The organism is Comamonas sp. 26 (genome assembly GCF_002754475.1).
Taxonomy (GTDB): Bacteria; Pseudomonadota; Gammaproteobacteria; order Burkholderiales; family Burkholderiaceae_C; genus Comamonas.
Genome location: NZ_PEFL01000001.1, coordinates 2,962,542 through 3,020,212, shown reverse-complemented (window position 1 = coordinate 3,020,212; position 57,671 = coordinate 2,962,542). Strand labels below are relative to the sequence as shown.

47 protein-coding genes (2 of these 47 cut by a window edge) are annotated in these 57,671 nt (G+C 59.3%); 31 read left to right on the top strand and 16 right to left on the bottom strand.

The genetic code is table 11. The annotated features are described in order from the left end of the window. The 3 genes from CLU84_RS14050 to CLU84_RS14040 all read left to right on the top strand — a co-directional run. On the top strand, positions 1–1,086 hold the end of the coding sequence (locus CLU84_RS14050) for an acyl-CoA dehydrogenase (protein WP_099737692.1). 1,326 nt of this gene lie to the left of the window's left edge; the window shows 1,086 of its 2,412 coding nt (coding positions 1,327–2,412); its start codon lies beyond the left edge, outside the window; it ends in the stop codon at positions 1,084–1,086. A 124-nt stretch (positions 1,087–1,210) separates the two neighbouring features. After that, positions 1,211–2,578, top strand: a complete 1,368-nt coding sequence (locus CLU84_RS14045) for an MFS transporter (protein ID WP_099737691.1) — start codon at positions 1,211–1,213, stop codon at positions 2,576–2,578. 254 nt (positions 2,579–2,832) lie between these two features. Beyond that, positions 2,833–4,461 (top strand): AMP-binding protein, encoded by a 1,629-nt coding sequence (locus CLU84_RS14040; RefSeq protein ID WP_099737690.1) that lies wholly within the window; start codon positions 2,833–2,835, stop codon positions 4,459–4,461. A gap of 101 nt (positions 4,462–4,562) precedes the next feature. Here CLU84_RS14040 and CLU84_RS14035 read toward each other — a convergent pair whose 3' ends face one another. Both CLU84_RS14035 and CLU84_RS14030 read right to left on the bottom strand, forming a co-directional pair. Next, complete coding sequence (locus tag CLU84_RS14035; RefSeq protein ID WP_233210059.1) at positions 4,563–4,961, bottom strand: hypothetical protein; 399 nt, start codon at positions 4,959–4,961, stop codon at positions 4,563–4,565. 130 nt (positions 4,962–5,091) lie between these two features. Then, positions 5,092–6,804: an amidohydrolase family protein gene (locus CLU84_RS14030; protein ID WP_099737688.1), complete on the bottom strand. Its 1,713-nt coding sequence runs from the start codon at positions 6,802–6,804 to the stop codon at positions 5,092–5,094. A 203-nt stretch (positions 6,805–7,007) separates the two neighbouring features. Between CLU84_RS14030 and CLU84_RS14025 the strand changes: the two genes are divergently transcribed. Next, complete coding sequence (locus CLU84_RS14025; protein ID WP_099737687.1) at positions 7,008–8,306, top strand: MFS transporter; 1,299 nt, start codon at positions 7,008–7,010, stop codon at positions 8,304–8,306. Between the two features lie 13 nt (positions 8,307–8,319). Beyond that, positions 8,320–9,045: an EthD domain-containing protein gene (locus CLU84_RS14020; protein ID WP_233210058.1), complete on the top strand. Its 726-nt coding sequence runs from the start codon at positions 8,320–8,322 to the stop codon at positions 9,043–9,045. Positions 9,046–9,148: 103 nt separating this feature from the next. Here the strand turns inward: CLU84_RS14020 and CLU84_RS14015 are convergent, their stop codons facing one another. The 3 genes from CLU84_RS14015 to CLU84_RS14005 all read right to left on the bottom strand — a co-directional run bounded on the left by CLU84_RS14015 (position 9,149) and on the right by CLU84_RS14005 (position 12,812). Beyond that, positions 9,149–10,258 (bottom strand): Rieske 2Fe-2S domain-containing protein, encoded by a 1,110-nt coding sequence (locus CLU84_RS14015; protein ID WP_099737685.1) that lies wholly within the window; start codon positions 10,256–10,258, stop codon positions 9,149–9,151. 358 nt (positions 10,259–10,616) lie between these two features. Continuing rightward, entirely contained in the window at positions 10,617–11,456 is an 840-nt protein-coding gene (locus tag CLU84_RS14010; RefSeq protein WP_099737684.1) for an SDR family NAD(P)-dependent oxidoreductase, read from the bottom strand. A 27-nt stretch (positions 11,457–11,483) separates the two neighbouring features. Next, complete coding sequence (locus CLU84_RS14005) at positions 11,484–12,812, bottom strand: MFS transporter (RefSeq protein ID WP_233210057.1); 1,329 nt, start codon at positions 12,810–12,812, stop codon at positions 11,484–11,486. A gap of 125 nt (positions 12,813–12,937) precedes the next feature. Between CLU84_RS14005 and CLU84_RS14000 the strand changes: the two genes are divergently transcribed. Both CLU84_RS14000 and CLU84_RS13995 read left to right on the top strand, forming a co-directional pair. Then, positions 12,938–14,362: a coniferyl aldehyde dehydrogenase gene (locus CLU84_RS14000; RefSeq protein WP_099737682.1), complete on the top strand. Its 1,425-nt coding sequence runs from the start codon at positions 12,938–12,940 to the stop codon at positions 14,360–14,362. Positions 14,363–14,609: 247 nt separating this feature from the next. Then, positions 14,610–15,380 (top strand): glucose 1-dehydrogenase, encoded by a 771-nt coding sequence (locus tag CLU84_RS13995; RefSeq protein WP_099737681.1) that lies wholly within the window; start codon positions 14,610–14,612, stop codon positions 15,378–15,380. Positions 15,381–15,485: 105 nt separating this feature from the next. On the opposite strand, the gene CLU84_RS13990 is transcribed toward CLU84_RS13995, so the two are convergent. Further along, entirely contained in the window at positions 15,486–17,612 is a 2,127-nt protein-coding gene (locus tag CLU84_RS13990; protein WP_099737680.1) for an NAD(P)/FAD-dependent oxidoreductase, read from the bottom strand. Positions 17,613–17,627: 15 nt separating this feature from the next. Continuing rightward, complete coding sequence (locus CLU84_RS13985; RefSeq protein WP_099737679.1) at positions 17,628–19,643, bottom strand: NADPH-dependent 2,4-dienoyl-CoA reductase; 2,016 nt, start codon at positions 19,641–19,643, stop codon at positions 17,628–17,630. A gap of 148 nt (positions 19,644–19,791) precedes the next feature. Here CLU84_RS13985 and CLU84_RS13980 point away from each other — a divergent pair, with 148 nt between their 5' ends. Both CLU84_RS13980 and CLU84_RS13975 read left to right on the top strand, forming a co-directional pair. Beyond that, positions 19,792–20,565, top strand: a complete 774-nt coding sequence (locus tag CLU84_RS13980) for a 3-alpha-hydroxysteroid 3-dehydrogenase (protein ID WP_099737678.1) — start codon at positions 19,792–19,794, stop codon at positions 20,563–20,565. A gap of 64 nt (positions 20,566–20,629) precedes the next feature. Next, positions 20,630–21,007, top strand: coding sequence for a steroid Delta-isomerase (locus tag CLU84_RS13975; protein WP_099737677.1), 378 nt, complete (start codon positions 20,630–20,632; stop codon positions 21,005–21,007). Between the two features lie 254 nt (positions 21,008–21,261). On the opposite strand, the gene CLU84_RS13970 is transcribed toward CLU84_RS13975, so the two are convergent. Next, positions 21,262–22,074 (bottom strand): enoyl-CoA hydratase, encoded by an 813-nt coding sequence (locus CLU84_RS13970; RefSeq protein ID WP_099737676.1) that lies wholly within the window; start codon positions 22,072–22,074, stop codon positions 21,262–21,264. A gap of 108 nt (positions 22,075–22,182) precedes the next feature. Between CLU84_RS13970 and CLU84_RS13965 the strand changes: the two genes are divergently transcribed. From CLU84_RS13965 to CLU84_RS13900, 14 genes are all read left to right on the top strand, one after another. Beyond that, positions 22,183–22,974, top strand: coding sequence for an SDR family oxidoreductase (locus tag CLU84_RS13965; protein WP_099737675.1), 792 nt, complete (start codon positions 22,183–22,185; stop codon positions 22,972–22,974). 18 nt (positions 22,975–22,992) lie between these two features. Then, a complete protein-coding gene (locus CLU84_RS13960) occupies positions 22,993–23,943 on the top strand; it encodes a Zn-ribbon domain-containing OB-fold protein (RefSeq protein WP_099737674.1) in 951 nt (316 codons plus the stop codon). A 15-nt stretch (positions 23,944–23,958) separates the two neighbouring features. After that, positions 23,959–25,074, top strand: a complete 1,116-nt coding sequence (locus CLU84_RS13955) for an acyl-CoA dehydrogenase family protein (protein WP_099737673.1) — start codon at positions 23,959–23,961, stop codon at positions 25,072–25,074. A gap of 12 nt (positions 25,075–25,086) precedes the next feature. Continuing rightward, entirely contained in the window at positions 25,087–25,503 is a 417-nt protein-coding gene (locus tag CLU84_RS13950) for a MaoC family dehydratase (RefSeq protein ID WP_099737672.1), read from the top strand. 32 nt (positions 25,504–25,535) lie between these two features. Next, entirely contained in the window at positions 25,536–26,708 is a 1,173-nt protein-coding gene (locus CLU84_RS13945) for a lipid-transfer protein (RefSeq protein ID WP_099737671.1), read from the top strand. 16 nt (positions 26,709–26,724) lie between these two features. Next, positions 26,725–27,906 (top strand): acyl-CoA dehydrogenase family protein, encoded by a 1,182-nt coding sequence (locus tag CLU84_RS13940; RefSeq protein ID WP_099737670.1) that lies wholly within the window; start codon positions 26,725–26,727, stop codon positions 27,904–27,906. 39 nt (positions 27,907–27,945) lie between these two features. Then, entirely contained in the window at positions 27,946–29,757 is a 1,812-nt protein-coding gene (locus CLU84_RS13935) for a long-chain-acyl-CoA synthetase (protein ID WP_099737669.1), read from the top strand. Continuing rightward, positions 29,750–30,817, top strand: a complete 1,068-nt coding sequence (locus CLU84_RS13930) for an MBL fold metallo-hydrolase (RefSeq protein ID WP_099737668.1) — start codon at positions 29,750–29,752, stop codon at positions 30,815–30,817. The genes CLU84_RS13935 and CLU84_RS13930 overlap by 8 nt, the downstream gene beginning before the upstream one ends. Before the next feature lie 9 nt (positions 30,818–30,826). Then, positions 30,827–32,020 carry an acyl-CoA dehydrogenase family protein gene (locus CLU84_RS13925; protein WP_099737667.1) on the top strand — a complete coding sequence of 398 codons (1,194 nt, stop codon included), beginning with the start codon at positions 30,827–30,829 and terminating at the stop codon, positions 32,018–32,020. A 125-nt stretch (positions 32,021–32,145) separates the two neighbouring features. Further along, positions 32,146–33,273, top strand: coding sequence for an acyl-CoA dehydrogenase family protein (locus CLU84_RS13920; protein WP_099737666.1), 1,128 nt, complete (start codon positions 32,146–32,148; stop codon positions 33,271–33,273). A 1-nt stretch (position 33,274) separates the two neighbouring features. Beyond that, positions 33,275–34,990: a class I adenylate-forming enzyme family protein gene (locus CLU84_RS13915; protein WP_099737665.1), complete on the top strand. Its 1,716-nt coding sequence runs from the start codon at positions 33,275–33,277 to the stop codon at positions 34,988–34,990. Positions 34,991–35,268: 278 nt separating this feature from the next. Then, positions 35,269–36,648 (top strand): DUF1329 domain-containing protein, encoded by a 1,380-nt coding sequence (locus CLU84_RS13910; RefSeq protein ID WP_099737664.1) that lies wholly within the window; start codon positions 35,269–35,271, stop codon positions 36,646–36,648. 35 nt (positions 36,649–36,683) lie between these two features. After that, positions 36,684–38,198 carry a DUF1302 domain-containing protein gene (locus CLU84_RS13905; RefSeq protein WP_233210056.1) on the top strand — a complete coding sequence of 505 codons (1,515 nt, stop codon included), beginning with the start codon at positions 36,684–36,686 and terminating at the stop codon, positions 38,196–38,198. 192 nt (positions 38,199–38,390) lie between these two features. Next, the gene (locus CLU84_RS13900; RefSeq protein ID WP_233210055.1) at positions 38,391–39,371 is read left to right on the top strand and encodes a dienelactone hydrolase family protein; all 981 of its coding nucleotides are present in this window, start codon (positions 38,391–38,393) and stop codon (positions 39,369–39,371) included. 178 nt (positions 39,372–39,549) lie between these two features. Here the strand turns inward: CLU84_RS13900 and CLU84_RS13895 are convergent, their stop codons facing one another. The 3 genes from CLU84_RS13895 to CLU84_RS13885 are packed head-to-tail and all read right to left on the bottom strand — an operon-like array spanning position 39,550 to position 43,504. After that, positions 39,550–40,014, bottom strand: a complete 465-nt coding sequence (locus tag CLU84_RS13895; protein WP_099737662.1) for a nuclear transport factor 2 family protein — start codon at positions 40,012–40,014, stop codon at positions 39,550–39,552. Next, positions 40,014–42,503, bottom strand: a complete 2,490-nt coding sequence (locus tag CLU84_RS13890; protein WP_099737661.1) for an RND family transporter — start codon at positions 42,501–42,503, stop codon at positions 40,014–40,016. Before CLU84_RS13890 ends, CLU84_RS13895 begins: the two co-directional genes overlap by 1 nt. Further along, complete coding sequence (locus CLU84_RS13885; protein ID WP_099737660.1) at positions 42,500–43,504, bottom strand: YCF48-related protein; 1,005 nt, start codon at positions 43,502–43,504, stop codon at positions 42,500–42,502. The genes CLU84_RS13890 and CLU84_RS13885 overlap by 4 nt, the downstream gene beginning before the upstream one ends. 212 nt (positions 43,505–43,716) lie before the next feature. On the opposite strand from CLU84_RS13885, the gene CLU84_RS13880 reads away from it, so the two are divergent. The 6 genes from CLU84_RS13880 (at position 43,717) to CLU84_RS13855 (ending at position 50,886) form a co-directional block, all read left to right on the top strand. Beyond that, positions 43,717–44,931: a thiolase family protein gene (locus CLU84_RS13880; RefSeq protein ID WP_099737659.1), complete on the top strand. Its 1,215-nt coding sequence runs from the start codon at positions 43,717–43,719 to the stop codon at positions 44,929–44,931. 4 nt (positions 44,932–44,935) lie between these two features. Further along, positions 44,936–45,880, top strand: a complete 945-nt coding sequence (locus CLU84_RS13875) for an OB-fold domain-containing protein (RefSeq protein WP_099737658.1) — start codon at positions 44,936–44,938, stop codon at positions 45,878–45,880. Positions 45,881–45,913: 33 nt separating this feature from the next. After that, positions 45,914–47,092: an MFS transporter gene (locus CLU84_RS13870; RefSeq protein WP_099737657.1), complete on the top strand. Its 1,179-nt coding sequence runs from the start codon at positions 45,914–45,916 to the stop codon at positions 47,090–47,092. A 218-nt stretch (positions 47,093–47,310) separates the two neighbouring features. Further along, positions 47,311–47,514, top strand: coding sequence for a hypothetical protein (locus tag CLU84_RS13865; RefSeq protein WP_099737656.1), 204 nt, complete (start codon positions 47,311–47,313; stop codon positions 47,512–47,514). 555 nt (positions 47,515–48,069) lie between these two features. After that, the gene (locus CLU84_RS13860; RefSeq protein WP_099737655.1) at positions 48,070–50,169 is read left to right on the top strand and encodes a TonB-dependent siderophore receptor; all 2,100 of its coding nucleotides are present in this window, start codon (positions 48,070–48,072) and stop codon (positions 50,167–50,169) included. Between the two features lie 3 nt (positions 50,170–50,172). Next, on the top strand, positions 50,173–50,886 hold the full coding sequence (locus tag CLU84_RS13855) for a PepSY-associated TM helix domain-containing protein (RefSeq protein ID WP_099737654.1): 714 nt from the start codon (positions 50,173–50,175) through the stop codon (positions 50,884–50,886). A 111-nt stretch (positions 50,887–50,997) separates the two neighbouring features. Here CLU84_RS13855 and tesG read toward each other — a convergent pair whose 3' ends face one another. The 5 genes from tesG to CLU84_RS13830 all read right to left on the bottom strand — a co-directional run bounded on the left by tesG (position 50,998) and on the right by CLU84_RS13830 (position 55,665). Beyond that, positions 50,998–52,035 carry a 4-hydroxy-2-oxovalerate aldolase TesG gene (gene tesG / locus CLU84_RS13850; protein ID WP_099737653.1) on the bottom strand — a complete coding sequence of 346 codons (1,038 nt, stop codon included), beginning with the start codon at positions 52,033–52,035 and terminating at the stop codon, positions 50,998–51,000. A gap of 17 nt (positions 52,036–52,052) precedes the next feature. Then, positions 52,053–52,973 (bottom strand): acetaldehyde dehydrogenase TesF, encoded by a 921-nt coding sequence (gene tesF, locus CLU84_RS13845; RefSeq protein WP_099737652.1) that lies wholly within the window; start codon positions 52,971–52,973, stop codon positions 52,053–52,055. Between the two features lie 6 nt (positions 52,974–52,979). Further along, a complete protein-coding gene (gene tesE / locus CLU84_RS13840; RefSeq protein WP_099737651.1) occupies positions 52,980–53,774 on the bottom strand; it encodes a 2-hydroxyhexa-2,4-dienoate hydratase TesE in 795 nt (264 codons plus the stop codon). Positions 53,775–53,780: 6 nt separating this feature from the next. Next, positions 53,781–54,620 carry an alpha/beta fold hydrolase gene (locus CLU84_RS13835; RefSeq protein ID WP_099737650.1) on the bottom strand — a complete coding sequence of 280 codons (840 nt, stop codon included), beginning with the start codon at positions 54,618–54,620 and terminating at the stop codon, positions 53,781–53,783. Between the two features lie 67 nt (positions 54,621–54,687). Beyond that, positions 54,688–55,665, bottom strand: coding sequence for a flavin reductase (locus tag CLU84_RS13830; protein WP_099737649.1), 978 nt, complete (start codon positions 55,663–55,665; stop codon positions 54,688–54,690). Between the two features lie 287 nt (positions 55,666–55,952). Here CLU84_RS13830 and CLU84_RS13825 point away from each other — a divergent pair, with 287 nt between their 5' ends. Next, positions 55,953–57,140, top strand: a complete 1,188-nt coding sequence (locus CLU84_RS13825) for an acyl-CoA dehydrogenase family protein (RefSeq protein ID WP_099738028.1) — start codon at positions 55,953–55,955, stop codon at positions 57,138–57,140. Positions 57,141–57,241: 101 nt separating this feature from the next. Then, on the top strand, positions 57,242–57,671 hold the start of the coding sequence (locus CLU84_RS13820; RefSeq protein ID WP_099737648.1) for an FAD-dependent oxidoreductase. The gene runs 1,301 nt beyond the window's last position; the window shows 430 of its 1,731 coding nt (coding positions 1–430); it begins with the start codon at positions 57,242–57,244; its stop codon lies off the right edge, out of view.

Here is a 57,671-nt window from a genome sequence, read left to right as displayed (position 1 = left end):
CAGGGCAAGAAGGCGGCAGGCGGCTTTGGCGCCATCACCTGGCCCAAGGTGTTGGGTGGCCGTGGCGGAACGCCCATGCAAGAGCTGATCTGGCGCCAGGAAGAGGGCAAGGTCAAGGTGCCTACTGGCATGTTCAACGTCAGTCTGGGCATGGTACTGCCTTCGGTCATGGCCCATGCCAGCCCTGAAGTGCTGGGTAGGCATGTGGCACCAGCGCTGGGCGGTAAAAACCTCTGGTGCCAGTTGTTGAGCGAGCCCGGTGCAGGCTCTGATCTGGGCATGGTGCGCACCCGCGCCGAACGCGCTACGGATGGCCGCGAGGGCTGGCTCATCAACGGCCAGAAGGTCTGGACTTCTCTGGCGCAGTTTGCCCAGTTCGGTCTGGTGCTGACGCGCACCAACCCGCTGGCGTCCAAGTTTGAAGGTATGAGCACCTTCTTTCTGAACATGAAATCGCCTGGCATTACCGTGCGCCCCATTCGTCAGGCTGGCGGCGAGTCTGAATTCAACGAAGTCTTCTTCGAGAACGTGTTTGTGCCCGACAGCCAATTGGTGGGCAAGCTGGGTGGTGGCTGGAAGGTCACCCTGACGGGCTTGATGGCCGAGCGACTGGCCATTGGCGGCGTAATCCCTGCCGAGCTGTGGCGCACTACGGCGGGTCTGCTTGCGGACTACGAGTTTCAAGGTAAACCCGCGTTGCAGGACGGCCGTATGCGTGAACGTTGGGCCGATCTGTACCTGAAAGAGCAGGCACTGTGGCTGCTGCAATGCCGCGCGCTGACGGCGCTGAGTAAGGGCCGCCAGCCCGGGCCAGAGATGAGCGGTGCCAAGAATGTGGCCGCTGCGGCGCTGCAGGCGTTCAGCTATTTCGCCATCGATTTGCTGGGCGAGCGCGGCGTGCTGGCGGCCAGCGAACTGGGCGAGCGCTTTGCCATGGTCGAGCGTCTGTGGTTCGGCTCTGCGGGCATGCGCATTGCAGGTGGTACTGACGAAGTGGTGCTCAACAGCATTGGCGAGCGCGTGCTGGGTCTGGCCCCCGAGACCCGAACGGACAAGGATATGCCTTTTAGCGAGCTGGTTGCTTAGTGACTTCGCGCGGCGCGCCGGGGCATTGACCCCGCCACGGAGCGCCGCGTTTTTTATCAGGCCGGGTCAAGAAAATTCCATCAATGAAACGTGGCAGAGATCACGGCTTAAAAGGAGACAGGATATGAGTGCATCTGCTGCGGCCAATGTGCCAAAAGCTGTTTCTGCCATGCCGAGGGCGGTGAGCAATGTGACGGGCTGGCGTCGCCATTACCTGCTGTTTGTGCTGCTGCTTGTCTATGGCATGAGCATGATTGACCGCCAGATCATGGGTGTGCTGATTGAGCCCATCAAGAAAGAGATGGGCGTCTCGGACAGTGCCATGGGTCTGCTCACCGGTCTGGCCTTTGCGCTCTTCTACAGCATTCTGGCCGTGCCTTTTGGCCGCTTTGCCGATCGCACCAACCGTCGCAACCTGATTGCCTGGTGCTGCGGCGGCTGGAGCATTGCTACGGCTTTGTGCGGCATGGCGGTGGGCTTCTGGAGTCTGACCGCCGCACGTGTGGGCGTAGCCGTAGGCGAGGCAGGCAGCACGGCAGCATCAACCACCATGATTGCCGATGTGTACCCGCCAGAGCAACGCAGCCGCGCCATGAGTGTGTTCAGTCTGGGCCCGCATCTGGGCTCGCTGGTCGGACTGGGTGTCGGGGCGTGGATTGCCCAGCAATACGGCTGGCGTGCCGCATTTTTGTGGCTGGCCGTGCCTGGTGTGCTGATCGCCCTGGTGCTGCGCCTGACTTGCCGTGAGCCCCTGCGCGGTGCGCAGGAGGCATTGGGCAAGCGGGCTGCAACTGCTGCAGTGGCTGAAAAATTCTCGGATGTGATGGGCGCTCTGCGCCGTAACAAGGCATTTGTGGGCCTGGGCCTTGCGGGCATGGTGATGGCGTTTTCAGGCTACGCCATTGGTATGTGGAACACCGCATTTCTGGTGCGCTCTCACGGACTTCAGCTCAAGGATGCCGGGGCCATCATGGGTTTCATTGGTGGGCCGGGCGCGATTCTTGGTGCCTTGCTCAGTGGCTGGATTACCGATGTGATGGCCAAGCGTGATGTGCGCTGGCAGATCGGCATTCCGATGCTGGCAACGCTGATCTCGATTCCGCTGGGGCTGGCGTTCTACCTTGACGATTCGCCCGAGAAATGGGTGGTTGCGGGCCTGCAGATTCCGCATGCGATTGTCTGGTATGGCCTGTTTGCGGTGTTCTCCAGTTTCTGGGCGGCTCCTGCTTTTGCGGCGCTGGCCAATGTGATTGCATCGTCGAGTCTGGCCACATCCCTGTCTATCTACAACCTGCTTCTGACAGCGGTGGGCGGTGGTCTGGGGCCGCTGACGGTGGGTCTGCTCAGCGATGCCTTTATCGCTCGCGCTGGCAATGAATCACTGCGCTGGGCACTTGCATCAATGCTGTCTTTTTATGTGCTGGGGGTGCTGGCCTATGTTTGGAGCATCAAGCCTTATGCGCGGCAGATGGCTGCAAAAAAGATAGCTTGAAGCGCATATCGATAAGGCGCTTGAGCATGGTTTGGCGCATGAAAGCGTGGCTTGCAACTCAGGAAAACTTCTGTAGGACAACACCCGGTTATCGGCCAATATCAGCGCCCGGAAACTTGGGTGTTTGCTCTCAGGGTCTGCCCTCAGTTCAAGTGGACGATGAATGCAGCAGTTGCCCGCTTGACGATGACGCCGTCGTTGAGCATGCCGCAGTGCATCGGGTTTGAATCAATTAGAAAGACGGAGACAAAGACATGAAGCGGACATTCAATCTGGCAGATATTTTCGAGTTGGTGGTGCAGGCAGTGCCGACGCGCATTGCCTTTGGCTGTGGCGATCAGAAACTCACATTCAGCCAGCTCGACGAGCGCGCCAACAAGCTGGGCAATGCGCTGAGGGCCAGAGGCATCGGCCGTGGCGATAACGTCGGCATTCAGCTCTACAACTGCGCGGAATACCTGGAGGCATTTTTTGCCTGCTGCAAGATTGGCGCGATTCCCGTCAATGTGAACTACCGCTATGTGGCCGATGAGCTGCTGGGTTTGTTCAACAGTCTGGATCTGCGTGGTCTGATTTACGGCGCAGATTTTGATGGCGCAGTATTAGACGTCATCCCTCAAGTGCCCACGCTGCGCCTGGCGTTGCGTGTGGGTGAGGCACGTGAAGGCTTGCCCCAGATGGTGAAAAGCTATGAGCAAGTGCTGGCCGAAGGCAGCTCTGTGCTGATCGACCCGAACCGTAGCGATGACGATATCTTCATGCTCTGCACGGGCGGGACTACCGGCCTTCCCAAGGGTGTGATGTGGCCGCACAAGGCTCTGTTCATGGGAGCCTTAGGTGGTGGTGGCTACTACTTCCGACGCCCTCCGATTGAGGCACCTGAAGAACTGCTGCAACTGGTGGCTCATGGCCCTGCGCTGGCTTACCTGGCGGCAGCTCCTCTGATGCACGGTGCGGCAATGTGGGCGACGTTGATCAGCCTTTTCTCGGGTCACCCGGTCTATGTGAATGACCGCAAGAGCTTTGACCCGGTGCATATGCTGGATTTGATCGAGCGTCACAGCATCAATGTGATGGCCGTGGTGGGCGATGCTATGGCCCTGCCAATCATCCAGGCGTTGGAGAGTCACCCCGGCCGCTGGCCGCTCAAGTCACTGATGGTTTTTGGCAATGGCGGTGCGGTGTTCTCCCGCCATCTGCAGGAGCGGCTGCTGGTGCAGGTGCCGCACCTGATGCTCAACAACAGCATGGCCAGCTCTGAATCTGGCGTGGTGGGCGGCGGCGACAAGACGCCCGAGAGTGCCGGGCTGATGAGGATTGCGCCGCGCGCGGATTTGAGCGTGATCTCCGAAGACCTGCGCATCCTGAGCCAAGCCGGAGAGGAAGGCATTCTGGCGCGCAGCGGTCACACCCCTCTGGGCTATTACGGCGACCCCAAGAAGACTGCCGAGACCTTTGTGGTGATTGACGGCTGCCGTTGGGTGCTGACCGGTGACCGCGCCCGTATCGAAAACTCGGGTGAATACATGGTATTGGGCCGTGGCTCTCAATGTATCAACACTGGCGGCGAAAAAGTCTATCCCGAGGAGGTGGAGGAAGCCGCGCGTCGCTACAAGTCTGTGCAGGATGTGGTGGTGATCGGCCTGCCCGACGAGCGCTGGGGCAGCAAGGTGGCTGCCGTGGTGCAGGTTCAGCAGGGGCAGACGTTTGACCTGCAGGAATTTGAGAAAGTGTGCCGCAGCAATCTGTCAGGTTACAAGGTGCCGCGTGCCGTGTTTGTGGCATCCGAAGTCAAGCGCAGCCCCGCAGGAAAGGCGGACTATCGCTGGGCCAAGGCCTTCGCGCAAGACAACCAGCCGCTGACGGCTGCTGCGCTAGTCTGAGAACGGCGCGCACAGCCAGCAAACCCATTGAGCAATCCCCCTGTTCGTCGCGCCTGACGACGGGACTTTACAAGGAGGCTTCGGCCTCCTTTTTTTTATTCTTAGCGCGGTGCTCTGCAAATTCTGCGCGTCGTCTTCTCGGACTCCAGCGCTACAAAGGCTTTGCCGCGCACGTCATAGCTGTGTGCAATCACATGCTGGTTGCAGTGATCTGAATATCTCGCACAGGCCTGCATTGCAATGCATAGATAATGCCCGGCACCCCAGACCTTGGCGGGCGGCTTGTCGTAGATGCCTTCGTACAGCGTTTGCGTTTGTGCGCCGTTGTCATTCCACTTGACCACGATTTCAGAATCAAAGTGATCAAAGCCTGCGCTGCTGTAGCTCACCTCATAGTGAACCGTTCCCAGATTGGCGATGGACGTGCGGCCCGAGGTTTGATTTTCCCAAGCCGCAGCCTCTTGTGCGCTGCATGGCATGGCGCAAAAGCTCAGCAGCATGAGCCATGCGTGAAGCGGTTTCAAAAGCTTGTGCAAGTGCATGGGGTAAAGGCGTGGACGATGACTGATCACTATATAGGCGGCACCTGAACCCCTTGATCAACGGCCCGCTCGGGCCGTTGATCAACGCCTACGCAGTGTGTTCGCTGCGCCTCACGAGCTTGCCGGGCAAGGCATTGGTTGCCACACCATCCTGGTAAGTAATCTGACCGGACTTGATGGTGTAGCGATAGCCCTCGGCACCCTGCAAAAAGCGCTTGCCGCCTGCGGGCAGGTCTCTGACGATTTGCGGTGGCAGGATCTTCAGTGCCTTCAGGTCGATGAGGTTGATATCGGCCAGCTTGCCCTTCTGTAGCGTGCCCCTGTCAAGGAAGCCATAGAGCGCCGCAGGGCGCTGCGTCAACAGTTGCACCGCCGATTCGATGCTGAAGAGACCGCGCTCGCGCACCCATTCGGTCAACAAGAAAGTGGTGGCGCTGCCGTCGCAGATGGTGCCGACATGCGCGCCACCATCTCCCAATGCGGGTACGGTGTGCGCGTGGCTGAGCAGCTCATGCAATGCGCTGCAGTCATGGTTGAGGTAGTTGGCCATGGGCAGATAGACCAGGGCCTGGCCGTTGTTGCCCAGCATGAAGTCATAAAGCCATTCCAGTGGCGGGACGCCCGCTGCATCTGCCTGCGCCTGCACGCAATCCTCGGACTGCGGCAGGTAGACAGGTGCATCGCCTTGCCAGGGGTACATGCCTGCGTAGTTGTGCCCAAAGTACGCCATGAACAGATGGGGCTGAAGATCTTGTTCGCTAAGGATGCGCTGGCGTGTGGCGGGATCGCCCAGCGCACGGATACGCTCTGTCTGCGGGAGATGCACCAGAGCCTCATAGCTGGGTTTGCAGGAAAACGGATTGAGGCTGCATTCAAAGCCCATGAGTACACCTACGGGGCGGTTGAGTACCTGGCCGGTGATGCGCTGGCCGTCTGCGTTGGCCTGGGTGATAAGTTGCAGCAGTTCACGGTGCAGCTGGGGCTTGTGAGGATACTGAATCACCGTCAGGGTGCTTGCGCGGCCGGTGGCCTGGCTGACGCGGCTCAGAATGCTGAATTCCTGCTCCGTTTCCTCAAAGTCAGAAATCATCTGAAACACACTGTTCGGATAGTCCTTCAGCGATAGTCCCAGTTGCAGCAGCTCGTGGCTTACCGCCTGGTACATGGGCGTGAAATTGCCAGATTTGGAGCGGTGGGCCATGGTGCGGGACGTGGATAGACCGACGGCACCTGCGGCCAGCCCTTGCTTAACCAGTTGCTGCATGGTTTGCAGATCTTGCTCGCTGGCGGATTCGCGCCGCACGGCACGCTCACCCATGGCGTAGACCCGCAGCGGGCCATGGGGCAGCAATGCGGCAATGTCGATGTCGTAGTGGCGTTCTCCGAGTGCGTTCAGGTACTCGGGGAAGCTCTCCCAGGTCCAGGGCAAGCCTTCATGCAAAGCCGTATCTGGGATGTCCTCAACGCCTTCCATCAGCGCGATCAGTGTGTCGCGGTCTTCGGGGCGGCATGGGGCAAAACCCACGCCGCAGTTGCCCATGACGGCGGTGGTCACGCCTTGCTGTGATGTGGGCCAGAGCCGTGCGTCCCAGGTGACCTGGCCATCAAAGTGGGTGTGCACATCAACAAAACCGGGGGTGATCAGAAGTCCTGTGGCATCGATGGTTTGCGATGCACTGCCGAGCTGATGCCCGATGGCGGCAATGCGTCCGTCCAGCACGGCCACATCGGCGGAAAACGGCGGGGCACCCGTGCCGTCGACCACGCTGCCGTTGCAAATCAACATATCAAAGTGCGGCACCTTGTCTCTCCTTTTGGAATGCTTGTGAAGGGCCGCTTTGGGCAGCCAGCACACATTAGGAGTTCAGTGGCGCCGAGGGCCTACAGGGTATTGGAATCGTCCGTTGGGACGATGTGAGTACGGGGGCTCAACTTCACGATAGGGAAGCTGCCGGGTAGAGATTGCCTGCGCGCCGATCCTCGCGAAATACAACTCCAATAGCAATGACAGAGACTCCTTCTTCCAACCGTTCCCGGCTTTACGTGCTGGCGCTGCTGACAGCCCTGTCTGCCATGACCTTTATGGACCGACAAATTCTGGCGGTGCTGCTGCAACCGATCAAACAGGAATTTGGTTTTTCTGATCTGCAGATTGGCCTGATTACAGGTCTTGGCTTTGCGTTGACCTTTGGGCTGCTGGGCATTCCGCTGGGACGTCTGGCCGACCGACATGAGCGCCGTGGCCTGATTGCATGGTGCCGAGGCATTGGCGGCTGTATTGCTGCGTTGGGGGCGCTGGCGACTGGGGCCGGAGGCTTGGCCGCTTCCCGTGCGGGCGCTGCGCTGGGGGATGCGGGTGGCGGTGCCGCTTCCATGTCTATCCTGGCCGATTTGTATGCGCCGTCTGAGCGCTCGCGCGCCATGAGTGTTTTCGGGGTAGGCGCTGCCTTGGGGGCTTTGCTGGCCTTGCTGCTGGGGCCGCTGTTTGCGCAGTGGTGGGGCTGGCGGGTGACCTTGGCAATCATTGGCGCGTGCGTTGTGCTGCTGTCACTGGTTCTGCGCTTTACGGTGCATGAGCCTGCAAGGGCACTGACAAAGGCCGCTGCGAGCGATGCGGATACCGCTGAGAAACCGGCGCAATCTGCCGTCAAATTAATATGGAATGAGCCTGTAACGCGCTTCCTGATTGTGGGAGCTGCTTGCGCTTTGATAGCGGGCTTGTCGATTGGCTCCTGGAATGTGGCGCTGCTGGCGCGGCGTTTTGACTTGAGTCTCAAGCAGGCGGGCGGTATCTCTGCGGTGGCCGCACTTTTGTCAGTGGCGGGGAGCCTGTTCTCGGGCTGGCTGACGGACAGACTGGCCCGCAGCGATGTGCGTTGGCAGATTCGGATTCCCGTCATCGGCGTAGGCCTGGCTGCACTTTTCGGACTGGCTTATCTGTTGGTGAGTGATGAGCTGTTTATGCTCTCGCTGGCCTGCATGCTCATTTATTCCTTTTTTACAGCCTGGTGGGCGCCTGCGACTTATGCGGCGCTGAGTTTGGTGGTGCCTGTGCAGCGCCGCGCCACGGCCAGCGCGATGGTGCTGATGGCGGGTGCCTTGCTGGGCAATGGAGTGGGGCCGATTGCTGCTGGCTGGCTTAGCGATGTGCTCAATACGGTCTGGCAAGGACAGGGCCTGCGCTATGCGCTGGTAGTCATGATGTGCACGTTGCTGCCGGGGGTGTGGGCGTTTATGCGAGCGCTGGCTTACTACCCCAGGGCCTATCGTCAGGCACATCCGCCCGTGGCTGTGCCTGCGTGAGATGGCTGAAGAAATGCTGAAAGAAGAAAACCAGCCTACGGTGTGGAAGATGATCTATCTGGCCCGGCGCAACCCGGCGCTGGCGGCCGCAGACTTCCCTCAGGCCTGGCGCGAGCATTCTGCGCTGGGGCGGCAGTGCAAAAACGTGGGCCAGCGCGTGAAGGCAGTGGCTCAGTGTTCACGCCAGTTGCAAGTTGATGCATCGGCACTGAGTACCGACTATGACGGGGTCAATCTGATGGTACTGGCAGACCGGGAGGCCGGATCTGCTATCTGGGACGATCCGGAAACGCTGGCCATCATGCGCCCCGACGAGCCGCGCGTTTTTGCCGACTATGTACGTAACTTTTCGGTGTTGTGCCGCCAGCAGGTGCTGTATGAGCGCATGCCTGCTGATGTCTCAGCTGCTTTGCTGCCGCAAAATGAGCAAGTCATGCTGATCGGGTTTTTGCAGCGCAGCGATGAGTGGCAGGGCGCTGTAACGAGTCCTGTGCTGTGTCCTCCGCATTGGAGGATTGGTGGGGTGAACCAGGCCAGCCGCATTGTTTGCAACACGCTTGATGAGAAAGCGCCAGCCGGATATGGCTATCGCTACATTGTGGAGTGGTGGTTTGATACCGTGGAGCAGGCGCTCAGTGCGGCGCAAAGTCTTAATGCCTCGGCCGCGGCTCAGGATGATGAATTTGGTTGGGGAGAGCATGTGTTCATGCTGGCCGAAGTGACCCACGCCAGACCCTGAAATTGCTAAAAGATTCAGCCCAATAATCAAGACCAATAAAAAGGCCCATGCAATCCCTGCATGGGCCTTTTTACCTTGGAATCACTCTTCTATCTGACTTCTTTCAGGCAGCTGTTTCTTCCGCTTCCTGAGTGTAGGCAACCATGCCGCGAGGGATGTACTTGCCTTCGCATTGGTCCAGATACTCTGCAGCCTTGGCGCGGGGGTTGTAGAACTGCTTGTACCAGATGCGGGCCTTCAGGAAGGCACCGTCGCTGGGGATGAACAGCGGGTTCAGGCAAGGCGCTTTTTGGGACCAGACTTCAAAGTCCTGTGCAAAGGCCAGACGGCTGGCTTCCTGGAACTGCTTGGCTGCCACTTCGTCAGCCTTGGTGGGCAAGCCGCCGTGCGCGGTCTTGACCAGCAGGTTGTGCCAGACCTTGATCTTGCCGTCCTCAATAGGGGTGTGCATGATCATCATGAACGAGTTGAACATGCCGCTGACCTTGGAGACCAGAATGGCTGGGCCGTGGTACCAAGTGTCAGTGTGCAGCATGTCACTGGCGCCGCCTTCGCCCACCAGAGTGCGGTGGCCGCCGCACTGGCGTTGAATGGCGTTGTGGGCCTTGAATTCGTTTTCAAAGCGCGCCACGGTGGAGCCGTGGATGGGGCTCAGGTGACCGTAGTCGGCAATGTTGTCCACCACTTCCATGGGGTGCTGGTTCAGCTCGCCCAGATAGTCCCACTGGCCGTTGACATAGGTTTCGTCATGCCAGTCGCCAAATGTTGGCAGAGCGTAATCAGGCTCGCCACCTTCGGGATCAAACCAGACCCAGATCGCACCGTACTGCTCGACCACGGTCCAGCTCTTGACGGCTGCAGCCGCAGGTATGGCGCCATCGTGGTAGGGGATGTGGTTGCACTTGCCGTCTGCGCCAAAGCGCCAGCCGTGATAAGGGCAGCGAATGCCATCGCCTTCCACGTTGCTGCCACCGCCGTCGATCACCACGTAGCTTGTGGTGTTGGGCGCTGCCAAGTGGGTCTTCATGTGGGGGCAGTACGCGTCCAGAAGCACAACCTTGCCGCTTTCGCGACCGCGGTACATCGCGAAATCCTGGCCGAAGAAGCGCACCGCCACAGGCTTGTGGGTGTCGAGCGCCTTGGCCTCGGAAATCATGAACCAGCCACGTGGGTAGGTAAATTCACCGAGGCGGTAGTCCTTCGTGGTTGCCATTGCAGAAGTCTCCATATCTTGTTTTAGACACTGAATCTTCGCGCTGGGAGCCACGCTGCGCATACTCTGTTTGGACGAGTGAATGTGCCGCTTTGATCTGGCGCAAACCACCAAGGGTTTGCACTATGTTGAGTGTGAGCGCATGCTCTTTGTGGTTCTATCCGTTGGCGTATCGCGGCGTCAAGCCTCAAGTCTTGCGTTTGGGGCTGACATCTACCGTCCTGCTGCAGATGGCTTTGGAGCAATGCTCATCTACGCATATACATGCTCTGCATCCTGATGGGGGAGAAGACTGAAGAGTTCTTTCCTCAGTATTCCTGTGCGCACTGATTTGTCGTCAGTGCGCTGCAGCGGTGATTTACGCTGCGACTGCGGCCACGCGTTCTTTGTAGATCGGTTGCAGATCAATCATGGTGAAGGCTTTAGCCAGGGGTAGTGCCTCTTCTTGCGTACCCAGCCAGAACAGGGCCGCGGCAATTTCTTCCGGGGTCGCTGCACCATAGCGCTGGGCCAGCACGCCATCATCACCCAGGGTCGCCTTCACGGCTTCAGTCGTCACCACACCGGGGTTGACGCTGAAGGCGCGCACGCCCTGCGTCTTGTATTCGGTATTGATGCAACCGGCCAGGCGCGCAATGGCTGCCTTCGATGCGCCGTAGGCAAAGCCCCAGCCGCCCTTGTCGGCAGGCACGGGCGGGTTGAATTGACCAGCTGCCGAGCACACGTTGATGATGCGGCCACCACCTTGCGCCGCCATGGTTGGCAGCAGGCGCTGCGCCAGATGAAAGGGGGCAATCACATTGCCCAGCATGGAGCGCTCAAGCGATGCGGTGCTGATGTCGGGAATCAGGTCGTTGATTTCACGGTTCTGATAGACGGCGTTGTTGATCAGCAGATCAATGCGGCCAAAGCGTGCCAGCACTGCATCGGCGGCCTTGTCCAGGCTGCCGAGGTCCATCAGGTCCATGACATGCGAGAACACCTCGCCGCCAGCGGCTTCAATTGCGTCAGCCGTCGATTGCAGGCTGCCCGAGAGCAGTTGGCCGTTAGGCAGGCGCAGCTGGTTATCAAGCTGTGCACCTTCGGTCAGTGTGCGGGCAGTGATGGCGACGCGCCAGCCTTTGCTGGCAAAGAAGACGGCGGTGGCAGCGCCAATGCCACGGCTGGCACCGGTGATGAGGACGACGGGTTGAGTCATGCAGAAGTCTCCGTATTTTTGTTGTGATCAGGCCGACTGCATTTGCTGCAGGTGTCGCTTGTAGGGCTTGATGGCCAGCATAAAGAACAGCACGGTCACCAGGAGCATCAGTGTCACTCCGGACAGCGCCAGGCGCAGGCCTTCCGTGCCATGGGTTTTGGCAAAGTAGTCCGACAGCATGCCCGTGACCAGAGGACCCACGCCCACGCCCAGCAAGGTGATAAAGAGGTTGAGCACGGCAGCGGCTACGCTGCGCTCGCCCGCGCCTACCAGCTGGCTGATGGCGCTGTATGACAGCGTGGCAAACCAGGAGCCGAAGAAGCCGAACATCAGAGCAAACGCCATGGCAACTGGTACTTTGATGCTGCCCAGCATCCAGAAGTCAGAGACGGGCCAGAAAAACACACCCAGGCCAGCAGGCACGGCGATGAAGCTGCCAATCGCGGCCAGGCGCAGTTGCCAGCGGCTATCACGCTGGCAAAGCTTGTCGGATAGCCAGCCACAGAACATGGCACCCAGCACGGCACCAGAGCCGCTGGCAATACCAAAGACCAGGCCCGCATGCGAGATGCTCATGCCGTGTATGCGAATGAAAAAGCTTGGTGCCCACACGCCATAGCCATATCCCGCAATACCCGCCATACCGCAGGCCAGACAGACATTGCGCATCGCCTTCATGCTCAGCAGGCGAAACACCTGCTTGAGCAAGGGCTCACGTGCTGCATTGACCGAAGGCTTTGTCTTTGGCGCTTCATAAGCACCACGCACAGGCTCTTTGACAAAAAAGTACACCAGCACGGCCAGAATCACTCCGGGTATGCCAAAAGCCAGAAACACCGAGCGCCAGCCGTAGTACTGGGCCACCATGCCGCCAATCACCAGGCCCAGCAGCGTACCCAGATTCGGGCCCATCATGAACAGGCTGATGGCGAACGAGCGCATCTTGGGCGGATAAGAGTCCGAAACAATGGAGATCGATGGAGCCATGCCCCCCGCTTCGCCCACAGCCACGCTCATGCGCGCGGCCAGCATATGCCAGTACTGAGTGGCAAAGCCGCAAGCGGCGGTGGCCAGGCTCCATACCCCGCAGCACACGGCCACGATATTGCGGCGGTTTTGCGTATCGGCCATGCGCCCTACGGGAATACCCAGTAACGCATAAATCAGGCCAAAGGCCAGCCCCGTCAGAAGGCCCATCTGAGTGTCGGACGCTCCGAACTCCTGCTTGATGGGCTCCAGCAAAATAGAGAGCACCTGACGGTCAATGAAAGAGAAAATATAGACCAGTGCAAGCAGGGCAAGACTCAGGTGAGTGCGCCATGTGACGGTGGGGGGCAAGGTTTGAGGGGTGTGCATGCGCAGCATCGTGAGGGTGGCTTAGGGTTATGCCATCGTCTTTTTGGACGACGACCGGGAAATCCTCAGGTCTGAGCATGTGATCTTCCGCTCATGGCTTTTACGAGAAATATCAAGGAGACAAAATGACCCAGACAAATTCGTCCATTGGCATTCGCCAGTTGCTGGACATGCAGAACCAGGCCTTTATCGCAGAAGGCGCAGTCAGTGCCGAGGTGCGTGTGCAGCGCATTCAGCAAGTCATTGACCTGCTGGTCGAGTCCAAAGATGCGCTGTGCCAGGCCATGGGTGAAGATTTTGGTGGTCGACCAGCTGTTTTTTCGCTGGCCAATGACATTTTGGGCTCGCTGTCCTCGCTCAAGCATGCGCGTGACCATCTGGCGGAGTGGCAGGGAGATTCCGTGCGCCCCAGCGTCAAACCTTTTGACATGTTTGGCGCCTCGGCCTGGGTCAAGTACCAGCCCAAGGGGGTGATTGGCATCATCGGGACCTGGAATGCACCGCTGTTCACGCTGCTGTCGCCGCTGGCCTGCGCCTTTGCAGCAGGCAACCGTGCCGTGCTCAAGCCTTCTGAAATTGCGCCGCGCACCGCCCAGGTGCTGGCCGAGGCTGTGGCAAAGCGCTTTGATCCGCAGGTGCTGGCCGTGGTGCAGGGCGGTCCTGAAGTCGCGGCTGCATTCTCCGAGCAGCCCTGGAACCATCTGGTCTTCACGGGCTCGACCAGCGTTGGCAAGCTCATCATGGCGGCTGCGGCCAAGAACCTGGTGCCTGTCACGCTGGAGCTGGGCGGCAAGTCGCCCGTGCTGGTGGGTGACTCTGCCGATATCGCCAATGTGGCTGAGCGCATTGCCGTGGGCAAGTCGCTGAACTCGGGTCAGCTTTGCGTATCGCCCGATGTGGTGTGGGTGCATGAGTCGCGCCTGCAGTCGCTGACGGATGGCATAGTGGCTCAGTACCAGTCGCTATACCCCTCTGTCACGGCGAATGCGGACATGACACCCGTGGTCAACGAACGTCACCACGCCCGCGTCAGCGCCTATGTGCAAGATGCCAAGGCCCGTGGCGTGCAGGTGGTGGAAACAGGTTCTGCGCAAGCCGGTGTGGATCGTCGCCTGCCGCTGTCTGTAGTCATCAACCCGCCGCAGGATGCTGAAATTTCTCAGCACGAAATCTTTGGCCCCGCCGTGGTGCTGCGCAGCTTCCAGAACATTCGCGAAGCGGTTGCGGCCATCAACCAGGGGGATCGTCCGCTGGCGCTGTACTACTTTGGCAGCGATGAGGTCGAGCAGAACTGGATTCTGGACAACACCCTGTCGGGCGGCGTTTCCATCAACGATGTGGTTATGCACCCCGCGCTGGAAGATGCTCCGTTTGGTGGTGTTGGCGCTTCGGGAATGGGCCACTACCATGGCCATGAAGGTTTCCTGGAGTTCAGCCACGCACGTTCGGTCTACAAGGCCGGCAGTCACGACCCGCGCCGCGAGTGGGGCATGCTGCCGCCTTATAACGAGCAGTTTGCGCAGATGCTGAACCAGGCAGTCACCCCTTAAGGTACGCCTTCCCCCTCTCTGCTTCGCGGAAGGGGGACGACAGCTTTGCTGCCTGCGCTGTGTTTGTTTGGACGCCTTGCCTTGGCTGGGCGTTCTGCATTTTTGCTTTGTGATGGGCTTTGCTCATCGTTCTGACTGAACGGTCTGCGCTTGACCATGGGGCTTGTCCCATGGTCCGTTTGGCAGATGTTTTAAAGATGTTTCATCCAGAGTATGGACGGGTCAGAATGCTATTAAAGGACGAGTAATGAACGAGATTTTTCGCCAGTTTTCGCTGGAAGGCCAGGTTGCGGTGGTGACCGGTGCTGGCAAAGGTATTGGCCGTGCCTGTGCCATCACGCTGGCCAAGGCTGGTGCAGATGTGGCGCTGTTTGCGCGCACTGAGGCAGACCTGCAGACGGTCAAGGCCGACATCGAGGCACTGGGCCGACGCGCCATCATCGTGCCCGGTGATGTGAACAAGCAAGAAGATCTCGACAACCTGATCGCCCGCACTGTGGCCGAGCTGGGCAAGATCAATGTGCTCATCAATAACGTGGGCGGTGGCGGCCCTAACGATCCGCGCAAGGTCACGGGCAAGGCTGTGGGCGAGATGCTGGCCTTCAACGTGGTGCCTGCCTATACGCTGATCCAGAAGGCTGCTGCAGCGATGGAAGCCTCAGGCGGCGGTGCCGTGGTCAATATTTCTTCGACGGCTGCGCGCTATTCGCAGAAGTACTTCAGTGCCTATGCTGCTGCCAAGGCTGCGCTCAACCAGATGACGCGCTGCCTGGCGCAGGACTTCGGCCCCAAGGTGCGTATCAACGCGATTGAACCCGGCACCATCATGACGGATGCGCTGGCTCCCTTTCTCACCCCTGAGCGCAAGGAGCGCATGGAGCGCACCACGCCGTTGACACGTCTGGGCCAGCCCGAAGACATCGCTGCTGCAGCGTTGTTCCTGGTCAGCCCTGCATCCAGCTGGGTGACCGGCAAGGTGCTGGGTGTGGACGGCGGCGTGGAAGCGCCTAACTTCTAAGACTGACCATCACCAGAAACAAAGGGACCGCGAGGTCCCTTTTTTTGTGAGTTTGAATCAAATACCGCTGCAGCTCAATCACTGCATGCGGTATTAGCTATCAAATCAGATGGTGCGGCCGGCCTGGTGGCCCGAGTGCATGGCGCCCTCGATATAGCCCAGATCGTTGCAGTCACCAATGCGGCGCACGGGTGTCTGTGTGATGGACTGCAGCTGATCGGCAACGGTGGAGTCGGCCTCGGCACCCATGGCCAGAACGACGGAGTCAGCAGGCGTGCGGTATTCCTCGCCTTTTTTGTCGGTCCAGATGACTTCCTTGCGGTCGATCTGGGTGACGTTGGCTTGCATCAGCAGCTTGCCGTGGTTCTTCACGGCGTCATACACGCGCCAGCGGCGCACGATGGGTAGCTCAGAACCGGGGTGTGTGCCAGGGTCCAGAACCGTGACTTCGCGGCCGCGCTCAATCAGGAACTCGGCCAGCTCCAGACCCACCAGACCCGCGCCAATAATGGTTACCCGCTTGCCCAAAGGCATCCACAGCTTGGACAGATTCTGAATCGCTGCAGTGCTGTCCGTCACCTTGAGCATGCCGCCAGCCTTGAACAGTGCGCGCTCGGCCAGGTTCAGCTTGGCCTTGGCAATCTCGTCGGCGCGGTCGCCCGTCATCAGGCGGCGCAGCTCGTCACCGCTCCACACATGGTCTTGATTGGCGCCGGGAATCGGGGGCGCAGCGCGCTTGGCACCGGTGCCCACCAGAATTTCGTCGGGCTTGAGGTCGGCCAGCAATTGGGCATCTACCGTGGTGTTCAGGCGCACATCGATCTGCGGGTGCTTCATCTGCTTGACCAGATAGTCCAGCAGACGGCCATTTTCCGGGTAGGCCAGCGCGGCAAAGAACAGCGTGCCGCCCAGGCGGTCACTGCGCTCGGCCAGCGTCACGCGGTGACCGCGCAGGGCCGCCACGCGTGCCGCTTCCATGCCAGAAGGGCCACCACCGACGATGAGCACATGCTTGGGCTTTTCGGCAAAGGTGATGGTCTTGGTGGTCTCGTGCCCGGTCTGGGCATTGACCGCGCATTTGATGCCCTTGTTGATGAAGATTTCGCTGACGCAGGCATAGCAGTAGATGCAGGGGCGTACATCCTGCGCGGCGTTGGCCTGCAGCTTGTTGGCTATTTCGGGCTCGGCCAGCAGCTTGCGGCCCATGGCCACAAAGTCAATCTCGCCCTTGTTCAAGGCGTCAGCGGCATCGTCCAGTTCCCAGCGGCCTGCCGAAATAATGGGAATGTTCACCGCCTTCTTGAACTGCTTGGCGAAGTCGCGATAGGCGTTCTGCTTTTGCGGAATGGGGGCATCGGTGAATGCCGTGCCAGTGGGCAGGCGTGCATAGGCCGAGACGCTGATGGCGTTCATGCCCAGCTCTTCGCAGAGCTTGGCGCTCTTGAGCGCTTCTTCCATGACGATGCCACCGGGTGTGTGCATCTCTTCAGAGTCCAGACGCACCCAGACCGGGAAGTCCGGGCCCACGCGCTTGCGCACTTCGGTCAGCACCTCGCGCAGCAGGCGGCTGCGGTTTTCATAGCTGCCGCCGTATTCATCGGTGCGGCTGTTGAAGAAGGGTGAGAGGAAGTTCGCAATCATGTAGTTGTGCGCGCAGTGCACTTCAACCGCATCGAAATTGGCCTGCTTGGCGCGCACGGCGGCGGCTCCAAACCATTCGATCATCTGTGCGATGTCGGCCTTGTCCATCACGCGGTAGCGGTCAGGGTAGGGGCCCACACCGACGAAGGTCGAGAACTCCTTGGGTGTGACGGTACGCATGGCCTCTGCCACGGGGCCATCCGGAGGCATGGACGATACCCACATCTCGCGGCCATGAGAGCGGTCATTGGCAGCGACTTTGCCGCTGTGGTTGATCTGGATAGCGACCTTGCCACCGTGCGCGTGCACGCGGCGCGTGACTTCGGCCAGACCTGGAATGAACGAATCCTCCGAGATACCCAACTGGTGTGGCTCGCTAGTGCCTGAAGGCCAAGATATGGCGGCCGTGCCCATGATGATGAGGCCGGTTCCGCCCTTGGCGCGCTCTTCGTAGTAGGCCTGGGCGCGTTCGCCGCAGATGCCGTCAGTGCCGCCATAGTTCTCGCCCATGGGCGCCATGGCGATGCGGTTTTTCAGTTCCATGGAGCCTATGCGTCCGGACTGAAGCAGGGGTGCGTGGGGATTGCTCATTTTCTTTTCTGTCTCCTATAGTTTTCTGCCGAGTTCTGCGCCTTCGTTGATGGCTCGTGTCGCATCAATTTGGTGAGCATCTCGCGCTCCGCCAATCACGGTATGCGCAATATTGTGTGCTTCAAGTCGGGCCGACCAGGGGTTGTGAGGCTCCTGTCCGGCGCAGACCACGATGTTGTCCACGCTCAGGCAGCGCTGCTCGCCACCTATGCGCAGGTGCAGGCCGTTGTCGTCGATGTGGATGTACTTCACATCGTTGAACAGGCGGGCACTTTTGTTCTTGAGTTTGGTGCGGCGAATCCAGCCTGTGGTGGTGGGCAGGGTTTTACCCATGGGCAGCTTGCTGCGCTGAAGCAGCCAGAGCTGCCGGGGAGATTCGATGGTTTCGATGGGCTTGATGCCGCCGCGCAGCTCGCGTTTCTGGTCAATGCCCCATTCGCGCTCAAAGGTAGCCACGCTGCCGTCCTCAGCCTTGCTGTGGCTCAGTAGTTCGGCCACATCAAAACCCAGCGGGCCTGCGCCCACAATGGCGACGCGCTCGCCCAGAAAGCGCGGGTTGCGCAGCGCCTCCATATAGTCCAGCACCTTGGCATTGTTCTCGCCGGCAATGCCGCTGCGCCGTGGCACCACGCCGCTGGCAACCACCACATGATCAAAGTCGGCCAGCACAGCCACATTGGGCGTGGTGTTCAGGCGCAGCTCAATGCCCAAGCGCTGAATTTCGCTTTCAAAATAGCGCAGCGTTTCACCCAGTTCTTGCTTGCCGGGAATTTTCTGCGCCAGAAACAGTTGACCGCCAATGCGGATGCTGGGCTCAAACAGGGTCACGCGGTGGCCGCGCTCTGCGGCCTCGCGGGCGCAGGCGAGACCTGCGGGGCCTGCGCCCAGCACGGCAAGCCGGATCGATTTTTCAGCCTTCTTGATTGGCCACTCCCACTCGCGGCAGGCGCGGGGGTTGACCAGACAGCTGATTGGCTGGCGCGTGAAGATTCGGTCCAGGCATGCCTGATTGCAGGCAATGCAGGTGTTGATGGCGCTGCTCTGCCCCGCCTGTGATTTGCGCACAAAAGCCGGGTCGGCCAGAAACGGGCGGGCCATGGCCACCATGTCGGCGTGACCCTGAGCGATGAGATCGTCCGCCACTTCCGGGGTGTTGATGCGGTTGCTGGCCACCACGGGCACGCTCACCGCCTGCTTGAGCTGCTGCGCAGCCCAGCTAAAGGCCGCGCGGGGCACCACCATGGCAACGGTGGGTATGCGGGCCTCGTGCCAGCCCACGCTGGTGTTGAAAAGGTCTACGCCTGCCGCTTCAAGCTGGCGGGCCAGGTCAAGCACTTCCAGCCAGTGGCTGCCATGCTCGACCAGATCCATCAGCGACAGGCGAAAGCTGATGACAAAGTTCTCAGGCAAGGCTGCGCGAATGCCCTGCACGATGCGCAGCGGAAAGCGGCTGCGGCCTTGGGCATCTCCGCCCCAGCCATCCTCGCGGAAGTTGGTGACAGGGGCCAGAAACTGGTTGATCAGATAGCCTTCTCCGCCCATGATTTCCACGCCGTCGTAGCCTGCATCTTTGGCCAGCAGCGCGCAGCGCACATGGTCGGCAATGATTTGCTCGATTTGCTCATGGCTCAGCTCCAGCGAGCTGCGGTTGCTGAGCTTGGAGATCACGCTGCTGGGTGATACGCCGCCGCTGCCGTGGTCGTAGCGCCCCACATGCAGCAGCTGCATGAGGATGTGGCAGCCCTCGGCATGCACGGACTGCGTGATGATGCGGTGCCGCTCGGCCTGCTCGGGTGTACAGAGGGTGGAGAATTCGGCATTTTCTGGCATGCCCAGCGCATGGGTGTTGACGCCAAAACCACCTGTCACAATCAGCTGCAGCCCCTCGCGGGCCCGCTCGGCATAGAAGACGGCCAGCTTCTCGAAGCCTTGAGCCTGATCCTCCAGGCCGGTATGCATGGAGCCCATCAGAATGCGATTCTTCAGAGCGAGGTGGCCCACACGAATGGGCTGGAACAAAGAGGGGTACATGAGGTGCTCAGCAGACTATGGCGATGCCAATGCAGAAGCACCACAGTAATTTTTCCAAAGGCTGATCACATCGTCCGTTTGCATGTGGTGCAGGCCGCAGGCTTGGGCTTTGATGTGGCACCAACAACCCAAAAGACAAGGAAGAGACATGTCCACTATCGTGATGAGCGGCTGTGCAACCGGCATTGGCGCAGCTACTCGCAAGGCCCTGGAAGAGGCTGGTCACCAGATCATCGGTATTGATATCCGTGATGCGGAAGTGATTGCCGACCTTTCCACCGCTGAAGGCCGCAAGCAGGCGATTGCCGATGTTCTGGCGAAGTGCAGCGATGGTATGGACGGTCTCGTGCTATGCGCCGGTCTGGGCCCGCAGACCAAGGTGCTTGGCAACGTCGTATCGGTCAACTACTTTGGCTCGGTCGAGTTGATGGACGCTTTTCTGCCAGAGCTGAAAAAGGGCCAGCAGCCTGCAGCCGTCGTTATTTCGTCAGTGGCAGCGGCCCACTTGCCGTTTGACAAGAACCCGCTGGCGGCACCGCTGGAGGCGGGTGAAGAGGCCAAGGCTCGCGCCATTGTGGAAGGTGCTGGCGAGCAGGGTGGCAACTTGGCCTATGCAGGCAGCAAGAACGCGCTGACGGTGGCTGTGCGCAAGCGCGCCACAGCATGGGGGCAGGCTGGCGTGCGCCTGAACACTATCGCCCCCGGTGCCACAGAGACCCCGCTGCTTCAAGCTGGTCTGGAAGATCCGCGTTTTGGCGAATCCATCGCCAAGTTCGTGCCCCCTATGGGTCGCCGCGCCGAGCCTTCGGAAATGGCCTCTGTCATCGCCTTTCTGATGAGCCCTGCCGCCAGCTATGTGCATGGCGCGCAGATTGTCATTGATGGCGGTATTGATGCGGTGATGCGCCCGATGCAGTTCTGAGTCCCTGAGGCGCTTTGCGCCTTCCTCGCTGCCCTTATCTGGTTTTGAACATGATGGGAATTGCATGAACACTGTTGAACATATGACCGCTGTGGTGCATCGCTATGTCGATGCATTGAATGCCAGCGATCTGGACGGCATCGTGGCTTTGTATGCCGACGACGCTACCGTTGAAGACCCTGTTGGATCAGAGCCCCAGCGCGGCATTGCGGCGATTCGCGCGTTTTATGCCAACTCGCTCAAGCTGCCGTTGCAGGTGGTTTTACAAGGCGAAGTGCGTGCGACGGTGAACGAAGCTGCATTTGCTTTTACCGTCAGTTTTGAATACCAGGGCCGCAAGACAACGGTTGCGCCTATCGATTTTTTCCGCTTCAACGAAGCAGGCCAGATCGTGAGCATGCGCGCACTGTTTGGTGAGAAAAACATTCACGCAACGGCTTGATGCGGCAAAGAGCAGGGTGAGCCTGCTCTTGATTTCAAAGCTGCTTGCGCTTGATTGGATTGGGTTTCAGAATACTTTTAATCTGAAATCTATGAATATCATGCGCAAGCAGCTTTTGTTTTGATAGCGCATTCTTGCCGGGCAAGATTTCATCAAGGTCGTTGATTAGCTGCTGCGCAACAGTCGTTCGGCTACTGCATAGCGGCAATCATTCAGCGCGGAGCGTGCCAGGCTTTTCACCGCCATCAAGGCACTCACTCCCCCTTGAACACCGCCTGTCGTTTCTCAATAAACGCGTTCATGCCTTCCTTCTGGTCCAGCGTAGCAAACAGAATCTGGTTGGCCTTGCGCTCAAGCATCAGAGCGGTGTCCAGCGATGCATCCATGCCTGCAATGACGACTTCCTTGATCTGCTCCACGGCCAGCGGTGGCATGTTGGCAATCAATTTCGCCATTTTTAATGACTCAGGGATTACCTGATCGTCTGCACAGACTAGGCTGACCAGACCCATGGCGTAAGCCTCGTCGGCGGTCACGGGTTTGCCGGTTAGCAGGATGCGCATGGCCTGGAATTTGCCCACGGCGCGCACCAGTCGCTGGGTGCCGCCGATGCCCGGCATGATGCCGATGCGAATCTCTGGCTGGGCAAAGCTGGCGCTCTGGCCGGCAATGATGATGTCGCAGTGCATGGCCAGCTCAGCCCCGCCGCCAAAGGCATAGCCGCAGACGGCGGCAATGATGGGCTTGGGGCAGTTTTCAATGGGCGCCCAGACGCGCTCGGTGTGGCGCTTCATGATTTCTATAGGGCCGCAGGAGTCCATGCTCTTGATGTCGCCGCCCGCGGCAAACACTTTTTCGCCACCGGTGAGCACGATGCAACGCACGCTGTCGTCATGGCTTAGCTCCTGAAATGTCTGCGACAGCGCGGCCTGCAGCGACAGGCTCAGGGCATTGGTGGCCTGCGGGCGGTTGAGCTTGACGATAACGACGCCGTTCTCCGCGCGCTGTACCAGCAGCTCCTGCTCGGCGCTTTCCATGTTTTCAATAGCAGACGGCGATGTAGTCATAAGGCATTCCAAGGGTTTGATCTGAGGGGATGGTCGTTTTACGGGGAGTGAGTTACATCGTCCTTTTGGACGTATCTGCGGTGAGTGCTGAAACCTAAATTGGCAGCCATGGATACGAATAACGACTTTCAACATCAAGTGGTTCTGGTGACTGGCGGCACCAAGGGCATCGGCAAGGGCATTGCTCAGGCATTTCTGGCAGCGGGAGCCACGGTGGTGGTTTGCGGTCGCCAGCAGCCAGAGGAGCTGCCAGCCGCTTCCGGGCGCACTGCGGATTTCATCGCTTGCGATGTCCGCGAGGCTCAGGCTGTCAAGGACCTGATTGACGCGGTGAAAACCCGCCATGGTCGCCTGGACGTTCTCGTCAACAACGCCGGCGGTGCGCCAGCGGTGGATGCCGCTACGGTCTCGCCCCGCTTTCATGAAGGCGTGCTGCGCCTCAATCTTTTCTCCACGCTGCATGCATCGCAGGCGGCCAATGCCGTCATGCAGGAGCAGGACGGCGGCGGTGTGATTGTCTGTATCGGCAGCATCAGCGCACTGCGCCCCTCGCCCGGTACAGCGGCCTATGGCGCGGCCAAGGCGGCTGTGCTGAGTCTGGTCAGCTCGCTGGCGGTGGAGTGGGCCCCCAAGGTGCGCGTGGTGGCTGTGAGCCCCGGTCTGGTGCGTACCGAGCAATCACATCTGCACTTTGGTGACGACGAAGGGATTGCCTCCGTCGCACAAACGATTCCCGCAGGTCGTCTGGCCGAGCCAGAGGACATTGCCAACGCCTGCCTGTATGTGGCGTCCAAGCGTGCGTCATACATGAGCGGCACGAATTTGCTGCTGCATGGCGGCGGTGAGCGCCCGGCATTTCTGGGGGCCTCGAACTCAGATTCCGCAAAGAAAAATCACTGAATTTCAAAGGAGACAATCTTGACCGATCAAGACTGGATGACAGAAGTCCGCACCTACGTGGGCAAGCAGTACGGGCGTATCTATGCCTGGGATAAGGTCAACAGCCCGATGATTCGCCAGTGGTGCGAGCTGATGGGCGTGACTGTCAAAACCAACAGCGAAGGCAAGATCATTGCGCCGCCAGCCATGTTGCAGGTCTGGTGCATGGAAGGCCCGGTGCAGAACAACTATCCGCCGGGCTCCACCACCGAGAACCCCTATGAGGTTCTGAAGCAGATCGAGGCGCACAACTTTCCATCTACCGTGGCGGTGAACTCCGAGCTGACGTTTGACCGCGATGTGGTTGAGGGTGAGGACCTGTACTACACCACGCGTCTGGAAGCGATCAGCGAAGAAAAGACCACGGGTCTGGGCACGGGCTACTTTGTCACGCTGATCATGGATTTCTTCTCGATCAAGGCCAAAAATGGCGAAGACGAGAAGGTCGGTCAGCTGATGTTCCGCGTCTTCAAGTTCCGTCCTGCCAATGTGCACACGCCTGCACCGGCTGCTGAAGCGGCAGCGCCCAAGATCAAGCGCCCTGCGCCTGGCGTGAGCGATGACAACCGTTTCTTCTGGGAAGGTGCCAAGCAAGGCAAGTTGCTGATTCAGCGCTGCACAAGCTGTGGTGACCTGCACCACCCACCCGGCCCCGTCTGCCCCAAGTGCCACTCGTTTGACTGGGATACGGTGGAGGCCAGCGGCAAGGGCACCGTTTACTCCTTCGTGGTCATGCATTACCCCGAAGTGCCTCCGTTCGATCATCCCAACCCCATTGGTCTGATTGAGCTGGAAGAGGGCGTACGCCTGATTGCGCAGCTGGTCGGCATCAAGCCCGGCGATGTGCAGGTGGGTCAGAAGGTTCAGGTCGAGTTCAACACCTTTAATGATGGTGAACTGACGCTGCCCCAGTTCCGCCCTGTGGCCTGAGTTGAGGAGCCTGTCATGGACTTTCAACTGACTGAAGACCAGCGTGCATTTGCAGACATGGCGCAAAGCCTGTTTGCTGACTATTGCACCGACGACAAGCTGCGCGAGCACGATGCCTCGGGTCAGCCTTTCATGCAGGACCTGTGGCAGCAATGCGTTGCCTCTGGCCTGAACACCATTCTGGTGCCCGAGGCCGCGGGTGGCCTGGGTCTAGGAACGACCGAGCTGCTGGCCGTGCTGGAGCAGCAGGGCCGCTTTCTGGCGCAGGTTCCTTTGTGGCAGCAGCAAGTAGCTGCTGCTGCGGTGGCCAAGTTTGGTGGCGATGACCCCCGTGTCACGGCAGCGGTGCAATCGGTTCTGGAAGGCGCGCTGATTGCGCTGTCGCTGGAAAACCTGGTCGCCAGCCGTGGCCCCTCGCTGCAGATCAAGGATGACCAGCTGCACGGGTCGCTCAATGCCGTCGCTCTGGCAGCACAGGCGAACCTGGCTCTGGTGGCCGCCACAACTGAGACAGGTGCTACCAAAATGGTACTGGTCAACCTGCAAGCCGCTGGCGTTCTGCGTGTCGATGGCATGCGCCAGGACTATTGCGCTGTGGCCGACATTCAGTTCAGTGCCACCCCCGTGATCGCTGTGCTGAGCAGCCGCGCAGTGGAGTGGGTGAGCGAGCAGGCGATTGCCTGCCTGGCCAGCCTGCAGCAAGGCGTGACGCAGGAGCAATTGCGCCGCACCGTGGAATACGTGACCGAGCGCAAGCAGTTTGACCGCCCCATTGGCACCTTCCAGCTGGTGCAAGGCCAGATGGCAGATGGCTACATTCTTTTGCAGTCCCAGCGCAGCGCCCTGAGCCAGCTGGTCTGGCGACTAGATGCCAACCTGCCTTGCGCACCTCAGGCGCACGCAGTGCGCGCTCAGTCCAATGAGCTGGGCTTGAAGATTGGCCGCGTGGCACAGCACCTGCACGGCGGCATGGGTGTGGATGTGACCTATCACATGCACCGCTACCTGCTCTGGTGCCGCGCGCTGGCTGTTGAGTTCGGCAGCGCCGATCAGCACCTGGAAGCCCTGGGCCAGTGGCTCGCAGACAACGACACGCTCGGCTGGAAGTACGACCTTCCTGAAGACCGCTAAGGAGACAACATCATGGCAAATCAAACACCTCGCTTTGAATCGGTGAACGTCGGCGACGAACTCCAACCCCTGAGTCTGCCCGTGACTGTGCCGCTGATTGCAGGCGGCGCCATTGCAACGCGTGACTACTTTCCCGGTCACCACGACCGCGATGCCGCACGTGCTTTGGGCTCACCCCACATCTTCATGAACATCCTGACCACCAATGGTCTGGTACAGAGTTTTGTCGAAAGCTGGGCTGGCCCCGAGTCGCGTCTGATGGATCTGAAGATTCGTCTGGGTGCGCCTAATTACCCTGGTGACACGATGAAGTTCACGGCCTCCGTGACGGAGAAGAACGATGCCACGCGCAGCGTCCAAGTCACCTTGAAGGGCACCAACTCCATGGGCTCCCATGTCAGCGGCACTGTGCAAGTCGCCCTGCCTTAAGAACAACAAACGGAGACATTCCTGTGAACGATATGAATATTTCCGGTCGCGCCGCCATTGCGGGTCTGGGCGCTACAGAATTTTCCAAGAACTCCGGCCGTACCGAGCTGCGCCTGGCGATGGAAGCCACGCTGGCTGCTCTGGCGGATGCGGGAATCGACCCCAAGGAAGTGGACGGCTTTTCGTCCTATTCCGTGGACAAGGTTCCCGAGTATGAAATCGCCCGTCTGCTGGGTGCGCGCAATGTGAACTTCTTCTCGCAAGTGCCGCATGGCGGCGGCGCAGCTTGCGGCCCCGTGCTGCATGCCGCGATGGCAGTGGCTACTGGCGTTGCCAAGACGGTGGTGGTGTACCGCGCCATGAACGAGCGCAGCTGGTACCGCTTTGGTACCGGCAGCTACGGCTTCGGCAGCTCGCCCTTCTTTGATAACGTGAACTATGGCTGGTATATGCCCCATGGTTTCCACACGCCTGCAGCCTGGGTGGGCATGTTTGCCCGCCGCTACATGCATACCTTTGGCGCCACGAGCGAAGACTTTGGCCGTGTGGCTGTTGCCGTGCGCGACTTTGCTGCCACCAACCCTGCGGCCTTCTTCTACGGCAAGCCTATTACGCTGGAAGAGCATCAGGCCAGCCGCTGGATTTGCGAGCCTCTGCACTTGCTGGACTGCTGCCAGGAGTCCGACGGTGCGGTGGCCATGGTCATTACCTCCAGCGACCGTGCGCGCGACCTAAAGGCCAAGCCTGTGTTCATCAAGGCTGCCGCTCAAGGCATCTCTGATGGCCAGCAGTCCATGACTTCGTTCTACCGCGAAGACATCACCGGCCTGCCTGAAATGGGCCATGTGGCCAGCCAGCTGTGGAAGCAGAGCGGCCTGAGCTCTCAGGACGTGCAAAGCGCCGTGCTGTATGACCACTTCTCGCCGTTTGTGCTGCCCCAGCTCGAAGAGTTCGGTTTCGTCAAGCGTGGCGAGGCCAAGGAGTTTATTCGCGCTGGTGAGCATGCGCGTGGCGGCTCTTTGCCCATCAACACCCATGGAGGTCAGCTGGGCGAGGCTTATATCCACGGCATGAACGGCATTGCCGAGGCGGTGCGTCAGATTCGCGGTACCTCGGTCAACCAGGTCAAGGACGTGCACAACATGGTGGTGACCGCCGGTACCGGTGTGCCCACCAGCGGCCTGATTCTGGGCGACCGCGCTTGATTGAAAGGGCCAAACCATGTTCATTGATTTGACCCCGGAGCAGCATGCGCTGCGCCTGAAGTGCCGTGACTACTTTCAGAACCTGATGACGCCCGAGATCAAGGCCCGCATGCGCGGTGCCGAGGGCGGCGACGAGTATCGCGCCCTGATCCGCAAGATGGGGCGCGACGGCTGGCTGGCCATTGGCTGGCCCAAGGAGTATGGCGGTCAGGGCCTGTCGGCGACCGAGCAGCTGATCTTCTTTGAAGAAGCCAACATCGCAGGCGCACCCCTGCCCTTTGTGACCATCAGTACCGTTGGCCCAGCGCTGATGGAGCATGGTACTGAAGCGCAGAAGAAAGAGTTCCTGCCCGGCATGGCCAATGGCGACATCATTTTTGCCATTGGTTACTCCGAGCCCGGCGCAGGCTCCGATCTGGCGGTGCTCAAGACTCAAGCCCAGCTGCAAGGCGATCTGCAAAGCGGCCATTTCGTGGTCAACGGCCAAAAGCTGTGGACCTCGGGCATTGAGTCGGCTGACTATGTGTGGCTGGCGGCACGTACTGATCAGGATCTGCCGCGCCACAAAGGCATCTCCATCATGGTGGTGGATGCCAAGGCCAAGGGCTTCTCGCACACGCTGATTCAGACCGTGGGCAACTTCACGGCGGCTACGTATTTCGACAACGTTGAAGTGCCTGCAAGCCGCCTGATTGGCTCGCTCAACGGTGGCTGGAAGCTGATTACCGCTCAGCTCAATCACGAGCGTCTGGGTCTGGGTGCCTGGTCTGACAAAGTGTTCGGCCCCTTCACCAAGGTGCTGGAATGGGCCAAGGCCAAGGACGAAAGTGGCCGCCGTGCGGTCGACCAGCCCTGGGTGCGCCGAAGCCTGGCGGAATGCTACACCCGCATCGAAGCGATGCGCCTGACGAACTTCCGCATTGCAGCCAGTCTGGAAGCCGGTGCCATGGACGTGAGCCTGGCATCTGCCACCAAGGTCTATGGCTCCGAAAGCGTGGTGGAAGTGCTGCACCACCTGATGGACATCGTGGGCAGCAGCTCTTTGGTACGTGGTGGTTCTGCCGCCGCCTATCTGATGGGCGAGCTGGAGTATGAGCTGCGCTCCGCGACCATCAATACCTTTGGCGGTGGCACGAACGAGATTCAGCGTGAGCTGATTGCCCAGTTCGGTCTGGGTATGCCCCGCCCTCAGCGCTGAGCGAATCTCTCACACATAACAAAGACAAGGAGACAGGTGATGAGTGAAACCACTCTGGTGTCGCGTGAGCAGACCCAGCTCAAGCTGGATCGTCGCGCCCCCATCGCGGCCAAGTACATGGCTGCCACGCCTTACACGATGGCAGATCGTCTGGATGATTGCGTGCGCGACTTTGGCGAGCGCACCTTTCTGACGGAAGGCGATGTGCGCTACACCTACGCACAGTTCAATCAGCGCGCGAACCAGGTGGCACGTGTGCTGCATGAGCAGGGCGTGAAAAAGGGCGATGTGGTGGCCATGGCCATTGAAAATCGCCCTGCCTTTTTCTTCGCCTGGTTTGGCATTGCCAAACTGGGTGCGGTCGTGGCCTTCATCAACACCCATGTGGCAGGCAAGCCTCTGGTACATGCGCTGGAAGTCACCAGTGCCAGCCATGTAATCGTGGGTGAAGAATGTGCCGAGCGCTTTGCGCAGACCGATGGTCTGAACACCACGCTGACCTACTGGCACTGGCCTGATGAGAGCCGCCCAGCCGCTGCTGGAGTGCTTGAGCAGTTTGGCGCAGACCTGCAGGCGCTGGCCATGGCTGAGGATGGAGCCCCCGTGCCGCTTGCGTGGCGCGAAGGCGTTCTGGCGGGTGATACGGCGCAGTACATCTTTACCTCGGGCACCACGGGTCTGCCAAAGGCCGCGGTTATCAGCCACGCGCGCTGGCTGATGGCGGGTGACTCCATGCAGGTGCTGTGGGAGATTACCAAGAACGATTGTTTTTACTGCTTCTTGCCGCTTTACCACGGCGCAGCCTCCATGTCGCTGACGGCTACGGCCATGGCGGCAGGTGCTCGCATTGTGGTGCGCCGCAAGTTCAGCCGCAGCGAATTCTGGAGCGATATCCGCGCCCATGACATCACCTTCTGCCAGTACGTGGGCGAGATTTGCCGCTTTCTGCTCAGCGTTCCTGCTGCAGAGAACGACAAGGATCACACTCTGCGCAAGATGGCCGGAACGGGTCTGACGCCAGAAATCTGGCAGCAGTGGACAGGGCGCTTTGGCGCAGATTTCCAGATCTTTGAAGGCTGGGGCGGCACTGAGTCCAACACCAATACCATCAATCTGGACAACCGCATCGGCTCCTGTGGTCGCGTTCCTTACTGGGAAAAGACCAATCTGCGCCTGGTGCGCTTCGATCAGGAAAAGGGCGATTACATCCGTGACGAAAAAGGCTTTCTGCAACTGGCGGGTGTGGACGAGCCCGGCGAAGCCATCGGCATGGTGATTCAGTATCCAGGCGTGGTGGCGGGCCGCTTTGAGGGTTACACCAACGTCGAGGCTTCAGAGAAAAAGCTGCTGCGCAATGTCTTCCAGGAAGGCGATGTGTGGTGGACTTCGGGCGACTTGCTGCGCTGCGATAAAGACGGTTACTGCTGGTTTGTGGACCGCATTGGCGACACCTTCCGCTGGAAGAGCGAGAACGTCTCGACCATGGAAGTCAGCGATGCGCTGGGCGACTTTAACGGCCTTGACGCTATCACCGTTTATGGCGTGCAGGTACCCGGCCACGGCGGCCGAGCCGGCATGGCGGCTCTGGTGATGCATGAAGATGCACAGTTTGAGCCCAAGGCCTTCTGGGACATGGCCATTGCCCGTCTGCCGCGCTACGCTGCGCCTCAGTTTGTGCGCCTGATGGATACGCCTGACATGACTGGCAACTACAAGCTGCGCAAGGTCGATCTGCAAAAACAGGGTTATGACGCTGCCCAGACCAGCGACCCGCTGTTTGTGCGCAATGACAAGCTGCAGACCTATGTGCCGCTGACCGCAACTGCGGTTGAGGAGGCACTGCGTGGATAACGCTGTTGCGCAAGAACGCGCCCGGGCCAAGCCCGCTGACGTACTGCGCTACCCCTTCGAGCCGCCAAAGTCCGATGGAAGCCATGTGGAGATCGTCCCCGGTCTGCTGTGGCTGCGCATGCCCATGCCCATGTCGCTGGACCACATCAATGTCTACCTGCTGCGTGATGGCGAAGGTTGGGCGGTGGTGGATACGGGGCTGGGTATTCCCAGCACCTTTGAGCTGTGGGAAAAGATCTTCACCGAAAAGCTGGCCGGCCAGCCGCTGACCCGCGTGATCTGCACTCATTGCCATTACGACCATGCGGGTGCTGCCCACTGGCTGCAGGAGCGTTTTGGCGTGCCGCTGCTGATGACTTATGGCGAATTCATGATGCTGCGCTCGCTGATGGGGCCACCGCCTGATCCGCTGCCGCAGTCGCACCGCGACTTCTATGCACGCGCCGGGGTCACGGATGAGGAGCTGGATCACATGGTCGGCGCCATGCGCAAAGACCCGTTTATGCCCAAGCCGCCTAGCAACTACCAGCGCATTCGCACTGGCGAGGTGCTGCAGGTGGGGGAACGCCAGTGGCGGATTGTGCTGGGTGAAGGTCACTCGCCAGAGCATGCCTGTCTGTACTGCGAAGAAGATGGCATTTTGCTGGCGGGCGATCAGGTACTGCCGCGCATCACCTCGAACGTGATGGTCAGCCCCATCGAGCCCGAGGGCAACCCGCTCAAGGACTGGATGGCGTCGCTGCAGCGCTTGCACAGCTTACCTGCGGATACGCTGGTTTTGCCTTCACATCAAGGCGTGTTCTACGGTCTGCACGAACGGCTGGATCAGATCCGGGAGCACCACGAGCAGCAGTTTGATTTTCTCAAATCGCATCTGCAGCAAGTGGGGCGTGCGTCGGCGGCAGAGCTTGTGCCGGTTCTCTTTCCCAAGCTGCGCGGCCCCGTTGATCGCCTGATGGCACTAGGGGAAACCATGGCCCATTTAAACCTTCTTTACCTGGCTGGAGAGCTTTCGCGCCAGTCCCTAGAAGGCAAGATTGCGTATTTTTCGTTGACGTAAGGAATTGCCATGACGGAACTAGAAACATTCAAACAAGAAGTCGCCGGCTGGCTGGAAGAAAACTGCCCGGCCAGCATGCGCCGCCCCATCGTTTCGGAGGAAATGGTGTGGGGCAGCTCTCAGCTGGAATTCATCAACGCAGACCAGAAGCTGTGGTTCGAGCGCATGCGCGACCGCGGCTGGTTTGCACCCGCCTGGCCCAAGGAGTATGGCGGCGGTGGTCTCAACCCGAAAGAAGCACGCATCCTCGAAACCGAGATGGCGCGACTGGGTTGCCGCCAGCCCCAGTACAACCTGGGCGTATGGATGCTGGGTCCGGTGCTGGTTGAAGAGGGCACGCATGAGCAAAAGCTGGAGCATCTGGTTCCCATGATGCTTGGCCAGCAGCGCTGGTGCCAGGGCTTTTCTGAGCCCAACGCCGGCTCTGATCTGGCCAGCCTCAAGACATCGGCCAAGCGTGTGACGGATGAACAAGGTGAAGCTTATATCGTCAACGGCGGCAAGATCTGGACGTCTGACGGTGACAAGGGCGACTGGATGTACGCGCTGGTGCGTACCGACAGCAGCTCCAAGAAGCAGCAAGGCATCAGCTTTGTGCTGATTGACATGAAGAGCCCCGGCGTGACAGTCAAGCCCATTGAGCTGATCAGTGGCAAGTCCAGCTTCTGCCAGGTCTTTTTTGACGATGTGCGCGTACCCGTGCGTCAGCTGGTTGGCAAGGAAGGCGAGGGCTGGTCTCTGGCCAAGAAACTGCTGCAGCACGAGCGTGCTGCCATGTCCAAGTTCACTGAAGGTGGTGCACCTTCGCACGATGCTGTGAAAACAGCACTGCCCTATATGGTGGATGAGCAGGGGCAGGTCATTGATCCTGTGCTGCGCGACAAGCTGGCCAGTGTGCTGATGGATGCTCAGGCCTTTGGCTTGACACATCGCCGCGTGACGGAGAAGGCGCTGGCGCGTCAGGATATCTCCGGCCCCTCCAGCATCATGAAGCTGGTGCAGACCGAGCAGGAAGTGGCCAAGTACGAGCTGCTGGAGCAGGCGCTGGGCTTGCGCGGGCTGGGCTGGGAAGGTGATGACTTCAGTGCCGATGAGCTGGATGTGTGCCGCGCCTGGCTGCGCTCCAAGAGCTACACGATCGCGGGCGGAAGCTCCGAGGTACAGCTGAACATTATTGCGAAGCGGGTGCTGGAACTTCCTTGATCCCCCTGAGCAGCTTTGCTGTTTTTCCCAAGAGAGATGACAGCATCGCTGTGGGGCGGCCCTTGCTTGCTGCCTCTGGTTTGGGCCAGAGTGTGCTGATAAGAATTTGAGATTGGAGACACGATATGACCATGCTTTTGTCGCAAGAGCAGGAACTGCTCAAAGACAGTGCCATCGCCTTTCTGGCTGAAGAAGCTCCCGTGGCCCAGCAGCGCCGCCTGCGGGACGAAAAGGTAGAGCAGGGCTTTGATCCCCAGCTTTGGCAGCAGATGGTAGAGATGGGCTGGCCCGTGGCCGTGTTGCCCGAGGAGCACGATGGACTTGCCGCAGGCTATCTGGGCATGGGCGCCGTGTTTGAGGCCATTGGCCGCAACCTGTCGGCCCAGCCTTTGCTGAGCCAGGCCATCATTGCGCCTGAATTGCTGATTCGCGCAGGATCTGCCGCGCAGCAGGCCCAGTGGCTGCCTTTGCTGGCGGCTGGTGAGGCTCGCATTGCGCTGGCCACCGATGAGCAATCGGGTCTGCACCTGCCAGCCAAGCTGAACACTGTTGCCGTCAAAAGCAGCACTGGCTGGAGTCTGAGCGGTGAGAAATATTTTGTGATTGACGGCGTGGGTGCCAACGCCTTTGTGGTGCTGGCGGCTTCGGGTGAAGGTGCTCCCGGCCTGTGGCTGGTTCCCGCAGATGCGCCAGGTGTCACGGTGCAGCGTCAGTCTCTGATCGACAGCCGTAACATGGCGCGCGTGCAGTTTGACCAGGTGGCGTTGACGGCCGAAATGGCGCTGGTCGCCATGCCTGCCGCCAAGGCGCTCGATGAAGTGCTGGACCGCGCGCGAGCCTGTCTGGCTTCTGAAGCGCTGGGCCTGATGCGTGAAGTGTTTGAGCGCACCGTGGCTTACCTCAAAGAACGCGTGCAGTTTGATGTGGTGATTGGCTCCTTTCAGGCGCTGCAACACCGTGCATCGCGCCTGTATGTGGAGCTGGAGTTGCTGGAAAGCTGCGTGCTGGGGGCCCATGAAGCCATTGATTCTGGCAAGGAGGCCAAGGTGGCAGAGCTCGTGAGCATGGCCAAGGCCAGGGCCTCCGATCTGTGCGAGAAGCTGTGCAACGAAGCCATTCAGCTGCATGGCGGTATCGGCGTGACCGATGAACTCGATATCGGCCTGTTCTTCAAGCGGGCACGTGTTTTGCAGCGTTTGCTGGGCGATGGTGGTTTTCACCGTGCCCGCTTTGCTCAGCTGAAAGGATTTTGAGATGACGACAGAGACCAGTGCCGCCCCCTCTATTGGCGACAAGATCAAGGGCGTTCGTGCTCAGCTGACTTCGCCTGGTGCACCGTTTGAAGTGCAGCAGCTCACGCTGGCTGATGGCCGCAATGTGGCGGCCTATCGCAATGCTTTTCAGAACCTGCCTCAGTTCATCAACGCCGGACGAGTACATGGCGCGGCTGAATTTCTGGTTTACGGCGATGACCGCTGGACGTTTGACCGTTTCTTTGCCGCGACCGATGCGCTGGCCAGCCGTCTGCAAAAGCGCCATGGCCTGAAGGCCGGTGAGCGTGTGGCCATTGCCATGCGTAACCGCCCTGAATGGGCGGTGGCGTTTGCGGCTGTGGCTTTGCTGGGCGCTGTGCCCGTGCCGCTCAACAGCTTTGGCTTGAGCAGCGAGCTGATGGCCAACCTGGAAGACACCACGCCTGTCATGCTGTTCTGCGATACAGATCGCTATGCGCGCGTCAAGGAAGCCATCGCCGGTCAGGCCATCAAGACGGTGGTGGTGGATGGCGAGGGTGGCGATGCCAGCTGGGCTGAACTGACGGCGGGTGGGCACGATGGTTTTGCCGCGCCGCAGCTGGACTCTGATGTGCCCGCGCTGGTGCTGTTTACCTCGGGTGCAACCAGTCGTGCCAAGGGTGTTGAGTCAACGCACCGCGCGGTATGCCAGGGCTTGTTCAATATTGACTTCATCGGCGCCTTGGCCGCGATTACATCGCCCGATGCGATTGCCGCTATCATGGCGCGCCAGTTGCAGCCCACTACGCTGTCTGCCGTGCCGCTGTTCCACGTCAGTGGTCTGCATGCGCAGTTTCTGGTCAGCCTGCGCCACGGCCGCCGCCTGATCTTTGTTCACCGCTGGGAGCCTGAAAAGGCTGCCGAGCTGATCCGCAAGGAAAAGGTCACCCAGTTCAATGGTGCACCCAGCATGGTGCAGCAGCTCATCAGCTTGCCGGGCTTTGAGCAGCCCGAGACCTCGGGCAACCTCTCTGGCGTTGGCTTTGGCGGGGCAGGCCTGCATCCCCGACTGATTGATGATGTGCTGGGCAAATTCAGCGGGCGTATGTCAGGCGTTGGCTTTGGTTTGACGGAGTCCAACGGAGTCTGCGCAGGCAGCTCTGGCCGCATGTTTGAGGCGCATCCTCGCAGTTCCGGTGTGCTGTCTCCCATCATTGAGGTTCGCATTGCCGATCTGGATGGAACGGCCTTGCCTGTCGGTGCTGCCGGAGAAATCTGGCTGCGCGGCGTGACCCTGATGGAGCGCTACTGCGGCGATACCGAGGCCACGGAAAACGCGATGCGGGGCGGCTGGTTCCACACGGGTGATATCGGTGTTCTGGATGATTCGGGATTCTTGACTATCGTTGACCGTATCAAGGATGTGATCAACCGCAGTGGCGAAAAAATAGCGGCGGCTGAGGTCGAGTCCTGTTTGCTTCAGCACGAAGCGCTGGAAGAGGCCGCAGTGTTCTCCATGCCCCATGAGGTGACTGGCGAGCAGGTGGTTGCCGTGGTGGTGGGGAAGCCCTGGAGCCAGGTGACGCCCGAGGCCTTGCGAGACTTTGTGGCGCAGCGCCTGGCGGGCTACAAGGTGCCGACACAGATTGTTGTGCGGGATCAGCCTCTTCCCCGTAATCCTGCCGGAAAGATGCTCAAGGCCGCCATCCGCAAGGAATGCGCTCACCTGATGAGCTAATGCACGGTTCTGGGGTGCCCTAGGACTTTCCCCAAAGCCTTCAAAAAGCCTGCTGCCGCCAAGTGCGCCAGCAGGCTTTTTCATTGGGGATGGTGACTTTCATGGACCATGTGGACTAGGTCTCTAGGGTCTGTCAGTAGTCTTCTCAGACGATGGGTTTCAGACCCTGCTCAAGCAGTATGCAACTGCCTGCAAACGGCAAAACCAAGGGGCACGGCGAGACATGTATGTCGTTTGTAGCACCCGTCAAAAAAAATTCTAGAACCTAGGAGACAGAGATGAAGTTTGTGACAGCAAAGACTCCGCTCGCAGTGGCTGTGGGTTTGTTGGTGGCAACGTCGGTATGGGCGAAGGTACCTGCGAGCGAGGCTGACCGCCTTGGGAAGGACCTGACTTGCGTAGGCGCTATCAAGGCCGGCAACAAGGAAGGCACGATTCCTGAATTCACAGGCAAGTGGGTGGGCGCACCTGCTGGCGTAACTCATGTGGTGGGTACTGGTAAGCATCCTGTAGATGTCTACGAGGGTGAAAAGCCTCTGTTCAGCATCACGGCTGAAAACATGGAGAAGTACGCGGATAAGCTGAGTGATGGTCAGAAGGCCATGTTCAAGAAGTACCCGGCAACTTACCGCCTTCCTGTGTACCCAGGCCATCGTGACTTCCGTTATCCGGATTACGTCTGTGATATCGCCAAAAAGAATGCTCTGGAATCGGAAATCATTGATGACGGGCTAGGCATCAAGGGTAATTTCGGCGCGATCAATTTTCCTATTCCTAAATCTGGTTTAGAGCTGCTATGGAATAACCAGATACCTACACGCGCCTATACCGAAACTATCACCCGTGACATGGCCAACGTGCTGTCTGATGGTTCGATGAGTTTTGGTCGAATGCTGAACCGAAATCTTGACCGTGTGAATGACCCCGCCAATCGTGGCAAGCCGGTGGAAGGTATTCAGGCATATAGCCAGACCAAAGGCATGTTGCCAGAGCGTGAGAAGGGTGGCGTAACGAATTCCGTGGAGCCCGTGAATTACGCCAAAGACAAGCGTCTGGCTTGGTCATATGACCCTGGTACACGTCGTGTGCGTCAGGTGCCCGAATACGGCTTTGATCAGCCCATGACCGGCACGGGCGGCAAGATGACGATTGACTCGGACCGCTTTTTCAACGGCTCCCCTGAACGCTACAACTGGAAGTCGCTTGGCAAGAAGGAGATGTATATCCCTGCCAACAATTTCAAGATTCATCAGTCCACCGTCAAGTATGCGGATTTGCTGAAGACCAACCATGCGAACCCCGACTATGCGCGCTATGAGTTGCGTCGTGTCTGGGTGCTGGAAGGCACTCTCAAAGATGGCTTCCGTCACGTCTACGGAAAGCGTGTGATGTTCTTGGATGAAGACACGGGTCAAGCCGTCATGTCTGATTTCTACGACGCTCGTGGTCAGCTCTGGCAGCACGCCTTGATCAATTACTACTACACCCCTGATCTGAATGCTTGGCATGCGGGGACGTCCTTCTATCACGACCTGAATTCGGGCGGATACATGGGCTACAACTTATTCCAGGAGCGTCCCATTGGACCAATCTTGAATAAGGGTGATCTGACGCCCGCGATGTACACCCCAGAAGCCGCCCGCAACGCTGGCAACTAAGTTTTATCAACGAGCAATTCACTATGACAAAAAATATGAAGAAACTCACCCCCATTGCAGTGGCTGCACTGCTGTCTCTGGGCATGGGTGCTGTTCATGCGGGGGAGACCATCGAGCTGGGTGATGGCGTCAAGTTCGACTGGCGTCTGAACATGAGCTATGGCCTGGGTGTGCGTTTAGAGAATCCGTCCCCGGTTCTGAATACCGACGGTAACAACAACTTCAAGAAGGGTGCTCTTACAGCGAACCGTCTGGGCGCTGTCTGGGAAAGCAAGCTGTCCAAGGGCGACAGCGGCTTTGTGCTGAATGCCAGCACTTTCTATGACGATGTGTATCACGGCAGCAATGACAACAGCAGTCGTTTCATCAGCACACCGGGTCCCGTCAATGAGTTCAACTCGGCGGCCAAGCGTTACGGTGGTGGTTACTCACGCCTGCTGGATACCTATGCCTACACCAGCTTTAACCTGGGCGAAAGCCGCGCTACCGTTCGACTGGGTAAGCAGGTCGTGAACTGGGGCGAATCCAATCTGTTTGCCAATATCGCTTCGGCTCAAGGCCCTAGCGATGCGGCCAAGGCGGCCTCTCCTGGTGCTGAAGTCAAGGAAATCCTGCTGCCCGAAGATCAAATTTCGGCTTCTCTGGAAGTGAACTCCAAGCTGTCGCTGCTGGCGCATTACCAGTTCGGTTTCCATGAAACCCTGCTGCCTGCACCTGGCATGTACACCAGCACCAGCAATGCCTTGGGTCCAGGCGCATCCTGCCTGGGCGTCTACATGGGTGCGAACTGCGCAGGTCTCAAGCGTGGTAACGATATTCGCCCCAGCAGCACTGGTCAGTGGGGTGTGGGTGGTCGCTACCGCGTCACTGATGAAACCGAAGTCGGTCTCTACTACCTGAACTACAACGATCGCACGCCATCTCTGGTGGTGAACATGAATGGCTTTACTCCTACGGGCTATCAGGTGCGTTACTTTGACGACATCAAGATGTTCGGCGCAACCGCCAGCTCTACCTTCGGCAAGTTCTCTGGCTATACCGAAGTCAGCTATCGCAAGGGTACACCTGTGCTCAACGGCAGTGGCGTGGCTGTGCGCGGCGATGTAGTGCAGGGTAACGTGGGCGGTATTTTCAATATCGGCCGCACGGCGATTGCAGACGACATGTCCTTGCTGGCTGAAGTTTCGGGTTCGCGTGTGATGAGCGTGGCCGATGGCAGCAGCACTGACAACCTGAACTTCAAGACTCGCAATTCGCTGGTGGCTGGTGCAACTTTGACGCTGAGCTACCCCGGTGTTTTTGAAGGCTGGGATCTGAACATTCCTATCAGCTACCAGTCGCAACTGCGTGGTCGCGCTCTGGTCGGCACCTTTGGTGGTGGCCAAAGCGACAGCCGCCTGAGCCTGGGTGCAACGTTTGTGCGCAAGAGCAACCTGGCGATCAGCGTTGCCTACATCAACTATCTGGGCAATCCATCTGCGGATGCTTTGCGCGCACGCCCTCTGGCAGACCGCGATCAGCTGTCCGTCACAGCCAAGTACTCGTTTTAAGCACTGCGACGAGCCAACCCCACAAAAGCCCGGCTCTCCGGGCTTTTGTTTTTGAAGGGATGCAAGGAAATGAAATCTTTCGCGCAGACAATTGCCATGCCTCTCGGGGCTGTGACACTGAGCTTAGCGAGTTCTGCGGCTTGGGCTCAGCATATGTTCGATGCTTTGCCTCCGTTACCGAGAGTCGCTCCTATGATGCCGCCCACGGAGCTGCGCAGCGAGACACAGGGTGAAATTCGTTTCAAATCCAGCAGCCCTTACGACCTTGATGTGTTGCTCAATCAGCCAGCGAAGGCAGAGGCGACCATGGGCATGGGCAAGCTGTTTTTGCCCAAGGGAGCCAGCGAGAAAAAACAGGTGCCAGCCATGGTTGTCCTGCCCGGTAGTGCTGGAGCCATTCCTGGACGTGAGAACGAAACTGCGCAGATGCTGGCGGACAACGGCATTGCTGCGCTGCTGGTTGATAACTTCAAGCCGCGCGGCATCAGCGAAGAGATGCCTTATGCACTCAAGATCATGGGGACCTCCGAGTTCGATGCCGTGGCCGATGCTTATGCGGCGCTCAAGGCTTTGAACAAGCACCCGGCCATTGATGGCTGGCGTATTGGGGTAATGGGATTTTCTAAAGGCGGAATCGCGGCGCGCATGAGCATGGATGCACGTATTCGCGACAAGCTGGCACCTTTTATTCAGCCTTTTGCCATGCATGTGGACTTCTACGGTCCTTGCTACGCGTTGCTGCAGTCACAAAAAACCACGGGCTCTCCGCTGCTCAGCTTTAGAGCGGGAGAGGATGCATCGAACGACCTTGTCGCCTGTGCCCAGCAGGAAGCAATTTTGCGCAAGGCCGGCTCGGATGTCAGCACGGTGGTCTACGCCAAGGCCGGCCATGACTGGGAAAGTGACAAGCCGCGCGAGATGACGAGCCGCCCCTACCTGGCGGGCTGCACGATTGAGTTCAATGACAAGTACTTTCCGGTCTTGAATGGTCAGCCACTGATTCCTGCCGGTGCTCAGCCCGATCGCCAGACCCGCTACCAGATTCGCGTGCAAAGCGGTAAGGCGCTGGGCGACTGCGTCAAGGTTGGCTATATCGCTGGTCGTGATGAGTCTGCTCGAAGCCTGGGGAGCAAGCAGCTGCTGCAGTTTCTCAAGGCACGGTTTGAGATGTAGCGTTTTCTGAACTCTTCAAAGGCCAGCTTTTTAGCTGGCCTTTTTTATGTTGAATAAGCCTCAGACGCTTATTTAGTAAGCTCAGGCAGCTACGCTTTTGATAGTCTGATTGTGGAAATCGGCAGTCATGAAAAAAGCCGCACAGCGAGCTGCGCGGCTTGATCGTTGATGGAAATCTTCAGGGCTTGGGTGCAGGCTGGAGCACTGAGCGATCACCGATCTCCAGCAGCATGGTCATGCTGCGCTTTTGAATGCGCCAGCCTTGCGGCAGCTGCAGCCATTCGTCTTCATAAAAGCCAATGGCGTCGTAGCGCAGATGAGCGCGCTCGCCCAGCCCTTGATGCACTGCTCGCACCTGAATTTTGCTGCGCGGGCGGGCCGGGTTGCTGGCATCCACTTCCAGATTGCCCAGCAGGTGCTGGGTGGGGCCGCAGCCGTCGAGGTGCGTGCTGATCATGTGACGTACCCTGGCCACACCTTCGCAGATGTAGCCGCCGCCATAAATCGTGGTGCAGTCAGGTGTGAAAACCTGCTGCAGCAAGTCCCAGTTGCGTGTGTCGCATGCCGTGGCATAGCGAGTCAGAGTCTGGGACAAAGCATGCTCGAGAAGAACCTGCTCCAGAGTGCTTGCTGCAGTATTCATCACACTTTTCCGTTCATGGACGATTGGGGTTCAGGCTTGAGCATGCCGCCTGCATGGCTGATGCCACCGGTGCTGCTGGTGCCGGCTGTGGTCTTGGTGCCTGGCTGCTTTTGCATGCGCTTGGCGCGGGCCTTGGCTTCTGCCGGACCCACATTCAGCCAGGCGGCCATGGCGGGCAACAGGAAGATGGCGCCTAGCATGTTCACCAGGAACATGAAGGCCAGCAAGATGCCCATGTCAGCCTGGAACTTCAGAGCCGAGAAGGCCCAGGTGCCCACGCCGATCGACATGGTCAGAGCAGTGAAGATGGCCGCATTGCCACGCTGGCGCATGGCCTCATAGAAGGCCTCGCGCAGCGAGATGTCGCGTTCGCGCAGCTCGTGCTGCATGCTCTCGAACAGGTAGATTCCGTAGTCCACGCCCACGCCCACACCCAGTGCTACCACGGGCAGCGTAGGCACCTTCAGGCCAATGCCCAGCATGGCCATCAAGGCGTTGCAGAGAATGGACACGATGGCCAGCGGTACGACGATGCACAGCACGGCGCGCCAGCTGCGGAAAGTCAGCCAGCACAGCAGCGTGATGGCACCAAAGATGGAGCCCAGCATCTGCACTTCAGCGTGCTCGACGGCTTCATTGGTCGCAACGGCCACACCGGCGTTGCCGCCAGCCAGCAGGAACTTGACGTTAGGTGTCTTGTCTGCAGCGATGAAGTCACGCACTTCGTTGACCACATGGGTCAGTGTCGCGCCTTCGTGGTTCTTCAGGAAGACTTGCAGGTTGATGACCTTGCAGCCTTCGGTGTTCAGACCCAGATCAGGCGACAGTGCTTTGGCGCCGGAGCGCAAAGACGCTTCTGTGCGCTGAAGAGCAGCCCAGCGGGGATTGCCCTCGTTGTTGCTGGAGGCTGCAATCTTGGCCAGACCGGAGACGGTAGAGACCGATTGAACACCATCCACGCGGCGCATGCGGGCGTCAAAACGCTCTACGGCATTCATCACCTGCCAGTTCAGGCAGCCTTCGTCGAGGTTGGAGGTTTCCACGAAGACGGACAGCACATCCATACCAATGGAGTAGTTGCTGATGATGTTGTCGTTGTCGCGGTTGTAGCGCGATTCGGCACGCAGCTCTGGGGCACCGGTGCCCACGTCACCCGTCAGCAGATTGCGAGACTCGTAAGTGCCCACAGCCAGCAGCACCAGCGACACCGCCAGCGTCAGCAGAGCGGGGCGTGATTCGGCCAGACCCGATAGCTTCCACCAGATGGGGTTGCGGCCGTTGGATGTCGAAGAGGGCGCTTGCATGGCCTTTTTTTCCAGACGCAGATTGGCCAGCACCGCAGGCAGGAATACCTTGTTGGTGATGATCATCAGCAGCACGCCCATGCAGGCGGTCAGGCCCAGTTCATGCACGATGGGGATGTCGATCAGCATGATGACCATGAAGCCCAGGGCGTTAGTCAGCAGCGCCAGTGCGCCGGGAATGGCCAGCTTGCGAATCGCGTTCTCGGCGGCGAGCTTGGAGCTCAGGCCGGCGCGCACATCATGCTTCCAGGCCCCCGTCATCTGCACGGCATGCGATACGCCGATGGAGAAGATCAGAAAGGGCACCAGAATCGACATGGGGTCGATGCCGTAACCGATCAGCGGCAAGATACCCAGCAGCCAGATCACCGGCAGCAAGGCCACAGCCAGACCCACCACGGTGAGGTTGGTGGACTTGGTATACATGCGCAGCATGATGGTTGTGATCACGAACGCGATGGCGAAAAACGTCATCACGGTGCTCAGGCCATCCATCACATCACCCAGCACCTTGGAGAAACCAATGATGTGAATGGAGATGTCCTTGCTTTCAAACTTGCTGCGAATCTCTTCCAGTCGCTGGGCGACCTTGTGGTAGTCCAGCTTTTCGCCGGTCTTGGGGTCCACTTCCAGCAAGTCGGCGCGCACCATGGCGGACTTCAGATCGTTGCTGACCAGCGAGCCAATCTGGCCGGACTTGGCTACGTTGGAGCGGACCTTGGCAAGACCCTCCTCGTTGGCTTCAAAGCGCGATGGAATCAGCACCTCGCCCACATAGCCCACTTCGGTGATCTCGATGTACTTCACGTTCGGTGTGTACAGCGAATACACCTGACCGCGGTTGACGCCAGGGGTGAAGAACACCTCGTCCGTCACGCCGCGCAGCGCATCCAGAAATTCCTTGTTGTAGATGTCGCCCTGCTGGCCTTTCCACTCCACGCTTACCAGAATGCGGTTGGCGCCAGAGAAGGTGCTTGCGTGCTTGAGGAAAGCCGTCATGTAGTCATGACGCATGGGGATCAGCTTGTTAAAGCCAGGGTCCAGATGAGTGCGCGTGGCAGAAATGGCCAGCAGTACCGTGGCAATCAGCGTCAGAGCGACGATGGATTTGCTCCACGAAATCAGCCAGCGCGCAGTCGCTGCAATCATCCGGTCCAGCCGGCTGGTGGGTTCACTCAAAGTCATTGTTTCGCTCCTTGGTCAGCGGGTGCGGCTGCCTTGGCCTGAGAGGGGGGGAAGGGCTGCAGGCCCGCGTCGCTGGAAATCCAGCCACTGTCAGGGCCGGTCAGCACGATGTCGGTCAGGGTCGCGCGGCCCTTGGCGCGCTGCAGCGTGAAAGTCTTGCCTCCGTCCTTGCTCATGCCCAGCATGCTGCCCTGGCCGACGAGAACAATGGTTCCGTCTTTTTCCTGGGCGTGGCCGAAAAAGGAGATAGGCGCCTGAATCGTGGACTTGCTCCACGGCTCGCCCGGTGCGGTCTGCACAAATGCGTTGCCACGCATGCCGTAGATGAGCCAGCCACCTTCGCGGGTAGACATGGCGTTGTAGAAAGAGCCGTTGTAGAACTCAGGCTCGATCTGCCATGTCTCGCCAGAGTCCGTTGACTTGATGACCAGGCCGCGCTCGCCCACGATCAGCCAGTTCTTGCCATCTTCAGTGCTGGCAATGCGGTTCATGTGTTTGTCTTCGACTTCGGCAGGCAGCGTCAGCGGGCCCCAGGTCTGACCGTTGTCCTTGGAGGTGATGGCGCGGCCAAACGCGCCGACGCTGATCCAGTCACCCGAAGGCAGGCGTGCAATCGACATCAGCGGCTCGCCGTTTTCTTTGGTGAAGGCGACCTCTTCCCAGGTGCTGCCAGCATCCTTGGTGCGAAGCATCCAGCCCTCGTGGCCCACGGCAAAACCGGTTTTCTTGTCGGGAGCGAAAGCAATGCTGACGAGCAGGGCCTGACGGTCCTGGCTGAGTTTGGCGGAGGTCCAGGTCACGCCTTTGTCGTCAGAGTAGAGGATTCCACCCAGAGCACCGGCGGCCAGCAACCTGTCGCCCACCTGAGTGACGGTGTTGAAGTGGCTGCGCTCAACGCCAATCGTTGTGGGGGCCAGTGGGGGTGGGGTGCGAGGTGCAAAGGCGAGCGCAGAGGCAAAGGCCACCAATGCTGCTGCGCCGATACCGACGGCTGTTTTCACGTTGTCTCCTTATTGATTTGTTACACGCATGTGCATGTATTGCAAACACAAGGGCAGGTTCTTGATTTGGGGCTCTGGCAACATCGTCCGAATGGACGTTTGCTCTGAGAATTAGGGGTATGTACTGGGCCGGTTTTTTAGTCTCTACAGACGATGGATTCAGTCCGCTTCATTTGGACAATGAGTGAACACTTTCTTGTTAAGGGAGACATATGGGTTTGCAAGGAAAAGCGGCGCTGGTAGGCGTTGCACAGTACAAGCCGGAGAAATACGCGACAGCACCACGCATGTTCCATCTGGAGCAGGTGGCTGACCTGACGCTGCAGGCTCTGGAAGACGCGGGCATGGAGTTGTCCGAGGTCGATGGTTTGATCACCAGCGGCCCCCACTTTCATGAAGCCGGCTCTTTTGTGCCGGCCATGGCGGGTGAATACCTGGGTGTGCGACTGAACTTTGCCGAGGTCGTTGACCTAGGCGGAGCCAGCTCCGTAGCCATGGTGTGGCGTGCAGCCGCAGCGATTGAGCTGGGCCTGTGCAACACCGTGGTCTGCGTGCTGCCATCGCGCATGACGCCGCTGTCTGAGCATGACGACCACTTCAAGGAAGTCATGAAGTCCAGCCGTTTTGGCGGCCACAGCACCCGCTTTGGTGCGCCTGAAGCCGAGATGGACCTGCCCTACGGTCACATGGCTCAGAACACCGGCTACGCCATGATTGCCCAGCGCTATGGCGCGGTGTATGGCTACGATGCAGCGGCGCTTGCGCGCATCAGCGTGGACCAGCGCTTCAACGCCTGTCACAACCCCAACGCCATGTTCTACGGCCAGCCCATTACGGTGGATGACGTGCTGAACTCGCGCATGGTGGCCGAGCCCCTGCGCGTGCTGGAAATCGTGCTGCCCGCCGCAGGTGGCGGTGCCATGATCGTCACCCGTGCAGATCGCGCCAAGACCACCAAGCACCGTCCCGTCAGCATTGTTGGCTGCGGCGAGCATGTCAGCAGCAAGTCGCCCACTTATATGGCTGACATGCTCAAAACCCCCATCGGCCCGGCATCTGCCAAGGCATTCGAGATGGCTGGAATGCGCCCTTCCGATATGCACATGGCGCAGATCTATGACTGCTACACCATCACCGTGATGCTGTCGCTGGAAGACGCGGGCTTTTGCGAAAAGGGCAAGGGCATGGGCTTCCTGCGCAACAACGACTTCACCTTCAAGGGCAACTTCCCCATGAACACCCACGGTGGTCAGCTGAGCTTCGGCCAGTCGGGCACAGCGGGCGGCATGTCGCAAGTGATTGAAGCGGTGCACCAGATTCAGGGCCGTGCAGGTGACAGACAGCTGGGTCGCAACGATCTGGCCTATGTGTCCGGCACCGGTGGCGTGATGAGCGAGCAGGGCGCCTTGATCCTGCGGGGAGCATAAGAACATGGCCTGGAACAAACCTCTGCCGCATCCCACGGAAATTTCGGCTCCGTACTGGGAAGGCCTCAAGGCCCATGAAGTCCGCATTCAGCAATGCGACCGCGGACATTCATTGTTTTTCCCTCGCACCCATTGCCCCACCTGCGGATCGCGCTCCTTGAAGTGGAGCAAAGTCTCGGGAGAAGGCACGCTTTACAGCTTCACCATTGCGCGCATTCCCACCATGCCCGAGTTCACGGACGAGATGCCTCAGGCACTGGCCGTGGTTGAGCTGAAAGAAGGCGTTCGCATCAACACCACCATGGTGGGTGTCGATCCTGAAGCGCTGAAGGTTGGCATGGAAGTGCGCCCTGTGTTTGACGACCGCCCCGGCGAAGTCACACTGCTGCGCTTTACCGACAAGGCGGGCAGCCATCCTTCGGTTATCAAGGCCGAAGAAGAGGCCGCACCGTCCACCACTGCCGAGCAGGAAAACGCGGTCCCCAAGCGCAAGATTTCCGTCAAGGACATCGATGCCATGAAGTTGCTGGTCTCAGAGGAATACAGCCCCTGGTCCAACGAGTTCACCGTGAGCCAGGAAGTTATCAACGACTTCGCCAAGCTCTCGGGCGATGACTACTGGATTCACACCGACCCCGTGCAAGCGCGTGAAAAGAGCCCGTTTGGCACGACCATCGCCCATGGCGCTCTGGTTCAGGTGCTGGCCAGCCAGCTCCAGATCCCTTTGGACTACGAGGTGGTTGATTTCAACAACATGGTCAATTACGGCTCGGATCGTCTGCGCTTCCCATCGCCTGTTCCCTCTGGCTGCAAGATTCGCGCCCGTGCGCGTATCAAGGCGGTTGAGCAGGTCAAGAGCGGTGTGCAGACCACCATGGAAATCAACGTCCATGTGGTGGGTCAGGACCGCCCTGCGGTCATCAATGATCTGGTGATTCTGTACATGTAATCTGCGCGAGCAGAACGACGGTGAAAGACTGGCATGGGCGCGACCCTTAAACCTCAAAATGTGGTCGCACTCATGCTGGCGGCCAGTCTGGCCTCCACCATTGGTGGTCTGCCGTTCAATACTCTGCCTGTGCTGCTGGGAAGCCTGGCTGACAGCTTTCATCTGCAGCCTGAGCAGGTGGGCCTTCTCGGCTCCATCTGCTTTGGCGGCTATCTGCTGGGCACGCTGGGAGCGCCTATCTGGATGAACCGACTCAACTGGCGCTGGCTGACGGTGGTGGGTGCCATTGGTACGGCGCTGTGCTTTGCGCTCAGCGCCATGGTGCAGGCCTTGCCGCTGCTGTATGTCAGCTGGGCTTGCACCGGCTTTTTTGCGTCGACCATGACTTGCTTGGGCATGCGGATGCTTTCCGATCTGCCCAACAAGGAGCGCGCCTTTGGTGTGCGTCAGGGCGTGGAGCTTTCTGTGACGGCTGCGGTGCTGTTTGCGCTGCCGCCACTGCTGATTGCCCGCTTTCAGTATGCGGGTGCAGCCTGGGCCTTGGCTGCGCTGGTGCTGCTGCTGGGGCTCTCCGTTTTCTGGGGGCCGAGTGGGGCGCACGCCCGCTCAACGCTCTCAACCGATGTGCTAACCATTCAGCCTCAGCGCATGCCTGTGAAAGCCTGGTGGGCGCTGGCAGTGCTGTGGCTGTTTCTGGTCGGCAATATCGGTCTGTGGGCGTTTCTGGAGCGCATAGGTGTTCACCTGTCCGTCAGTGCAACGGACATGGGTGTGGTCTTTGCCGTGCTCAAGCTGCTTGGCAGCGTGGCGGCTTTCTTCATTGCCGGGGTGGGGGCGCGCTGGTCTCTGGTGCGGGGGCTGAGCGTGACCTTGCTGGGCCTGATGGGCGGGCTGGGTCTGCTGGCATCAGCCACGGGTTTTGGCTTTTATGCCGCTGGTGCCTGGCTCTGGGAATTTGCCTTTACCTGCGGCTGCGTGCTGCAGACGGCCCATATCGCGCGCACCGACCCATCGGGACGCGCCATTGTGCTGGTGCCGGGTGCGTTTGCACTGGCTTCCATGGTGGGGCCGGGTGTGGCGGGCAAGCTCATGGGCGCGCAGGGGATTGAGCCTGTGCTTTGGTTCGCGCTGGCTTCCAGCGTTGTGCCCATCCTCAATTTGCTGCTCAGCAAAAAATCGCATTCAAATCAGCCTTTGGTGCATGCTGGATAAGCGCTGGTAGCTACTGATTTCATAGTTTTCTCTTGCTCATCGCCTGTCAATGACAGGCGCTTTTCATTCTTGGGCAGGTAGAGCTTAGGGGTTGAACCTTAGGTAAATACCTGTTCGTTGAAATGGACGATGTGGCATTTTTTGCGCTGGCGATACTGCAAGCAAATATGGCGTTAGACGCTCAACACGTTAACGCTGGCATAGCAAAGGAGACTACGATGAAAAAGCCTTCTCGCCTGATGAACAGAGTCCGGTTTCTAGGGCTTGGCTTGGCAGCGCTGGCGCTGTCTCTGCCCGCCACGAATCTGCAGCAGAGCGTGGCCGCCGCTGCGCAGGCGGATTCTCAAGCCAAGCTGCCTGCAGGCATCAGCATGGCTAGCGCACATACTTCCTGGCAAGCCGTTTTTGCATCCCGTTATTGAGCTTTGGGCTGGCCCCTGCGCCCGGGGCTGGTCTGTCTGCTTTCCGCTCTCTTTTTATTTCTCTCTTCGCTTCTTGCAATTCTCCATAAAAAAGATTCAGTAGCCGCCTCAGGCCACCACTGAACCCGAATCCAGTGAAGAAGGGAGAACTCGAAGAAAACGGCTCAGGTAGCGACAGCTATCTTGCGCTGGCGCACCACGCTTAGAGCCAGGCTTGCCACCAAGTCTTTCTGGTCGCCCGCCATGCCGCAGCGGCTCTGCTTCAAAGCGCTTGCGGGAATGCCGACTGCGGCTTTAGCTCGCTTGAAAAAAACCTACATGCCGGCGCTGCCCTGAGTCCATTCAGCGTGGACGCACGTATGCTTCAAAGCTGCCTACAAGACTTCTATTTTTCAATGATTTCTGTACTGTAAAGTACAGGTAAATGATAGTCATTCTCGACTATGATTCACGCGCTTTTGCACAGCACATAGGTTGTAGCCAATTGATGCCGTAGTCAGTGTTTCGGTAGATACCCGCCAAGCCACATTAAAAACTTCATATAACGAGGCATTTATGGCATTGAGGTATTCACCGCTGGCTGCGGCATTGGGGCTGGCTTTTTCTGGCGCAGCATGGGCGCAACAAGCATCGGAAGTGACGCTGGGAGAAGTACAGGTTCGCAGTGATCGCCAGCTCGACCCCAGCTACAACCCGCCTACGGCAACGAGCGCAACCAAGATTGAGGCACCGCTGCGCGATATTCCTCAGACCGTGAATGTGGTGCCGCAGAGCCTGCTGCGCGATCAGGTCGCGCAATCCATGCAAGACGCCCTCAAAGCCGTGCCTGGCGTGGGACTGTCTCATGGTGATGGTCAGCGCGATCAGGTCACGATTCGCGGTTTCTCGGCCATTGCCGATCAGTTTGTGGATGGTTTGCGCGATGACGCGCTGTACTTCCGGGACCTGTCCAACATCGAGCAGATTGAAGTGCTCAAGGGCCCAGCTTCGGTGCTCTACGGGCGAGGTTCATCGGGCGGCTTGATCAACCGCATCACCAAGAAGCCGGGGGGTAACCTCAGCGAAGTGGGGCTGACACTTGGACGCTGGAACCAGCGCCGGGGCGAGTTCGATCTGGCTCGTGCACCAGAAGGCAGTGTGGTGTCCTATCGCCTGACCGGTGCCGTGGAGCGCGCCGACAGCTATCGCGATCAGCAGTTTCTGGATCGCAAGGCTCTGGCTGCATCGGTGCTGATCAAACCCAGCGCCGACACCAGTGTGCTGTTGCAGGCCGACTACCTCAAAGACAGCCGGTTGACGGATTTCGGTATACCCGCGTATCAGGGCAGGCCCGTCAACGTGGCCCCGGGCACCTATTACGGCGCGGCGAATGCCAGGGATGTGGATGTGAGCAGAGCCGAGGTGGCCTCGCTGGGTGCGACCTTGAATCACCGTATCAGCGACAGCTTGTCGCTGCGCAATGCATTCCGCTACTACGACTATTCGCTGGATAGAAGCAACACGCTGGTCGGCTCGGTCAATGAGAAGGCGATGACTGCATCGCTGACCCGTGGCAATCTGCAGCGTGACGAGAGTGGCTTTTCCAATCAGACCGAGCTGACGCAAAAGCTGGAGCTGGCGGGCATGAAGCATCAGCTGCTGTATGGCCTTGAATTCGGCCGCCAGATCAAGGAACTGGTCTCATACAGCCGCGCCAATGTGGCAACTGTCTCGCTCTTGAATCCGGTGCTGCCAACCCTGCCGCCGCGCATTGATGGCAATCCGTCGGCAGACAACCGCAGCGTCTTCAAGGTGGCCAGCGTATACCTGCAGGATCTGGTCACCATTACCCCGCAGTGGAAGGCTCTGGCTGGTGTGCGTTACGACCGTTTCCAGCAGGACACGCATGAACGGCTGCCTGGCAAGCCGGATCTGGGTCGTACGGATACAGCCTGGAGTCCGCGCGTCGGTCTGGTCTATCAGCCATCGTCTGCGTGGTCTTATTACGCTTCGTGGAGCAAGTCCTTCCAGCCCTCGGGTGAAGCTTTTGCGCTGGCTGCCAGCAATGCGCAACTGGCACCGGAGAAAACGACCAGCCAGGAGGTTGGTGTCAAGTGGGATCTGCCGGACGGCAAGGCTTCGGTCACGGCTTCGCTGTTCAAGCTGGAGCGCACCAATATCAAGAGTACCGACCCCACAACCAATACCGTAGTACCTCTGGGTGTGCAGCGCACCAACGGCTTGGAGCTGACCTTTGCGGGCGAGATCGCGCCCACCTGGCAAGTCTGGGCAGGTTATGCCTTCCTCGACGGTGAAATGGTGACATCACCGGCCGTTGATGCAGGCCAGCCCGTGCAGGGCAAGCGCCCCACGCTGACGGCCAAGCACAGTGCCAACCTCTGGGTCACCAAAGCTCTGGGCCATGGCTTCGGTCTGGGCGGGGGACTGAACTATGTGGGGGCCCGATTCGCCAATCCTGGTAATACCGTGACCTTGCCCGGCTACATGACCGTGGATGCCATGGCCTACTACCGCATGGGTGCCTGGGATGTGCAGCTCAAGCTCAACAACCTGCTGGATCGCCGCTATATCGTCGCCGGTCATGGCAGCTCGCCCAATCTCAACCTGCCGGGTGCTCCACGCTCGGCCCAGGTTGTGGCGCGCTATCGCTTTTAAAAAATGAGCGCTATACGTTCATCGATAAAGGCTGAACCGGGTAAGAGAGGTGAACCTGCCACACCGCGCCCGGCAAAGTCCGGCGGCGGGCATTTGTTTGTTCCGGCGCGCTGGCATAGGCCGGTCGTTCTCAAATGGCTGCGCCGCACCCATGCCTGGCTTGGTATCTGGGGTGCAGCTCTTGGCTTGCTGTTTGGCGCTACGGGCCTGTTGCTCAATCATCGTGCCACGATGAAGATACCCGGCCCTGCTTATGACAACACCCAGTGGCAGCTCAGTCTGGCGCAGCAGCCTGCGGATATTGATGCACTGGTGCGGCAATTGCAGCAGGAGCTGGGGGTTGCCAAGCCACCGCATCAGAAAAAGGTAGAGGCCGCAGGCCCCGCACCCTGGCCTGGCGCCATGCAGCCTGAGCGCTGGCTGATCGCTTTTGCCTTGCCCCGGGCGACAGTCAATGCAGAGTATTGGGTGGGCAACCAATCAGTGTCGATCAAGCGCATGGACCCTAATCTGCTGGCAAGGCTGAACCGGCTGCACATGGCAACCGGTGCGTCTGCAGCCTGGATTCTGCTGACAGACACTCTGGCCGGTGCCTTGATTGCACTGTCGTTGACGGGCGTCCTGTTGTGGACGAAGTTACATGGCAGTCGCCTGCTGGCTTTGGGCATTGGGGGAAGCAGTCTTGGGCTTTTGCTGTTGCTTGGCTTCACGGCTTGAGCCGTCATGGCGTTTTGGATGCTGATGCGCCATAAAAAAAGGTTCAGTGGCCGCCCCAAGCAGCCACTGAACCCGAATCCAAAGTGGAAATGAGAACCTGAAGATAACGGCTTAGGCTAGGGCAGCCGCCTTGCGCTGGCGCACCATGGTCAGGGCCGTGTCTTCAATCATGTCTTCCTGACCGCCCACCATGCCGCGGCGGCCCAGTTCCAGCAGCAGCTCACGTGCGGGAATGCCGTACTTGACTTCAGCACGCTTGGCAAACAGCAGGAAGCTGCCGTACACGCCGGCGTAGCCCAGTGTCAGTGCATCACGGTCGATACGGATAGGGAAGTCCATCAGCGGCACGACCAGGTCTTCGGCCACGTCCTGAATCTTGAATACATCCACACCGGTTTCAATGCCCATGCGGGCGCACACGGCGACCAGCACTTCCATAGGGGTGTTGCCAGCGCCTGCGCCCAGGCCTGCGGCAGCTGCGTCAATGCGGTTGGCGCCGACTTCGACAGCCGCCAGTGAGTTGGCGATGCCCATAGCCATGTTGTGGTGGCCGTGGAAGCCCAGCTCGGTCTCAGCGTTCAGTGCCTGGCGCACGGCAGACAGGCGCTCCTTCACATCGTCGGGCAGCATGTAGCCGGCAGAGTCGGTGATGTAGATGCAGTTGGCGCCGTAGCTTTCCATCAGCTTGGCTTGCTTGACCAGGCCTTCGGCGCTGTTCATGTGGGCCATCATCAGAAAGCCCACCGTGTCCATGCCCATCTTGCGGGCCATGGAGATGTGCTGCTCGGAGACATCGGCCTCGGTGCAGTGAGTCGCCACGCGGATGGTTGAGACGCCCAGGTCGTAGGCCATCTTCAGGTGGTCGACGGTACCGATACCGGGCAGCAGCAAGGCGGAAACTTTGGCCTGCTTCATCAGCGGGATCACGGCACCCAGATACTCTTCGTCTGTGTGGGAAGGGAAGCCGTAGTTCACGGAGCTGCCGCCCAGACCGTCACCGTGGGTGACTTCGATCAGGGGCACGCCAGCTGCGTCGAGGCCACAGGCCACTGTCTTCATTTGCTCCAGCGAGATGAGGTGGCGCTTGGGGTGCATGCCGTCACGCAGTGTCATGTCGTGGACGGTGATTTTTTTACCTTGAAGGCTCATGTCTTATCTCCTGCGAATTAGGCCAGGGCAGCTTCAGCGGGCTCAAAGCGGCCAGCCAGGATTTCTTCGGCAAACATCTCGGCCGTGCGCGCGGCAGCGGCGGTCATGATGTCCAGATTGCCTGCGTACTTGGGCAGGTAGTCGCCCAGGCCTTCGACTTCCATGTAGATGGAGACGCGGTTGCCGTCGATGACAGGGCCGTTGACCAGCTTGTAGCCGGGCACGTACTTCTGCACTTCCTTGATCATGTCCTGCACGGATGCTTCGATCTCGGCCACCTTGGGTGTGTCCACTGTGAGGCAATGAATGGTGTCGCGCATGATCAGTGGCGGCTCGGCCGGGTTGATCACGATGATGGCCTTGCCTTTTTGTGCGCCGCCAATTTTTTCCACCGCGCCCGATGTGGTGCGCGTGAACTCATCAATGTTCTTGCGGGTGCCGGGGCCGACGGAGCGGCTGGAAACAGTCGCCACAATCTCGCCATAGCTCACCGCCTGCACACGGGAGACCGCTGCGACCATGGGAATGGTGGCCTGGCCGCCGCAGGTGACCATGTTCACGTTCATGGCCTTTTCGGCAACCTTCTCGGCCAGGTTCACGCTGGGCACGCAGTAAGGGCCAATGGCAGCAGGTGTCAGGTCGATCATCAGCACGCCCAGCTCGTTGAGCTTGCGGCTGTTTTCAGCGTGCACATAGGCGCTGGTGGCATCAAACGCGATCTGGATGCCGTCTTCCTTGACGAAAGGCAGCAGGCCGTCTACACCATCGGCCGTGGTCTTGATGCCCATTTCGCGGGCACGCTTCAGACCATCAGATTCGGGGTCGATACCGACCATCCACACAGGCTCCAGAATGGAGGAGCGCTGCAGTTTCATGAGCAGGTCGGTGCCGATATTGCCGGGACCGATCAGTGCGCACTTGATCTTCTTTTGCGTCATGGTGTCTTACTCCGTGAATTGAATGGAACAGGTACCCATGCCTTCGATGACCATGTCGAAACGGTCGCCGGCAGCGGCAGGAACCAGAGGGGCGAGGGAGCCAGAAAGAATCACCTCTCCCGCTTTGAAGGGAATGCCAAAAGCGCCCAGTGTGTTGGCCAGCCAGGCCACAGCTTCAGCAGGGTGGCCTTGCACGGCGCTGCCCAGGCCCGAGCCTGCAGACTGGCCGTTCTTGGTCATCTGCATGGCGGCGGCGGCCAGGTCCAGCGAGGCGGGATCGGTGTGCTGCTTGCCGATGACGAAGACGCCGCAAGAGGCGTTGTCGGCCACGGTGTCCTGAATCTTGATCTTCCAGTCGTTGATGCGTGAGTCAACAATCTCGAAGCAGGGTGCAACCCATTCGGTGGCGGCCAGCACGTCTTCCTTGGTCACTCCCGGGCCTTGTAGGTCCTTCTTGAGCATGAAGGCGATTTCACCTTCAGCGCGGGGCTGGATGAGGCCGGATGCTTTGAGCGAGACAGCAGCGCCATCTTCAAACGCCATGCTGTTGGTCAGAAAGCCAAAGTCTGGCTGGAATACGCCCAGCATGTCCTGCACGGGCTTGGAGGTGACGCCGATCTTCTTGCCAATCACGCGCTCGCCCGATGCTTCACGCAGGCGCAGCATGTGCAGGGAGATGTGATAGGCGTCTTCCACCGTCATTTCGGGGTGGCTGTCGGTCAGCGGAGCCAGGGTTTTTGCGGTGCGCAGCGCGTCATACAGGCGCTGGCCTTGGGCTTCAATAAATTGCTTGTCGCTCATGATAGATCAGCCGTTTTGCATGAAGTCGATGCAGGTGCGGTTGAACATATTGCGGTGCTCAACCTGTACCCAGTGACCGCACTGGTTGACCAGCACGATGCGGCAGTTCTTGATGCCCTTGGCCAGCTTGTCGGCGCCGCCCACAGGGTTGAAAGCGTCTTGCATGCCCCAGAAGCCCAGCACATTGCACTTCAGCTCAGGCAGTTGTTCTGTCATGTTGGGTATGTACAGGCGCTGGCGCGAGGCCTCGGTCTGTGTCAGCGCAATGGGCGCGCGCTCGTTGATGATCTCGTCGGTCAGCAGAGCCTGGTCCACCACCTGCATGCTCATCACAGCGCGCATGGCTTCGGGGCCGGTCTTGCCTGACTTGTAGATGTTGAACATATTGGCAATGCCGGGCATGGCCATATAGGCGTCGAACTCTTCCACGCCGCCCGGGGCCATGAGGATCAGGCTCTTGACGTCTTCCGGGTACTTGAGCGCATAGCCCAGCGCCACAGCGCCGCCCAGCGAGTTGCCCAGTAAGGTGATGTTTTTCAGACCCAGTTGGTCAACCAGACCCTTGACGCCAGCGATGAAGAAATCCATGTCGTACTGCTTGGGCTCTTCGGTTTTTGAAGACAGGCCATAGCCCAGCAGGTCAGGAACGATGGAGCGGAAACCCGCCTTGGCAAATTCTGGGTAGTTGCCCTTGAAGTTGCTATAGCCGCTGGCACCACCGCCTGCGCCGTGCAAAAAGATGACGGGATCACCCGAGCCCTGCTCGTGATAGTGCACGCGCTGGGGCTGGCCGGCCACATTGCCGATGTCCACATATTTGCCTTCGGGGATGGAAAATTGGCTCATCTCTGTTCTTTATGGTTGGAGTGGATTGGCGAAGGCTGTCTCCGGCCTTCGGATGAAAAATTGGCGCTCAGGCCTTGGCCTGCCAGAGCTTGGGAAGGCCCGGGTCGGTGGCGGTGATGGCTTTTTTGAGCAGGTTGCGCAGCGTGGCTGCTTCCATCTCGCCCAGGCTGTCGATCAGATCGGTCTCTACCGCCTTGGCAGCAGCTAGCACATGCAGGATGGCTGTGTTGCCTTGCGCCGTCAGCTGCAGCGACTCAGCGCGACCACGGCTTTCCTCCACCCAGCCTTTGCTGATGAGTGATTGCAGTGCCACGGCGCCGATGTCGGTACCTGTGTAGGCCATGTGTGAGGCGATCTCGGCAGGCGACTGAGGCTGCTGGATGCTGAGCAGGGAGAGTACGTAAAAATCAGCATCCGTCATGCCGTAAGCCGCCATGGGCTTGCGCAGACCGCTTAAGAATTGGAAGTGAGCGCGGCCCATCAGATAGCCGATGAGGTTCTCTGAATACGCGGCATTGGTGTCGGCTGCAGGCTCGCTGGCCACGGCATTGGCCATGCGTGATGCCAGGGCGTAGCCACCTGTCACGTACAGCAGAGGCGGGTGCGGGTTGGAGTCGTAGCCGGTCACTTCGCCTACAAAAATGATGTGGTCGCCACCGTCGTATTGGAAGGCTGTCTTGCACTGAAAGCGCGCGCTGCAGTCTTGTAGCAGAGGGGCATGGGCTTCCTCTGAGTCAAGTGGCAGGCCCGAGAACTTGTCTTCGCCCGCTCGTGCAAAGCGGTTGGAGAGGGCTTCTTGTTCGTTAGAGAGAATGTGCACATTCCAGGACTGAGCGCTCTGGAACACAGGCAGGCTGCGGGCGTTCTTGGCCAGGCTCCACAGAACCATGGGCGGCTCCAGCGAAACCGAGTTGAAGCTGTTGGCGGTGATTCCTACAGGCTCACCATTTTCGGCACGGGTGGTGACGATGGTGACCCCTGTGCCGAACATGCCCAGGGTGCGGCGGAAGTCTTTGGGGTCGAAGGTTGCTGTAGTGCTTTGCATGGGTGAATGTCTCCTTGCTCCAAGAGTGCTGGCTATGGGCGATTTTTGAATCCTTCACATGGACTAGCAGGGGTAAACAGGTCTTGGTGTTTGTCCTAGGGTCCTGTTTTTTGCTGCGCTGAATCCGCTTGGAGTGGAGCGGTTTTGCGCATGTTTACTCGTTAGTCTGATCGGACGATGAATGGGAATTTGCATGGTGAGAGCATTCCTGTCATAGGCAAAAAAGCCTTGCCCACCACACCACAAGCCGTCCGGTGGAGCGGCAACTGGAGACCCGAATGAACACAATGACAGACAACTACCTCACCCCCGATGCGCTGGCCGTGATCGAGCGTGCCAAGGCGCTGGCGCCCAAGCTGGCAGCTCGCGCACAGCAAGCAGATCGCGAAGGCAAGATCAGCGACGAAACCGTTCAGGAGATGGCCGAGGCGGGTCTGTTCCGTGTGCTGCAACCCAAGCGCTGGGGTGGCTATGAAATGGACCCACGCGTTTTCTACAGCGTGCAGATGGAGCTGGCCAAGGGCTGTATGTCCACTGCCTGGATCTATGGCGTGGTCGGTGTGCACCCCTGGCAGCTGGGTCTGTTCCCCGCTCAGGCGCAGGAAGATGTCTGGGGCAAGGACAGCGGCGTGCGCATTGCCTCGACCTATATGCCCACCGGCAAGGCTGAGGCTGTGGAAGGTGGTTTCAAGTTCAATGGCCGCTGGAGCTTCTCCACCGGCTCCAAGCATTGCGACTGGCTGTTCCTTGGCGGTCTGCTGCCCAAGCGTGACGGCACACCGGGCTTTGAGCATGTGACCTTTCTGCTGCCCAAGAGCGACTACAGCATTGAAGACAACTGGGATGTGCTGGGCCTGCGCGGCACTGGCAGTCACGACATCGTGGTGGAAAACGCATTCGTGCCTGCGCACCGCATTCAGTACACCAATGACCACAGCGATGCGGGTTGCCCTGGTCGCGTGGAAAACACCAGCTGGCTGTTCCGCATTCCGTTCACCCATGTATTCCAGCGTGCCGTGTCCACGGCTTGCCTGGGGGCGCTGGAAGGCACGATTGCCTCGTTTACCGAGCGCGCCACGGCCCACGTGGGCAAGCATGGCAACAAGATGGCCGAAGACGTGAACGCGCAGACCGCAGTGACGGAGGCCGCCATTGCACTGGACCAACTGAAGCTGGTGCTGTTCCGCAACTATGCGCGCATCGTGGATGCTGCCAAGACCGGTATTCAGCTGTCGCTGGAGGAGCGCCTGCTGCAGCGTGCCCAAGCTTCCTATGTGCCCAAGCTCACAGGCTTTCACGTCAACGAGATGATGCGCGCCTGCGCAGCCAGCGGCACCTTCAAGAGCAACCCCATCGAGCGCGTGTTCCGCGACATTCATCAGGGCCGTACCCACATCGCCAACAATACGGACGCCTATGTGCGCGCCTATGGTTCGCATGTGCTGGGCATTCCTAACCAGGAACCTTTCGTCTGATTTTGATCAGCTGAAATTGCGGCAGTCGCCCATAGAGGCCACTGCTGCACGCGTTCTTTTGCGACAGACCATCCATAAAACAAAGATTTCGGAGACAAGGTATGGCAGAACAAGAATATGACCTGATCGTCGTGGGCTCGGGAGCGGGCGCCCTGCTGGGCGCGATTCGCGCGCAGGAGCAAGGCCTCAAGACGTTGCTGGTCGAGAAAACAGATCTGTTTGGTGGCACCTCCGCTTTGTCGGGTGGTGGTATTTGGATTCCGCTTAATTATGATCAGAAAAATTCGGGCATCAAAGATGACCTTGAAACCGCATTCAGCTACATGAAGCGCTGCGTGCGCGGCATGGCCACGGATGACCGTGTGCTGGCCTATGTGGAAACCGCCAGCAAGATGGCCGAGTACCTGCGCCAGATCGGTATTCCCTATCGCGCCATGGCTAAGTACGCTGACTACTACCCTCATATCGAAGGCTCCAAGCCCGGCGGTCGCACCATGGATCCGATGGATTTCAACGCCGCCAAGCTGGGCT

What these genes read in the sequence shown, in the direction of transcription:
- CLU84_RS13920 (WP_099737666.1), top strand. Translation starts at nt 32,146, where the DNA reads ATGACCATGCTTTTGTCGCAAGAGCAGGAACTGCTCAAAGACAGTGCC.
- tesG (WP_099737653.1), bottom strand. Translation starts at nt 52,035, where the DNA reads ATGAGCCTTCAAGGTAAAAAAATCACCGTCCACGACATGACACTGCGT.
- CLU84_RS13870 (WP_099737657.1), top strand. Translation starts at nt 45,914, where the DNA reads ATGGGCGCGACCCTTAAACCTCAAAATGTGGTCGCACTCATGCTGGCG.
- CLU84_RS14045 (WP_099737691.1), top strand. Translation starts at nt 1,211, where the DNA reads ATGAGTGCATCTGCTGCGGCCAATGTGCCAAAAGCTGTTTCTGCCATG.
- CLU84_RS13860 (WP_099737655.1), top strand. Translation starts at nt 48,070, where the DNA reads ATGGCATTGAGGTATTCACCGCTGGCTGCGGCATTGGGGCTGGCTTTT.
- CLU84_RS13965 (WP_099737675.1), top strand. Translation starts at nt 22,183, where the DNA reads ATGGATACGAATAACGACTTTCAACATCAAGTGGTTCTGGTGACTGGC.
- CLU84_RS13905 (WP_233210056.1), top strand. Translation starts at nt 36,684, where the DNA reads ATGAAGAAACTCACCCCCATTGCAGTGGCTGCACTGCTGTCTCTGGGC.
- tesE (WP_099737651.1), bottom strand. Translation starts at nt 53,774, where the DNA reads ATGAGCGACAAGCAATTTATTGAAGCCCAAGGCCAGCGCCTGTATGAC.
- CLU84_RS13970 (WP_099737676.1), bottom strand. Translation starts at nt 22,074, where the DNA reads ATGACTACATCGCCGTCTGCTATTGAAAACATGGAAAGCGCCGAGCAG.
- CLU84_RS13955 (WP_099737673.1), top strand. Translation starts at nt 23,959, where the DNA reads ATGGACTTTCAACTGACTGAAGACCAGCGTGCATTTGCAGACATGGCG.
- CLU84_RS13935 (WP_099737669.1), top strand. Translation starts at nt 27,946, where the DNA reads ATGAGTGAAACCACTCTGGTGTCGCGTGAGCAGACCCAGCTCAAGCTG.
- CLU84_RS13980 (WP_099737678.1), top strand. Translation starts at nt 19,792, where the DNA reads ATGTCCACTATCGTGATGAGCGGCTGTGCAACCGGCATTGGCGCAGCT.
- CLU84_RS13950 (WP_099737672.1), top strand. Translation starts at nt 25,087, where the DNA reads ATGGCAAATCAAACACCTCGCTTTGAATCGGTGAACGTCGGCGACGAA.
- CLU84_RS14040 (WP_099737690.1), top strand. Translation starts at nt 2,833, where the DNA reads ATGAAGCGGACATTCAATCTGGCAGATATTTTCGAGTTGGTGGTGCAG.
- CLU84_RS13925 (WP_099737667.1), top strand. Translation starts at nt 30,827, where the DNA reads ATGACGGAACTAGAAACATTCAAACAAGAAGTCGCCGGCTGGCTGGAA.
- CLU84_RS13985 (WP_099737679.1), bottom strand. Translation starts at nt 19,643, where the DNA reads ATGTACCCCTCTTTGTTCCAGCCCATTCGTGTGGGCCACCTCGCTCTG.
- tesF (WP_099737652.1), bottom strand. Translation starts at nt 52,973, where the DNA reads ATGACGCAAAAGAAGATCAAGTGCGCACTGATCGGTCCCGGCAATATC.
- CLU84_RS13995 (WP_099737681.1), top strand. Translation starts at nt 14,610, where the DNA reads ATGAACGAGATTTTTCGCCAGTTTTCGCTGGAAGGCCAGGTTGCGGTG.
- CLU84_RS13855 (WP_099737654.1), top strand. Translation starts at nt 50,173, where the DNA reads ATGAGCGCTATACGTTCATCGATAAAGGCTGAACCGGGTAAGAGAGGT.
- CLU84_RS13830 (WP_099737649.1), bottom strand. Translation starts at nt 55,665, where the DNA reads ATGCAAAGCACTACAGCAACCTTCGACCCCAAAGACTTCCGCCGCACC.
- CLU84_RS13880 (WP_099737659.1), top strand. Translation starts at nt 43,717, where the DNA reads ATGGGTTTGCAAGGAAAAGCGGCGCTGGTAGGCGTTGCACAGTACAAG.
- CLU84_RS13975 (WP_099737677.1), top strand. Translation starts at nt 20,630, where the DNA reads ATGAACACTGTTGAACATATGACCGCTGTGGTGCATCGCTATGTCGAT.
- CLU84_RS14005 (WP_233210057.1), bottom strand. Translation starts at nt 12,812, where the DNA reads ATGCACACCCCTCAAACCTTGCCCCCCACCGTCACATGGCGCACTCAC.
- CLU84_RS13875 (WP_099737658.1), top strand. Translation starts at nt 44,936, where the DNA reads ATGGCCTGGAACAAACCTCTGCCGCATCCCACGGAAATTTCGGCTCCG.
- CLU84_RS14015 (WP_099737685.1), bottom strand. Translation starts at nt 10,258, where the DNA reads ATGGCAACCACGAAGGACTACCGCCTCGGTGAATTTACCTACCCACGT.
- CLU84_RS13890 (WP_099737661.1), bottom strand. Translation starts at nt 42,503, where the DNA reads ATGACTTTGAGTGAACCCACCAGCCGGCTGGACCGGATGATTGCAGCG.
- CLU84_RS13940 (WP_099737670.1), top strand. Translation starts at nt 26,725, where the DNA reads ATGTTCATTGATTTGACCCCGGAGCAGCATGCGCTGCGCCTGAAGTGC.
- CLU84_RS13945 (WP_099737671.1), top strand. Translation starts at nt 25,536, where the DNA reads ATGAATATTTCCGGTCGCGCCGCCATTGCGGGTCTGGGCGCTACAGAA.
- CLU84_RS13895 (WP_099737662.1), bottom strand. Translation starts at nt 40,014, where the DNA reads ATGAATACTGCAGCAAGCACTCTGGAGCAGGTTCTTCTCGAGCATGCT.
- CLU84_RS14020 (WP_233210058.1), top strand. Translation starts at nt 8,320, where the DNA reads ATGCTGAAAGAAGAAAACCAGCCTACGGTGTGGAAGATGATCTATCTG.
- CLU84_RS14000 (WP_099737682.1), top strand. Translation starts at nt 12,938, where the DNA reads ATGACCCAGACAAATTCGTCCATTGGCATTCGCCAGTTGCTGGACATG.
- CLU84_RS14025 (WP_099737687.1), top strand. Translation starts at nt 7,008, where the DNA reads ATGACAGAGACTCCTTCTTCCAACCGTTCCCGGCTTTACGTGCTGGCG.
- CLU84_RS13990 (WP_099737680.1), bottom strand. Translation starts at nt 17,612, where the DNA reads ATGAGCAATCCCCACGCACCCCTGCTTCAGTCCGGACGCATAGGCTCC.
- CLU84_RS13835 (WP_099737650.1), bottom strand. Translation starts at nt 54,620, where the DNA reads ATGAGCCAATTTTCCATCCCCGAAGGCAAATATGTGGACATCGGCAAT.
- CLU84_RS13825 (WP_099738028.1), top strand. Translation starts at nt 55,953, where the DNA reads ATGACAGACAACTACCTCACCCCCGATGCGCTGGCCGTGATCGAGCGT.
- CLU84_RS13865 (WP_099737656.1), top strand. Translation starts at nt 47,311, where the DNA reads ATGAAAAAGCCTTCTCGCCTGATGAACAGAGTCCGGTTTCTAGGGCTT.
- CLU84_RS13915 (WP_099737665.1), top strand. Translation starts at nt 33,275, where the DNA reads ATGACGACAGAGACCAGTGCCGCCCCCTCTATTGGCGACAAGATCAAG.
- CLU84_RS14010 (WP_099737684.1), bottom strand. Translation starts at nt 11,456, where the DNA reads ATGACTCAACCCGTCGTCCTCATCACCGGTGCCAGCCGTGGCATTGGC.
- CLU84_RS14035 (WP_233210059.1), bottom strand. Translation starts at nt 4,961, where the DNA reads ATGCTGCTGAGCTTTTGCGCCATGCCATGCAGCGCACAAGAGGCTGCG.
- CLU84_RS13910 (WP_099737664.1), top strand. Translation starts at nt 35,269, where the DNA reads ATGAAGTTTGTGACAGCAAAGACTCCGCTCGCAGTGGCTGTGGGTTTG.
- CLU84_RS13900 (WP_233210055.1), top strand. Translation starts at nt 38,391, where the DNA reads ATGATGCCGCCCACGGAGCTGCGCAGCGAGACACAGGGTGAAATTCGT.